Source organism: Hydrogenophaga pseudoflava NBRC 102511, from assembly GCF_001592285.1.
GTDB classification, from domain to species: Bacteria; Pseudomonadota; Gammaproteobacteria; order Burkholderiales; family Burkholderiaceae_C; genus Hydrogenophaga; species Hydrogenophaga pseudoflava.
In genome coordinates this window covers 52,808-98,860 of the sequence record NZ_BCWQ01000018.1, presented here as the reverse complement: position 1 = coordinate 98,860, position 46,053 = coordinate 52,808, and the positions used below count along the sequence as shown (strand labels likewise).

Sequence of the window (46,053 nt, the reverse complement as noted above, 5' to 3'; positions counted from 1 at the left end):
TTGCAAATACCTCTGTTGAAAGAACAAAACCCGTGAGTGTTTAACGTCTCCGGCACGGGCCTGCCACGGGCAGCCGGCCCACCCCGACGGGCGCCGAAGACCGATCTGATTACTTGGAACGAGCGGCGACGATGGCCTCGGACACGTTCCGCGGAGCCTCGCTGTAGTGCTTGAATTCCATGGTGTAGGTGGCACGACCCTGGGTCATGGAGCGCAACGTGGTGGCATAGCCGAACATTTCGGACAGCGGCACCTCGGCCTTGATGGCCTTGCCGCCGCCGACCATGTCGTCCATGCCCTGCACCATGCCGCGACGGGAAGACAGGTCGCCCATGACGGTACCGGCATAGTCCTCCGGGGTCTCGACTTCCACGGCCATCATTGGCTCGAGGATGACGGGCTGAGCCTTGCGGCAGCCCTCCTTGAAACCAAAGATGGCGGCCATCTTGAACGCCTGTTCGGACGAGTCCACGTCGTGGTACGAACCGAAATGCAGAGTGACCTTCACGTCGACCACCGGATACCCGGCCAGCACACCCTGGTTCAGCGCCTCTTCCACGCCCTTGCCCACAGCAGGGATGTATTCGCGCGGCACCACACCGCCCTTGATGGCGTCCACGAACTCGAACCCCTTGCCCGGCTCCTGTGGTTCGATCTTGAACACCACGTGACCGTACTGGCCCTTGCCGCCGGACTGGCGCACGAACTTGCCTTCGGCTTCTTCCACGGTGCCACGGATGGTTTCGCGGTAGGCCACCTGCGGCTTGCCCACGTTGGCTTCCACGCCGAACTCGCGCTTCATGCGGTCGACGATGATCTCCAGGTGCAACTCGCCCATACCGGCAATGATGGTCTGACCGGACTCTTCGTCGGTCTTGACACGGAAGGACGGATCTTCGGCAGCCAAACGGCCCAGGGCGATGCCCATCTTTTCCTGGTCGGCCTTCGACTTGGGCTCCACGGCCTGCGCGATCACGGGCTCAGGGAAGACCATCTTTTCCAGGGTGATGATGGCGGACGGATCGCACAGGGTTTCGCCCGTGGTCACATCTTTCAGGCCCACACAGGCAGCGATGTCGCCTGCCCGGATTTCTTCGACTTCCTGGCGGTTGTTGGCGTGCATCTGCACGATACGGCCGATGCGCTCCTTCTTGCCCTTGATCGGGTTGTAGACGGTGTCGCCCTTCTTGAGCACGCCCGAGTACACGCGAACGAAAGTCAGCTGCCCCACAAACGGGTCGGTCATGAGCTTGAACGCCAGGGCGGACAGCTTCTCTTCGTCGTCAGCCTTGCGGGAGGTTTCCTTGTCATCGTCGTCGGTACCTGCCACGGGCGGAATGTCCACCGGCGAAGGCAGGAAATCGATGACGGCGTCCAGCATGCGCTGCACACCCTTGTTCTTGAAGGCGGTACCGCACAGCATCGGCTGGATCTCAACCGCCAGCGTCCGCGCACGGATGCCGGCCTTGATTTCGGCTTCGGTCAGGTCGCCTTCCTCAAGGTACTTGTTCATCAGCTCTTCGTTGGCTTCAGCGGCTGCCTCGACCATCTTGCTGCGCCACTCCTCGGCCTGCGCCTGCAGGTCGGCCGGGATGTCCTGGTACTCGAACTTCATGCCCTGGGACGCTTCGTCCCAGATGATGGCCTTCATCTTGATGAGGTCGATCACGCCCTTGAAGTTGTCTTCGGCACCGATCGGTATCACGATCGCCACCGGGTTGGCCTTCAGGCGCAGCTTCATCTGGTCATAGACCTTGAAGAAGTTGGCACCAGTGCGGTCCATCTTGTTCACGAAGGCCAGACGGGGCACTTTGTACTTGTTGGCCTGGCGCCAGACGGTCTCAGACTGGGGCTGCACGCCACCCACGGCGCAATACACCATGCAAGCACCGTCGAGCACGCGCATGGAACGCTCCACCTCGATGGTGAAGTCCACGTGGCCGGGGGTGTCGATGATGTTGAAGCGGTGCTCGGGGTAGGACAGGTCCATGCCCTTCCAGAAGCAGGTGGTGGCAGCGGACGTGATCGTGATACCACGCTCCTGCTCCTGCTCCATCCAGTCCATAGTGGCGGCGCCGTCGTGCACCTCACCAATCTTGTGGTTCACACCGGTATAGAACAGGATGCGCTCGGTGGTGGTGGTCTTGCCGGCGTCAATGTGGGCCGAAATACCGATGTTGCGGTAACGCTCAAGGGGCGTGGTGCGTGCCATGAAAATTCTCCAAAATTAAATACCAAAGCCCGCGACCCTGTGGGGCCCGCGGGCTCGCTTCCAAAAGAACAGCAGGCGTACAAAACGCCCGCGTGAATCAGAAGCGGAAGTGGCTGAACGCCTTGTTGGCCTCGGCCATACGGTGCACTTCGTCGCGCTTTTTCATGGCGCCACCACGACCTTCTGTTGCCTCAACCAGTTCATTGGCCAGGCGCTGGGCCATGGACTTTTCGCTGCGCTTGCGGGCCGCCTCCTTGATCCAGCGCATCGACAGCGCCAGACGGCGGACGGGGCGCACCTCAACGGGCACCTGGTAGTTGGCACCACCCACGCGGCGGGACTTGACTTCCACCATGGGCTTGACGTTGTTGATGGCGGTCGAGAATATTTCCACCGGATCCTTGCCGGTCTTCTTCTCGATTTGCTCGAGGGCGCCGTAGATGATGCGCTCGGCAACCGCCTTCTTGCCACCTTCCATGATCACGTTCATGAACTTGGAAAGCTCGACATTGCCGAATTTGGGATCCGGCAGGATTTCACGTTTAGGGACTTCGCGACGACGTGGCATTTTTTACCTCTGCATTGCTTCAGTTGGCGCCCTTTCGGACACCGCGAGAGCCATCCGGGACCCTCACTTACTCGACCCGCACGGAACAGCCCGTGTTTGGGGTCACTACGTTTGCACCACCTGCCAGGCGGAACAAACACCGACATTTCAGGAAGATCAGGCCTTCTTGGGACGCTTGGCACCGTACTTGGAGCGCGCCTGCTTGCGGTCTTTCACGCCTTGCAGGTCCAGCGAGCCGCGGACGATGTGGTAACGCACACCGGGCAGATCCTTGACACGACCACCACGAACCAGCACGACGCTGTGCTCCTGGAGGTTGTGGCCTTCACCACCGATGTAGGAAATCACCTCAAAACCGTTGGTCAGGCGCACCTTGGCGACCTTGCGCAGAGCGGAGTTGGGCTTCTTGGGGGTCGTGGTGTACACGCGGGTACACACACCACGACGCTGCGGCGAGTTTTCCATGGCCGGGCTCTTGGACTTGGTCTTTTCGACCTCCCGGCCGTGGCGCACGAGTTGACTGATGGTTGGCATGAAAGAAACGTCCCTAAACGTTTGATGAGCGAAAAAGCGAAACCCTTCGGAAAATTCCGAAAAGCCCTCTACTGTATCACGGGCCTATTGAAAGACCAAATCCATCTCTCTGGTGTCCGTCGACGCACCGATGTACTCACTGGATCCACAGCCGCAGTGCGTCCCAGGCCCGCCCGAAAATGCCACTCTCTTCAACGGACTCCAGCACCGTCAGAGGGACCTCGGCAACCGTCTCGCCGCCCGCGGTACGCACACGAAGCACCCCCACCTGCTGCCCCTTGAGCAGAGGGGCCACCAACGGATCCGGGCGCGTGACCTCGGTTTTGAGCCCGGCGCCGGTTCCTGCCGGAACGGACACCACCACGCCCTCGGGGCGCCCAAGCTTGGCCTGATCCGCGCGCCCCTTCCAGACGCGAGGAGTGACCACCGCACCGCCCACGGAGCTCAAGCGGACCGCCTCATAGGCCGTGAACCCCCAGTTCAGCAGCTTCTGACTCTCCGCTGCACGCGAATTTTCGCTGGCAGCACCCAACACGACGCTCAACAGCCTGCGCTGCCCCTCTGCTCCGGCGCCCAGCAACGCACTGGGCCGGCGGGCAGTTGCAACGAGGCAATAGCCGGCGGCATCGGTGTGTCCGGTCTTCAGGCCATCCACAGAGGGGTCGCGGAACAGCAGAAGGTTCCGGTTGGTGTCATTGGCTGCTGGAGTGCCTGGATAGCGGTAACGCTGAATGGCGTAATACGGAACGTATTCAGGGAAGTCGCGCATCAGCCGGGTCGCCAGCGTCGCCAGATCCCGGGCCGTGGTGGTGTGCCCCGGAACGGTCAGACCTTCCGGGTTCCTGAAGCTGCTGGCGTTCATTCCCAGCGCCTTGGCCTGGCGATTCATCATTTCGACGAACTGCTCCGCACTTCCACCCACGCCCTCGGCAAGAGCCATGGTGGCGTCATTGCCCGACTGAACGATCATGCCCTTGATGAGATCCTCCACCGGCACTTTCATCTTGGGGTCAATGAACATGCGGGAGCCCGGCATTTTCCAGGCCCGCTCACTCACTGAAAGTGTCTGTTTGAGATCGATCTTGCCGGATTTGAGGGCATCAAACACGAGATAGGCAGTCATCAGCTTGGTGAGCGAAGCGGGTTCGACAGGCTTGTCCGGTTCCTTGGCCGCCAGGACCTGCCCGGACGACACATCCAGAAGCAGGTACGCCCGCGCCGCCACTTCCGGAGGTTGCGGAACAGCCGCCGAGGCGGCCAGGTGCCAACACAGAAAGAAAACGGCCAGCAGACCACCCTTGGGCAAGATTCGTTCAAACAGCATGGAATTGAAAGAGAAGAAAGAAGTCCAGGGCCGAAGCGACCCGAGTTCAGGCGACGAGATGCCGCTGCACCAGTTCTCGCAACAAGGGCAACTGCCCATGAAAGAAGTGCCCCCCGCCTGGCACCACCAGCACAGGCAGGGCTTGCGGGCGCGCCCAATCCATCACGGACTGCAGCGGCACAGTGTCGTCGTGCTCGCCATGAATGACCAATGTGCGCTGGCGAAGTTCATCCGGAATAGCGGCGACGCCGAACCGGCTGGTGGCAGGGCCGACCAGCACCACCTTCTGGATGTCCCGCTGACCGTGCAATGCGGCCACGGCCTGGCTTGCGACGAAGCCACCAAACGAGAAGCCGGCAAGACACAGCGGACCGTCAGGCACCTGTGAGCGGACAACCTCCAGCATGTCCTGCAACTCCCCGCGCCCTTCGTCGTAGACACCCCCGCTCGCACCCACACCACGGAAGTTGAACCGCACGGCCGTCCAGCCGCAAAGGACGAAGGCACGCGCCAGGGTCTGCACCACCTTGTTGGTGAGGGTGCCCCCATGCAATGGGTGGGGATGCGCAATGACCGCCATCCCACGGGAAGACCCGGCAGCGCGGTCGATGGCCACCTCCAGCTGCCCGGAGGGACCCACCTGAAAAAGATGCTCGGTGTGTGCGTTCACGTGTGTCGCGCTATCAATCCAGGAATCCGGGCATCTCAGCGCCCGACTTCCGGTGGCGTTCGCAAGCGCTCGACCACCACCCCATCCCTGAGATGCGACTGCACGATCTCGTCGATGTCCTGTTCATCCACGTAGCTGTACCAGACAGCCTCGGGGTACACGACGGCGATGGGGCCACCGGCACAGCGATCCAGGCAGCCCGCCTTGTTCACCCGCACCTTGCCGGGGCCCAACAGGCCCAATGCCTTGGACTGGCTCTTGCACCGATCAAAGGCCGCCTGCGCCTTGTGCTGCGCGCAGCAGTTTTCGCCGTTGTCGCGCTGGTTCAGGCAGAAAAAGATGTGGCGCTCGTAGTAGGAGGATCGGTTCTCTGACATGGCTGGATTCTAGTGGTCGGCCTGGCGCCCGGCGGGGAGTCGGGTCACTGCCCGCACGGCATACATCAGGGCGACAAACGGCCACAGCCAGCCCAGCCACTGAGACAGGCCGTGGAAGCGGATGAAACGCCCCTGCTCCCAGACGTTCAAAGACTGGTCAAAGTAGGCACTCACTGGCGCACGATTGAGAAGACTCAGGGAGACTGCGAGTGCCAGCAGCAGACTGACGTGGCACGCGCGCGGTGGCAGCCTCAACGTGGCAAGCGCCACCAGCGCGGCGACGGCCATGCCCAGCAGCGCCGGCATGTCCACCCAGGCCCAGGCGTGGTCCGGCCCGTAAGTCATGGCCGCCGAGAATCCGGCGGCGCCCAGGGCCGACAAAAGCAGCGCAACCAGCAGCACCAGCCTGCGCGAGGGAGCATGCACATCCGCATACCCCAGCATCAGCGGTGCCAGCAGACCCAGCGCCACGCACAACGCCTGCGCCAGGGGGCTCAGCGGCACTGCCGCTTCCGACTGCAAGGGCAGCCAGACCAGGAAGGGCGTGTCCACCAGCAGACTGGACAACACCTCCTCTAGCTGTTCCCAGGCCTGCCCCAGGCCGAACGGCACCGACAACGGATACAGCAGGGCAAACGGCCAAAGCGCCAGCAACACCAGCGATCCGTGCGCCTGAGGCGCGAACCAGTTCCGACGGAACTGCGTCCATTGCCGCATCACACCCAGTCGTTCGAGGAACCAGGCCAGGCAAACGCCCAGCACGCCCCCTGCGATGTTGAGTCCGAGGTCCAGGTTGGACGGAACCCGCATGGGCAGGAAATTCTGCAGGGTCTCCAGCGACAGCGACAGCATGGCCGGCAACAGCACCGCAAACCACCACGCCCAGCGCCCCCAGCCCGACCGCAGCAACCCCAGCGCCGCCAGGAACCCAAGCGGCACATAGCCCACCAGGTTGGCCGACACATCGAACTTCGTCCAGTAACGGGGAAGGGGCGCGCTCAGAAACGCCCACACCTGTCCGCCAGACCAGCGCCATCCTTCGAAAGGATAGAGACTGGCATAGACGACGAGCGCCGCAAACAGCAGCGACAGCGGAATAGCAGAGGATCGGCTCGCCACGGCGCGCCCGGTCATCAGAATGGCTTGACGACCACCAGAACGACCACCAGCACCAGCATGATCACCGGCGCTTCGTTGAACCACCGGAACCAGACATGGTGGCGCCGATTGGCATTGGTCCTGAAGGACTTCAGAAGCCGCCCACAGGCGTGGTGATAGCCCAGAATCAGAACCACCAGCAGAAGCTTGGCGTGCATCCACCCGTTGCCGGCACCCAGGCCGATCCCATACCCCAGCCAGAGCCAGAGCCCCAGGACCAGCGCAGGGACGGCCAGCATGGTGGTGAAACGGAACAGCTTTTCGGCCATCAGCATCAGCCGTTCGCGCTCGGCCACGCTTTCAGGGGGAACCATCGCCAGGTTCACAAAAATGCGGGGCAGGTAAAACAGGCCCGCGAACCAGCTGGCGATGAAGACGATGTGGAAGGATTTGACCCAGAGCATGCGGGCAGTTTATCTGCGCCGCCGCTGCAGGGATTCATGGCCGCACGGCACAAAAAAAACCCGGCCCACAGGGCCGGGTTAGGAAGCCTTTTTGCTGTCACACACTAAGGCACCCGCTCAGGGAGGAAAAGCGGGGAGCGGTCCAAGGACGCGCTCGGGGCTGATGTTACAACAGATCACATCGAATGTGAAGCGAAGCCCTGTCAAAACTGACAGGGCCTGCGCGCAGGCCAATAAATAGACCCAAAAGCACTACATCATCTTGGCCAATTCGAACATCACGGCCGTGCCCAGCGCCTCCCGGATGTTCCCGCGTCCGACCTTGGCCATCGAAAACTCGCCAAACCCGGACATGTCAAACGAACTGTCGTCGGGCGAAATCTCCACGAACGGAAACTCGAACACCTCGCGCAACAGCTCGCTGCGGAAGCGCTCGAACTCCCCGTCCTTGATCTCCGAATCGACCACGATCAGGTTGGGCATGCGGGCCTTGACGGCATCGCGGGCCTGATGGAAGTCCACCACGCTGTCGGAGGTGATCCCGATTTCACGCAGCGCATCCCGCACGTCGGCACGGATCTGCAGGCTAGGGGAGATCGTGAGCACATACGTGCCCGAGAGCGACTTGAACATCGACGAGTGTTCGTCCGACAGGTCGACGGTCGAAATGCCATCGACCGCCTGCACCACGGTGCGGCTGAACATCGCCGTAAAACTGACGCCCTCGGCGGTCACGTCGCGCTCGAGGTCGATACCGCCCGAGGCGGCAGCGATCTGGCGAATCAGCATCCAGCTGAGGCTGTCGGACGCGGTGCTGCTCGAAGGCGGGATCCCGTCGTTGGCCACGCGCATCTGCAGCCGCGCGTGCTGTGGCCACGCATTGAGGTCCATGCGCACATCCACCCGGTTGCCGAACGGAATGCCCCAGTCGAGCACCGCGTTGACAAAGGAATGCGCCAACGTCGGGTCGATCAGCACCTCGACCGGCTTGAGCTTGCGGCGCAGGGCGATGCCCAGGATGCCCAGTTCCTGCTTGCGCTCCTGCAACACGCCCTCCACCAGATCGGCCATGTTCACCTTCTCGTGCGTCTGACGGATGCGCCCTCCGTACAGGCGGTGGATCTGCTGGGCGCTGAGCCCCGCCAGCTTGATGCGTTCGGCAGGGATGTTCAGCGCCCGGTGCTCCATCTTGGTGATGCGGCCCTTGGCCAGCAGCTGGTCGATCTGGTTTTGAAGGCTGCTCACACCTTCGGTGAACTGGTCGGCCAGCGCAGACACCAGCTCCTGCCAGTGGTCCTCCAGCTTCCATGCATCGGCCTCGGTCGGGGCGCCCGGTTTGGGGTTGGAGGTCTGGTTGGGTGGGCTGGATCTGGTGGGCTGCATGACAGTGCTCTTGAGTGAAAGATTCCTACTGCGTCCCGCATGGCTGCAGAAGCATCAGTATTTTCTTATTACGCGGCGTGCAAGACGTCACTCCGACGTTCTCAATCATCGTGCTTTTTTTACGATTTGCAACAACCACCCGGACACGCTGCACTGGGGCCATCGCAAATTACTGCACGGTTGACCGGTTTGCCACAATAGCCTCATGCACACACCCGCCCCCTACCCCCTGTCCCGTCCGCGCCGCCTGCGCCGCGACGTCTTCACCCGCGACCTGGTGCGCGAGCACCGGCTGAGCCCCGCCGACTTCATCTACCCGGTGTTCGTGCTCGACGGCGCCGGCCGGCGCGAAGCGGTCGCGTCCATGCCGGGCGTCGAACGCCTGAGCCTGGACCTGCTGCTGCCGGTGGCCGAGGACTGCGTGAAGCTGGGCATCCCCTACATGGCGCTGTTCCCGGTGATCGACCAGTCGCTCAAGACGCCGGACGGCCAGGAAGCCATGAACCCCGAGGGCCTGGTGCCGCGCGTGGTGCGGGCGCTCAAGAAGGATTTTCCCGGCCTGGGCGTCATGACCGACGTGGCCCTGGACCCTTACACCAGCCACGGCCAGGACGGTGTGCTGGACGAACACAACTACATCCTGAACGACCCGACGGTGAAGATCCTGGTGCAGCAGGCGCTGACCCAGGCTGCGGCCGGCGTGGACATGGTGGCGCCCAGCGACATGATGGACGGCCGCATCGGTGCGATCCGCCAGGCGCTGGAAGCCGCCGGCCACGTGCACACACGCATCATGGCCTACAGCGCCAAGTACGCCAGCGCCTTCTACGGCCCGTTCCGCGATGCGGTGGGCTCGGCCGCCAACCTGGGCAAGGCCGACAAGAAGGTCTACCAGATGGACCCGGGCAACAGCGACGAGGCGCTGCGCGAGGTGGCGCTGGACATCGCCGAAGGCGCGGACCTGGTGATGGTCAAGCCCGGCATGCCCTACCTGGACATCGTGCGCCGCGTGAAGGACGAGTTCCACATGCCCACCTTCGCCTACCAGGTCAGCGGCGAATACGCGATGCTCAAGGCCGCCGCCCAGAACGGCTGGCTGGACCACGACGCGGTGATGATGGAGAGCCTGATGGCCTTCAAGCGCGCCGGCTGCGACGGCATCCTGACCTATTTCGCGCGCGACGCCGCGCGGCTGCTGCGCGGCTGAAGCGCGTCCGGGCATGCGCGTCTTCCACGTCCAGACGACCTCGGTCACCGAATCGGATGGTCTGCCCACGCAACCGCCGGTCAGCGGATTCATCTGGATCGCCTGCGGCCGGCGGGAATTCGAGCTGGAGCAGGGCCATGTGCAGTCCACGCTGCTGGCGCTGGGCAGCGTGCCGCTGGTGGACCTGCACATCTCCGACCTGCTGAACAACCAGCTGCCCTCGCACTTCGACTACACCTCGCAGTACGACCTGCTGGTGTTCCGCCGCCTGGCCGCCGGGCACAGCGAAACCGACCTCTCCCACCCGGGCCAGGTGCTCACGCAGCCCACCCGGCGCGGCGGGCCGCCGGTGCTGCGCCGCATCGACACCAGCCCGGTGGGCTTCGCGGTGTTCGACCGGGTGCTGCTGACGGTGCACCCGGCCGGCTGCACGGTGCTGGACCACTACGCCACCCGCCTGCTGGGCGCGGGCACGAGTGCCGCGCGGGCGGCTGGTGTGAATCTGCCCGCCGGCCCGGCCGACCTGATGTTGCGCATCGTCAACCAGATGGTCGACGGCTACCTGGAGCTGCGACGCGAGCTCACGCGGCAGCTGGACCACTGGCAGGCCGAGCTGCTGCACCCGTCCACCCGGTTCACGAACTGGGGTTCGCTGCTGGACGCCCGCATCTCGCTGCACCAGCTCGACGAGATCTGCGAAGACCAGCGCGCCGCGATCCAGGACTGGATCGAGGCGCTGGCGGGCTGGGAGGTGGTCGAGGGCCACGGCGACCACTTCGGCGGCCACAAAGGACTGGAACTGCTCAAGGTGCGCAGCCGCGACGTGCTGGAGCACATCGAGCGGGTGATCCACCACGTGCGCCGGCTGGAGCAGAACGCCGAGACCGCGGTGCAGATGCACTTCTCGGCGCAAAGCAACCGCACCAACGACATCATGCGCACGCTCACCGCGCTGACCGCCATCTTCCTGCCGCTGAACCTGATCGCCGGCATCTTCGGCATGAACTTCGAGTTCATCCCGCTGCTGCACGACAACGCCGGCTTCTGGTGGGCCATGGGCTCAATGGTCCTGATCGCCGTGGGCCTGAGCGTGGTCTTCTGGCGCAAGCGCTACCTGGCGCGCAGCGGGCGCTGAGCGCGGCCCACCGCGTCAGGGCCGGCCGTTGCCGTGCGCCACGCCGAACAGCGTGGCGGCGTTGTCCCAGGCAATGCGCCGCGCCACGCTGGCCGGCAGCCCGCCCAGCCAGTGCCGGTAAGACTGCATCAGCTCGTCGTAATAGAGCCAGCGCTGGTTGACCCAGGTGTCCGATCCGATCAGAAACCGTTCGGGGTACTTCAGCAGCAGGCTGTGCCACTCGGGGCACAGCTGCCCGTCGCCGCAGGTCAGGCCCGGCCGGTAGGACAGCTCGCCCATCAGCAGGGGGTAGCGCGCCATGAGCGCATCGACGCGTTCGACGGAAGCTCCACCGATGCCCGTGTGCGCCCAGATCAAGCGAAAGCCCCCACGCTCCGCCGCTTCGCGGGTCGCTGCCCCCCCAGGGGGCTGATCTGCCTTGGGGCGGCCCGGCGGCAGATCGCCTTTCCCCGCGGTGTGAGCCATCAGCAGGTCGATCGCCACGTCGTCGACGTGCGCAAGCACCGCAAGCTGCTTTTCCTCGGCCAGTGCCATCAGCCGCCGCGCCACCGGCCCGTTGGCATTCGCGCTGTCGTAGAGGTGGAACTCGCCCAGGCCCTGATAGGGTCCGGCCGGTGTGCCCCGCGCCAGTTCGGTGGTCACCAGCTCGACGATGCTCTCGTCCCGGAACCAGCTGCTGTAGTCGGCCCGGTCCCGGTACAGGCGCACGAAGGGCACCACGGTCACGCCCGCGGCATGCGTGGCCTCGCGCGCGCCGGCCAGGGCAAGGGTGCCGGCATTGGGCCGCGAATTGGCCAGCACCGCGCGCACGCCGTTGCGCTGCATGCGGGCCAGCACATCGGTCAGCGGGTGCGGGCAGGCCGGGTCGGGTGCGTCCTGCACGCAGGCATCGTCGTTGTAGTGCAGATGGGCGTCGAACAGCGGCCCCGCGTACGGGGTCTGCGCCATCACAGGCGCCGCGCCACAGGCCAGCCACAACAGGCCCCGTCGCAGCAGGTTGCGCATGCCGGACTCAGCCCAGGTGCTGTGAAAAGAAGGCGAGCGTACGCTCACGGGCGAGCGCGGCCGAGGGAGCGTCCCAGGCGCCCCGCTGGTCGCAGTTGAAACCGTGGTGCGCCGGATAGAGGTGCACCGTCACCGCAGGGTGCGCCTGGCGGAACGCCTCCACGCCGTCCAGCGGAATCCAGCGGTCCTGCTCGGCAAAGTGCGCCAGCGTCGGCACCTGCTCCTTGCGCGCCATCTCGTCCGGTGTGGTCATGCCGCCGCCGTAGTACGGCACCGCCGCCGACAGCCCCTGCAGCGTGCAGGCCGAGCGCCAGGTCAGCAGGCCGCCCCAGCAGTAGCCCACGATGCCGACCTTGCCGCCCTGTGCGGCCAGACGGATCGCGGCCTGGATGTCGGCCATCACGCCCGGAGGGGGCAGGGCCTCGACCGCGGTCTTGAGGGCCATGCCCGCGCCCATGTCGGCCTCGGTGTAACCCAGATCCACGCCAGCCTTGACCCGGTGGAAGGTGGAGGGCGCCACCACGAAATAGCCTTCGGCCGCGTAGCCGTCGGCCACGGCCTGGATGTGGCTGTTGACGCCGAAAATTTCCTGCAGCACGACCAGCCCGCCCTTGGGCTGGCCGGTGGGCTGCGCGACGTAGGCGGGACAATGGAATCCGTCGGCGGAAGTGAGTTGAACAAAGCTGCCCATGAAGTCTCCGAACGATGAGTGGCAGGTCCGGTGCGCGACGCTTGCGCGGGGCCGCCTGCGTTAAGTTTCGACAGGTGCATGTTGTAACCGCAAATGTGACAGAGCGTCAGGAGGGTGCAGGATGAACGCAGGGGCCAACGGGGTGCTGCTGGTGACCGGCGGCGGCCGGGGCATCGGCGCGGCAACGGCGCGGCTGGCCGCGCGCGAAGGCTGGGCGGTGGCGGTGAACTACACCGCAAATTCCCTCGCCGCCGACGAGGTGGTGCGCGCCATCCGCGCCGACGGCGGCAGTGCCATCACCGCGCAGGCCGACGTGGCCGACGAGGCGCAGGTGCTGCGCATGTTCGGGAAGATCGACGCCAAGCTGGGCCGGCTCACCGGCCTGGTGAACAACGCCGGCGTGGTGGACGTGACCGCCCGGGTCGACGAGATGAGCGCGGCGCGCTGGAAGCGCATGTTCGACATCAACGTGTTCGGCAGCTTCCTCTGCGCACGCGAGGCGGTGCGCCGCATGAGCACGCGCCACGGCGGCCAGGGCGGCGCCATCGTCAACGTCTCCAGCGCCGCCGCGCGCATCGGCTCGCCCGGACAGTACGTGGACTACGCGGCGGCCAAGGGCGCCATCGACACCTTCACCATCGGCCTGGCCAAAGAAGTGGCGGCCGAAGGCATCCGCGTCAACGCGGTGCGCCCGGGCCTGATCGAAACCGGGATCCACGCCTCGGGCGGCATCCCCGACCGGGTGAACCAGCTCAAACACCAGGTGCCCATGCAGCGCGGCGGCACGGCCGACGAGGTCGCGCAGGCCATCGTCTGGCTGCTGTCGCCGGCGGCCAGCTACACCACCATGAGCCTGCTGGATGTGTCCGGCGGGCGTTGAACAAGGAACCACCCATGACCGCGACCACGCCCGAGAACAGCCCGCACATCAGGATCTGGTGGGAAGACCTGGAGGTCGGACAGACCCGCGACCTGGGCAGCATTTCGCCGACGAAGGAGGAGATCATCGCCTTCGCCAGCCAGTTCGACCCGCAGCCCTTCCACCTGAGCGAAGAAGGCGGCAAGGCCTCGGTGTTCGGGGCGCTCAGCGCCAGCGGCTGGCACACCTGCGCCATGGCCATGCGGCTGATGGTGACCAACTTCCTGCACGAGACCTCCAGCCTGGGCTCGCCCGGGCTGGAGAGCCTGAAGTGGACCAAGCCGGTCTACCCCGGCGACGTGCTGCGGCTGCAGCACACCATCACCGAGAAACGCCCGATGAGCAAGCGCCCCGACGTGGGCCTGGTGCGCACCATCTGGGAGATGTTCAACCAGCACGGCGACAAGGTGCTGCACATGGAGGGCTACGGGATGTTCCGGCTGAAAGCGCCCCCTCGCGCCGCCGCGCCCGCACAATAGCGGGATGGATTTCAAGCCCCTGATCACCCTGCTGGCCATCGTCAACCCGCTGGCCATCGTGCCCTTCTTCATCCACTACACGCAGGGATTCAGTTCGGCGCAGCGCAAGCGCACCATCCTGATTTCCTCGTTCAGCGCGTTCGCGGTCATCGCGACCTGCGCGGTGATCGGCCTGCAGATCCTGGAGTTCTTCAGCATCTCGCTGGCGAGCTTCCAGGTCGGTGGCGGCATGCTGCTGCTGACCTCGGCGCTGTCCATGCTGAACGCCCAGCCGGCCGAGGCCAAGGCCACCAAAAGCGAGGTGGACGACGCCGGCACCAAAGCGTCTATCGCGGTCGTGCCGCTGACCATTCCGCTGCTCACCGGCCCGGCCACCATGTCCACCGTGGTGATCTACGCCGACCAGGCCAAGACCTTCTTCCAGCACGCCGCGCTGGTGGGCTATGGCGTGGTGATCGCGCTGGCCACCGCCGTGTGTTTCGCCGCGGCCAAGCCCATCGCCCGTTTCCTGGGCCAGACCGGCATCAACGTGATGACCCGGCTGATGGGCCTGATCCTGGCCGCGCTGGCGGTGGAGGTGATGGCCGCCGGGCTGACCAAGCTGTTCCCGGCGCTGGGCGCCTGAGGGCCAGAGCCCCGGATCAGCCGAACTTGATGAACAGCTTGCTGTAGGGTGCCTTGACCTGGCCGATGGCCTTCTCGATCCGGGCCTTGTCGCCCGCCGCCACAGCCGCGTTCAGCGCATCCACCGATCGCGTCACCGCGCCCAGCAGTTCCTTGAACTCCGGCGATGACTGCGCCGACGCAGGGGCTTCGCTGGCGAGCAGGCCCGCCAGGTAGGTCAGCACACCCGCCTGCGCCGCCAGCTTCGGCAAGCCGTCGTCCGCCTGAAGCCACTTCGGCCCCTCGTCCAGCAGATGCTCCATCTGGGCGTGGTAGGCGTTCATGTGGTCGCTGTAGACGATGACCTGGTTCTGGCGCCGCAGTTCGCTGAGCAGGTCGCGCACACCTTCGAGCGTGTCGTGGGCCTGGGACAACTGCCCCGCGGCCACCTGCTGCACGGCCCTGGCGTAGTGCTCCTCGACCCCGCTCAGGGTGCGCGCCATGAGCGCATCGTTGGCATACGGGACGGTGGGCTGGGACTTCACGAGCTGGGTGACCTGGGACCAGGCCTGTTGCGCCTGTTTCAGCGCATCGGCCGATTCGCCGGCCTGGCCGGCGTTGGTCTTGAACAGGGCCGCACGGTAGGGCACGTAGGCCTTCTGCAAGGCATCGGTGACGGGGTCGGCGGCCCAGGCGGGCGAGGCACAGGCGCCTGCGGCAAGGGCGAGCAAGGGCAGGACTCGGAAGCATGGGATGTTCATGACCGGAACGGGTGGAAAAGGGGATAGCCATACTACCCCCGCCCGTATTAAGCCAGCTTAAATCCGCCCCCTGCCGCCGCGTCGGCCTGGCGGGTCAGGATGTCGCAGGTCAGGCGGATGTGGGCTTCCAGCGCCAGCGCCGCGCGGGCCTCCTGGCGCGCCATCGCCGCCAGGAAGATGCCCTCGTGCTCGGCGTGCACGTCGCGGTCGAAGCCCGGCGTGGCGCCGATGCGGATGGCGATGTGGCGGTAGCGCTCGCCGTGGCGGTAGAGGATGTCCAGCAGGTGCCGCGTCCAGGGTGAGCTGTGGCCCGCGATCAGGGTTTCGTGGAAGTGGCGGTTGGCGCGCTCCCACTGGTCCGGGTCGCGGCCGGCGCCGCCCTCCTCGGCCACGCTGAGCTGCGCAAAGGCCTCGCGCACCGAGTTCTCCCAGCCCGCGTCGCCGAGCCGGATCGACTGGCGCAGCGCCTCGGTTTCCAGCCGCACGCGCGTGTCGGTGAGGTCGCACAGGTCGTCCAGCGACACGGCGCTGACGCGGTAGCCGCGCTGGCCTTCGACCGTGACCAGCGCGTCGGACACCAGCAGCGCCAGCGCCTCGCGCAGCGTGCCGGCGCCCACGCCATAGTGGTCCTTGAGGTGCTCGACGCGCAGGCGCTGGCCCGGCTGCAGATCGCCGCACACGATGTCGTGGCGCAGCGCGCGGTAGGCGCGTTCGGTGAGGGTGCGCGGCTCGGGTTCGTCGCTGCGCGGCGCGGGGCCGGCGGCGTGTGCGGGTTGAAGCAGGTCTTGCAGCATGGTGATGACCTCAATCGGCTTCCTGTTGATGCTGGCGTTTGAGCCGGTAGGCCAGCTGCGCGCGGCTCAGGCCCAGCAGGCGCGCGGCGCCGGCCAGGTTGCCGCGGCTGCGCTCGACCGCCAGGGCCAGCACCTGCGCCTCCAGGGTCTCGATCGGCACGCCGGCATCGAGCACCTGCGCGCACAGGCGCAGCTCGTCCTCGGGTGCACGGCGCGCCAGCCGGCCCTGCGGGTCGATGCCGTCCTGTGCCGGCTCGGACTGGTTGGGGAACAGGTGTTCGGCCTCGATCACGCCGCCCTGCGCCGCGAGGATCACGCCGCGCTCGACCAGGTTCTCCAGTTCGCGCACATTGCCGGGCCAGCTGTGGCGCGTCAGCGCCTGCAGCGCGCGGTCGCTGAAGCCGCCCAGGCGCTTCTGGTGCAGCGCGGTGAAGCGCGCCAGCAGGTGCTGCGCCAGAGGCTCGATGTCGCTGCTGCGTTCGCGCAGCGGCGGAATGCAGATCGGGTAGACGTTGAGGCGGTAGAACAGGTCGCGCCGGAACTGCCCGCGCTCGACCGCTGCTTCGAGGTTGACGTTGGTCGCCGTCACGAGGCGCACGTTGACCTTGCGCGCGCTCTCGCTGCCCAGGCGCTCGATCTCGCCCTCCTGCAGCACGCGCAGCAGCTTGGCCTGCGCGGGCAGCGGCATGTCGCCCACCTCGTCGAGGAACAGCGTGCCGCCTTCGGCGCGCTCGAAACGGCCGGCCCGCGCCGCGTGCGCACCGGTGAAGGCGCCCTTCTCGACGCCGAACAGCTCGGCCTCGATCAGCTCGGCCGGCAGCGCCGCGCAGTTGACCGCCACGAACGGCCCGGCGGCGCGCTCGGAGTGTTCGTGCAGCGCGCGCGCAAAGCGCTCCTTGCCCACGCCGGTCTCGCCCGTCAGCAGCACCGTCACCTGCGTCGTTGCGGCGCGGCGCATCAGGTCGTGCGCGTGCTGGAAGCCCGGCGAGGAGCCGACCAGCATGCCACCCGACTCGGCCGGCTCCAGCGTGTTCTTCAGCGCCTCGACCTGCTGGCTCAGCGCGGCCATCTTCTCCAGCAGCGAGTCGTCCTCGAAGTACTGGCGGTGCGCGTCGCCGTCGGGCCAGTCGTCGATCGGGCGGCCCTCGATCAGGCAGTGGTCGTCGCCACAGGCCGAGCACTTGATTTCCTTGTACAGGATCAGCCGGCCCATGAAGGCGCTGGTGTAGCCGCTGGCGTAGCCCAGCAGCGTCCAGCAGGCCGGCTCGTCGACCACGCCATAGTGAAGGCGGTGCGCGTGCGCCTCCCACGAGTCGTCCCAGCGGAACATGCCCTCGAAGCGGCCGGCCGCGGCGTCCATTTCCAGCCGCACCGGCGTCACGCGCGCCGCGCCTTCGAGCATGTGCAGCTGCGGCCCGACCAGGAACATGTCTTCCAGCGTCTTCTTGCCGCGCGTCTTGGCAGCGAAACCGGCGTCGTGCAGGCCGCAGGCATAACCCAGGCGCGTGAGCAGTCGCCGCGCGTGGTCCTTGCCGACCGAGGTGATGAGGTCGTGGCGCAGGGCCGTCAGCGCCGCGGTGTGCAGCAGCACCATGCGCCGCTCGCCCAGCCAGATGGCGCCGCTGTGCGGCTCGAAGCGCAGCAGCCGGCGCAGGTCGTTGTCGGGCGGGTAGGTCAGATGGGGGTCCAAAGGTGTCTCCGGTGGGTCGCTCTGCGGCGACTGGAATCTCGATATTTTCCGCCAAGCGCCCCAAATCGACAAACCGGCGAAGCAGTGCCTGAAATTGATCATTTGATCACTCGCAGCAAAAAGCGCCTCATCAAATCGAGATTTTTCTCACGTGCTGCGCCGCAACAGTCCAAGAAACAAACTATCGAAGGGTGTTGGGCGATCCAGATGCTGCGCTGCACACCGACATTTTTCTCAGGGATTTCCCTGAAATATCGAGATTTTTGGCCCAACCCCGGCGGACTGGCACGCCATCTGCGAGAGGGGACGCGTCCGACAACGCACCGACCGCCCCAAGCACCATGCCCCAGACCACCGACACCTCCCTGCCCGCCGTCGACGCCTCGCTGCGCTTCGTGCGGGTGATCGAGCGCCGTGCCGACGGCCTGGTCGCCTTCGAGTTCTCGATCGGCTGGCCGGAGCTGGCGGTGGAGCTGATGCTGCCCGCCCCGGCCTTCGAGGCCTTCTGCGCCAACAACAAGGTGCAGCGTCTGGACACCTGAGTTCGCGAGAGCCGTTCAACAACCATTCCAACGGAGACAAGCACCGATGAACATCGACCTGCAGGCGCGGGAGATCACGCCGCTGCGCCAGACCTACGCCCACGTGGCGAAATACATCGGCGGCGACAAGACCGCCAGCCGCTACCAGGAGGCCACCTTCGGCGCCCAGCCGATGGTGAACTTCCACTACCGGCCGACCTGGGACCCGGGCCACGAACTCTTCGACGCCAGCCGCAGCAAGATCGTGCTGGCCGACTGGTACGTGCTCAAGGACCCGCGCCAGTTCTATTACGCCACCTGGACCATGACCCGCGCCAAGCAGCAGGACGCGATGGAGGCCAACTTCCAGTTCGTCGAGCAGCGCGGCATGGTCGGCAAGATGCCCGACGCCGTGCGCGAGAAGGCCCTGACGGTGCTGATGCCGCTGCGCCACGCGGCCTGGGGCGCCAACATGAACAACGCCTCCATCTGCGCCTACGGCTATGGCACCGCCTTCACCGCGCCGGCCATGTTCCACGCGATGGACAACCTGGGTGTGGCGCAGTACCTCACCCGCCTGGGCCTGGTGCTGGGCGAGCCGCAGTCGCTGGAAGACGGCAAGCAGGCCTGGCTGGACGCCCCCGAGTGGCAGGGTCTGCGCCGCCTGGTGGAAGACAGCTTCGTGGTCAGCGACCCGTTCGAGCTGTTCGTAGCGCAGAACTTCGCGCTCGACGGTCTGCTGTACCCGCTGGTCTACGGCGGCTTCGTGGACGACCACGTCGCGCTGCAGGGCGGCACCGCGGTCGCGATGCTGACCAGCTTCATGCCCGAGTGGCACGACGAAACCGCGCGCTGGATCGACGCCGTCATCAAGGCCGCGGGTGCCGAATCGGACGCCAACAAAGCCCTGCTGCGCGGCTGGGCCGGCCACTGGATGGACCGCGCCCAGGCCGCCCTCTCGCCCATCGCCCGCCTGGCCCTGGGCGAGACCGGAGAGACCGTGCTGAGCGACGCACGCGTGCAGCTGCAGGCGCGCCTGGCCAAGACCGGCGTCACCGCCTGACCAGGCCTGAACAGGAGACCACAACATGTCCGACGTATTCATCGCTTTCCAGCACAACGAAGAGTCCCGCCCGGTGATCGACGCCATCGTGGCCGACAACCCGAACGCGGTGCTGACCCACCCGACCGGCCTGGTCAAGATCAATGCGCCCGGCAGCCTGACCATCCGCCGCGAAACCATCGAGGGCCTGACCGGCCGGCCCTACGACCTGCAAGCCATCCACGTCAACCTCGTCACCCTCTCGGGCCACATCGACGAGGACGACGACCAGCTCACGCTGAGCTGGAAACACTGAATCACGAGCAGAAGGAGACACGCATGGACACGAGAGTTGCGAGCAAGAAGCTCGGCCTGAAGGAACGCTACGCCGCCATGACGCGCGGCCTGGGCTGGGAGACCAGCTACCAGCCGATGGACAAGGTGTTCCCGTACGACAAGTACGAGGGCATCAAGATCCACGACTGGGACAAATGGCAGGACCCGTTCCGCCTCACCATGGACGCCTACTGGAAGTACCAGGGCGAGAAGGAGAAAAAGCTCTACGCCGTCATCGAGGCCTTCGCGCAGAACAACGGCCAGCTCGGCGTGGCCGACGCGCGCTACGTCAACGCGCTCAAGCTGTTCATCCAGGGCGTGACGCCGCTGGAGTACTACGCGCACCGCGGCTTCGCCCACGTGGGTCGCCAGTTCACCGGTGAAGGCGCCCGCGTCGCGGCGCAGATGCAGTCCATCGACGAGCTGCGCCACTACCAGACCGAGACGCACGCGATCAGCCACTACAACAAGTACTTCAACGGCATGCACCACTCGAACCACTGGTTCGACCGCGTGTGGTACCTGTCGGTGCCCAAGAGCTTCTTCGAGGACGCCTGCACCGGCGGCCCGTTCGAGTTCCTCACCGCCGTCAGCTTCAGCTTCGAGTACGTGCTGACCAACCTGCTGTTCGTGCCCTTCATGAGCGGCGCGGCGCACAACGGCGACATGTCCACCGTGACCTTCGGCTTTTCGGCGCAGAGCGACGAGAGCCGCCACATGACGCTGGGCATCGAGTGCATCAAGTTCCTGCTGGAGCAGGACCCGGACAACGTGCCCATCGTGCAGCGTTGGATCGACAAGTGGTTCTGGCGCGGCTACCGCCTGCTGACCCTGGTCGCGATGATGCAGGACTACATGCTGCCCAAGCGCGTGATGAGCTGGAAGGAAGCCTGGGAGATGTACGCCGAAGAAAACGGCGGTGCCCTGTTCAAGGACCTGGCGCGCTACGGCATCCGCGAGCCCGCGGGCTGGAAGCAGGCCTGCGAAGGCAAGGACCACATCAGCCACCAGGCCTGGAACACCTTCTACAACTACAACGCCGCCGCGCCATTCCACACCTGGATTCCCAGCGACGAAGAAATGGCTTGGCTGTCGGAGAAGTACCCCGAGACCTTCGACCAGTACTACCGCCCGCGCTTCGAGTACTTCCGCGAGCAGCAGCAGGCCGGCAACCGCTTCTACAACAAGACGCTGCCGATGCTGTGCACCACCTGCCAGATCCCGATGCTGTTCACCGAAGAGGGTGACCCCAGCAAGATCTGCTACCGCGACAGCGACTACAAGGCCTACAAGTACCACTTCTGCAGCGACCACTGCAAGAGCATCTTCGACCACGAGCCCGAGAAGTACGTGCAGAGCTGGCTGCCGGTGCACCAGATCTACCAGGGCCACTGCTTCCCCGAAGGCACCGACCCGACCGCCGAGGGCTTCGACCCGCTGATGGCCGTGCTCAAGTACTACGAGATGGAAGTCGGCCGCGACAACTTCGACTTCGAAGGTTCGGAAGACCAGAAGAACTTTGCGATGTGGAAAGGAGACACGAAATGAGCGTCGTCGCCATCGCCCCCTACGAGTTCACGCCCAGGGATGTGCGCGAGAACTTCCCCGCCCCGCTGCTCTACATCGGCTGGGAAGACCACCTGATGTTCTGCGCCCCCTTCTGCCTGCCGCTGCCGCCGGACACCCCGTTCGGCGCGCTGTCGGCCGCGGTGCTGCCCGGCATCTACGGCTACCACCCGGACTTCGCCAAGATCGACTGGGCCCAGGTCGAGTGGAAGAAGAACGGCCAGCCCTGGACGCCCGACCCGGCCAAGTCGCTGGCCGAGAACGGCCTGGTGCACAAGGACGCGATCCGCTTCAGAACCCCTGGGCTCACAGGGATCAAAGGTTCGTTCAGCTGATCCGGCCATGAGCTACCAACTGACGATCGAGCCGCTGGGCGCGACCATCGAGGTCGAAGAAGGCCAGACGGTGCTGGACGCGGTGCTGCGGCAGGGTCTCTACCTGCCGCACGCCTGCGGCCACGGCCTCTGCGGCACCTGCAAGGTGCAGGTCTGCGATGGCGAGGTGGACCACGGCGCGGCCAACCCGTTCGCGCTGATGGACTTCGAGCGCGACGACGGCAAGACCCTGGCCTGCTGCGCCACGCTGCAGGCCGACACCACCATCGAGGCCGACATCGACGAGGAACCCGATGCGCGCGTGATCCCGGTGCGCGACTTCGCGGCCACGGTCAGCCGCGTCGAGGACCTCACGCCCACCATCAAGGCGATCCACCTGCAGCTGGACAAGGCCATCGACTTCCAGGCGGGGCAGTACGTGCAGGTGGAGATCCCGGGTGTGGGCAGCCGCGCCTTCTCGATCGCCAATCACCCCGCCGACGTGGCCGCCACGAAGGGCATCGAGCTCAACGTGCGCAAGCTGCCCGGCGGCGCCGGCACCACCTGGCTGCACGAGCAGCTCAAGGCCGGCGACCGCCTGCGCGTGGCCGGCCCCTACGGCCGCTTCTTCGTGCGCGAGTCGGCGCGCCAGCCGATGCTGTTCATGGCCGGCGGCTCGGGGCTGTCGAGCCCGCGCTCGATGATCGTGGACCTGCTTTCGCGCGGCTGCACGCTGCCGATCACCCTGGTCTACGGGCAGCGTTCCCGCGAGGAGCTGTACTACGACGCCGAGTTCCGCGCGCTCGCCGAACAGCACGCCAACTTCACGTACGTGCCGGCGCTCTCGCACGAGCCCGATGGCTCGGACTGGGACGGCTTCCGCGGCTTCGTGCACGAAGCGGCCAAGGCGCATTTCGGCGGCACCTTTTCGGGCCAGAAGGCCTACCTGTGCGGGCCGCCGCCCATGATCGAGGCCTGCATCTCCACCCTGATGCAGGGCCGTCTGTTCGAGCGCGACATCTACACCGAGAAGTTCCTCTCGGCGGCCGACGCGCAGGCCGCCCGCAGCCCGCTGTTCAGGCAGGTCTGAGGCCGTTGCCGCCCTTCGTTTCGCTCTTCCCATGCGCACGCACCACCTCCAGGAACATGGCCAGCACCGGCGACGGATCGCCGCGCCGGTAGAGGCAGCTCAGCTCCAGGTCCTTGAGGTGGCGGCTGCGCAAGGGCACGAACACCACGCCCGGCAGGCGCAGGCTGGCGGCCGACCGGGTGGCAATGGTCAGCCCGAAGCCGCTGGCCACCAGGGCCACGGCCGTCACCACGTCCTCGACGTCCTGCTCGACCGCCAGCCGCACGCCTTCCTGGCGGAAGGCCTCGGCCACTTCCTGCGCCAGCCCGTGGATGGCCTCGTTGGGGTAGAGGATCATGGGCAGCCCGTCGAGGTCGGCCATCCCGACCTGCTGGCGTTGCGCCAGCGGGTGCGCTTCGTGCATCGCCACCAGCAGCGGCTCGCGCAGCACCGACTCGACCACCAGGTCCGGCTCGGACGGGATCAGGCGGTTGAAGCCCACGCTGATGCGCCGTTCGCGCAGCGCCTGCAGCTGCTCGGACTTGGTGAGGTTGTGCAGCGCGATGCGCACCTCGGGCCGCTGCGCGTGGAATTTCGCGAGCACCCGGGGAATGACATCCAGCACGCCCGAGCCGTAGATGCCCACGTCGAGCTGTCCGGTCAGGCCCTGCGCCGCGCGCCGCGTGCGCTCGGCCGCGCGCTGCGCCAGGTGCAGCAGGTTGGGCACCTCGTCCAGCAGCGTCTGGCCCGCCTCGGTCAGCTCCACGCCGGCCGGCGTGCGCAGGAACAGCGGCGCACCCATCTCGTCTTCCAGCGCCTTGATCTGGCGCGACAGCGGCGGCTGCGCCATGTGCAGGCGCTCGGCCGCGCGGGTGAAGTTGCGCTCTTCGGCGACCGCCAGAAACTGGCGCATGTCCTTGAGATCCATGAGGCCTCCTGGTTCGGTTCGCAATACCTCACCAGTATAGGGTCGCAAAAATTCGGTATTGGACGGTATGGCCGCTCCACCCTATCTTTGGCAGCTGGAGCTGCTGCGTTGAAGAAGAACTGAGACATGTCCCTGTTTGACTCCCGCCCCAAGTTCGCCGTGCACGTCGCCCAGACGGACGAGACCTTTCCCTGCGCCGGCAATGAAAGCCTGCTCACCGGCATGGTCCGCCTGGGCCGCAAGGGCATCCCGGTGGGTTGCGTCAATGGCGGCTGCGGTGTCTGCAAGGTCCGCATCGTCGAGGGACAGATCAAGGCCCTGGGGCCGATCAGCCGCGCACACGTGACGCTCGACGAAGAGAACCAGGGCTACACGCTGGCCTGCCGCGTGGCGCCACAGACGCCGGTGAACCTCGAAGTGGCCGGCAAGTTGAGCAAACCGTTTTCCAAGGGGCGCGCAGAGTCTGCGACTGCCAGCCCTTCGATTCAGCAGCAGTAACCAACCACCAGGAGACACAACATGGGTGTGATGCGCATCGGGCACGCGAGCCTGAAAGTGATGGACATGGACGCCGCGGTCAAGCACTACGAAAACGTGCTCGGCCTCAAGACCACCATGAAAGACAAGGCCGGCAACGTCTACCTCAAGTGCTGGGACGAGTGGGACAAGTACTCACTGATCCTGACCCCGTCCGACCAGGCCGGCCTGAACCACGTGGCCTACAAGGTCGAGAAGGACAGCGACCTCGACGAGTTGCAGAAGAAGGTGGAAGCCTGGGGCGTGAAGACCACCGTGCTGCCCGAAGGCACCCTGCCGTCCACCGGCCGCATGCTGCAGTTCAACCTGCCCAGCGGCCACGAGATGCGCCTGTACGCCATGAAGGAGTACGTGGGCACCGAGGTCGGCACCACCAACCCCGACCCGTGGCCGGACGGCCTCAAGGGCTCGGGCGTGCACTGGCTGGACCACCTGCTGCTGATGTGCGAGATGAACCCCGAAGCCGGCATCAACACCGTGGCCGACAACACCCGCTTCATGACCGAGGCGCTGGACTTCTTCCTGACCGAGCAGGTGCTGGTCGGCCCCGAAGGCAACATGCAGGCCGCCACCTGGATGGCCCGCACCACCACGCCGCACGACATCGCCTTCGTGGGCGGCGCCAAGAGCGGCCTGCACCACATCGCCTTCTTCCTCGACTCGTGGCACGACGTGCTGAAGTCGGCCGACGTGATGGCCAAGAACAAGACCAAGATCGACGTCGCCCCGACGCGCCACGGCATCACCCGCGGCGAGACGATCTACTTCTTCGACCCCAGCGGCAACCGCAACGAGACCTTCGCCGGTCTGGGCTACCTGGCCCAGCGCGACCGCCCCGTGACCACCTGGACCGAAGACCAGCTGTGGAGCGGGATCTTCTATCACACCGGTGAAGCTGTTCCCAGCTTCACCGATGTGTACACCTGATCTCCCCCCTGCGCCGCTTCGCGGCTTCCCCCCTCTCTGGCGCGCCTGCGGCGCTTGGAGGGGGGACGGCACCTGAGGCCCGGCGAAGCCGGTTCCTCGGTGCCCCTCGAACTGGCTCCCCCTCCTTCTCATTGTTCTTCTGATGACAACCGCTCTTTCTGTTCCTTCTGCCGTCATCACCGCATCGGCGGCCTCTCTGGCCTGTCAGGCGGCGCTGGCGCATGCAGAGGCATTGGGCATTCGCATCAACGTGGCCGTGACCGATGCCTCGGGCACGCTCGCCGCCTTCTTGCGCATGCCCAATGCCTTTCTGCATTCGATCGACATCGCGATCGACAAGGCCTACACCGCGGCCAGCTTCGGCTTCCCCACCTCGCAGTGGGGCGGCGTGATCGGCGACGACGAGCTGCTGCGCATCGGCCTGAACCAGCGCCAGCGCCTGGTGCTGTTCGGTGGCGGCCTGCCCATCGTGGCCGACGGCCAGCGCATCGGCGGCATCGGCGTGTCCGGCGGCTCGGCCGAACAGGACGAAGCCTGTGCCCGCGCCGGCCTGAAGGCCCTGGGCCTCGACTGACTTTTCTTTTCCTTCCTCACGCACCATGAAACAGTTCCTGAACTTCATCAACGGCGAATTCGTCGCCACCGCCAAGACCTTCGAAAACCGCAACCCGGCCACCAATGAAGTGGTCGGCCAGGTGCACGAGGCCGGCCAGGCCGAGGTCGACGCGGCCGTGGCCGCGGGCCACGCCGCGCTCAAGGGCGAGTGGGGAAAGATGAGCGTGGTCAAGCGCGCCGAACTGCTGCACGCGGTGGCCGACGAAATCAACCGCCGCTTCGACGACTTCCTCGCCGCCGAACTGGCCGACACCGGCAAGCCGCGCTCGCTGGCTTCGCACATCGACATCCCGCGCGGCGCCGCCAACTTCAAGATCTTTGCGGACATCGTCAAGAACGTGCCGACCGAGAGCTTCCAGATGACCACGCCCGACGGCGGCACGGCCATCAGCTACGGCCTGCGCACGCCCCTGGGCGTGGTCGGCGTGATCTGCCCCTGGAACCTGCCGCTGCTGCTGATGACCTGGAAGGTCGGCCCGGCCCTGGCCTGCGGCAACACCGTGATCGTCAAGCCCTCGGAAGAGACGCCCGCCACCGCCACCCTGCTGGGCGAGGTGATGAACGCGGTCGGCATTCCCAAGGGTGTGTACCAGGTGCTGCACGGCTTCGGCCCTGGCTCGGCCGGCGAGTTCATCACCAAGCACCCGGGCGTCAACGGCATCACCTTCACCGGCGAAACCCGCACCGGCGAGGCCATCATGGCCGCGGCCGCCAAGGGCGTGCGCCCCGTCAGCTTCGAGCTGGGTGGCAAGAACGCCGGCATCGTGTTCGCCGACGCCGACTTCGACAAGGCCATCGCCGGCATCACGCGCAGCGCCTTCGAGAACTGCGGCCAGGTCTGCCTGGGCACCGAGCGCGTCTACGTGCAGCGCCCGATCTTCGACAAATTCGTCGCCGCGCTGAAGGAGAAGGCCGAGGGTCTGAAGATCGGCGGCCCCGACATGCCCGGCGTCGGCATCGGCCCGCTGATTTCGGCCGAACACAAGCAGAAGGTCATGGGCTACTACGCCAAGGCCAAGGCCGAGGGCGCGACCGTGATCACCGGCGGCGGCGAACCGGCCATGACGGGTGAGTACGCCCACGGCCACTTCGTGCAGCCCACCATCTGGACCGGCCTGCCCGAGAGCGCCAGCGTGATCCGCGAAGAGATCTTCGGCCCCTGCTGCCACATCGCCCCCTTCGACACCGAAGAGGAAGCCGTCGCACTGGCCAACGCCACCGACTACGGCCTGGCCACCACCGTCTGGACCCAGGATCTGGGCAAGGCCCACCGCATGGCCGCGGCCATCGAGGTCGGCCTGTGCTGGATCAACAGCTGGTTCCTGCGCGACCTGCGCACCGCCTTTGGCGGCGCCAAGGCCTCGGGCATCGGCCGCGAAGGCGGCGTGCATTCCCTGGAGTTCTACACCGAGCTCCGCAACGTCATGGTGAAGCTGTGAACGCGCCGCACAACCCCGAAATCGCCCGCAGCGTCCGCACGGGCAGCTTCAACAGCAACGTGCACGACCTCGGCAGCTCCAAGCCGGGCCAGCCGCCGGTGCTGTTCATCCACGGCTCCGGTCCGGGCGTGAGCGCCTGGGCCAACTGGCGCCTGGCGATGCCCGTCATCGCCCAGGACCGCCGCGTGATCGCGCCCGACATGGTGGGCTTCGGCTACTCCGACCGCCCGGCCGGCATCACCTACAACATGGACACCTGGGTCCAGCAGGCGCTGGACGTGATGGACGCCATGGGCGTGGAGCAGGCCGACGTGGTCGGCAACAGCTTCGGCGGCGCGCTCTCGCTGGCACTGGCCGTTCGCGCGCCGCAGCGCGTGCGCCGCCTGGTGCTCATGGGTTCCGTGGGTGTGCCCTTCCCGATCACGCCGGGCCTGGACGCGGTCTGGGGCTACGAGGCGTCGCTGGACAACATGAAGCGCATCATGGACGTGTTCGCCCACGATCGCTCCCTGGTCACCGACGAACTGGCCGAGCTGCGCTACCAGGCCAGCGTCCGCCCCGGCTTCCAGGAGTCGTTCTCGGCCATGTTCCCCGCCCCGCGCCAGCGCTGGGTCGACGCCATGGCCAGCCCCGAAGCCGCGATCCGCGCACTGCCGCACGAAACGCTCATCGTGCACGGCCGCGAGGACCAGGTGATCCCGCTGCAGACCTCGCTCACGCTGAGCCAGTGGATTCCCAACAGCCAGCTGCACGTGTTCGGCCACTGCGGCCACTGGACCCAGATCGAACACGCCGCGCGCTTCGTCCAGCTGGTGTCGAACTTCCTCGCCGAAGCCGACGCGCGGGCCGCCGCCTGACCTTTTTCACCCATCCGACACACACCATGGACAAACAGAAGATCCAGCAGTACGGCGACGAGCTCTACCAGTCGCTGCTCGACCGCCAGCCCGTCGCCCCGCTGACCGACCGCGAAGCGGACATCACCATCGAGGACGCCTACCAGATCCAGCTGCGCATGATCCAGCGCCGCCTGGACGCCGGTGAACATGTGGTCGGCAAGAAGATCGGCGTGACCAGCAAGGTCGTGATGGACATGCTCAAGGTCAACCAGCCCGACTTCGGCCACCTGCTCTCGGGCATGGTCTACAACGAAGGCCAGCCCATCTCCGTGAGCACCATGATCGCGCCCAAAGCCGAGGCCGAGGTCGCCTTCATCCTGGCGCGCGACCTCGAAGGCCCGGGCGTGACCGCGGCCGACGTGCTGCGCGCCACCGACTGCGTGATGCCCTGCTTCGAGATCGTCGACAGCCGCATCAAGGACTGGAAGATCAAGATCCAGGACACCGTGGCCGACAACGCGTCGTGTGGCGTGCTCACCCTCGGCGGCCTGCGCAAGAGCCCGCGCGACATCGACCTCGCGCTGGCCGGCATGGTGCTCGAAAAGAACGGCGAAATCATCAGCACGTCCTGCGGCGCTTCGGTGCAGGGCTCACCGGTCAACGCCGTGGCCTGGCTGGCCAACACGCTGGGCCGCCTGGGCATCGGCCTGAAGGCCGGCGACATCATCCTCTCGGGCTCGCAGTCTCCGCTGGTGCCCGTGGTCGCGGGCGACAGCCTGTACTGCAGCGTCGGCGGCCTCGGTGGCACGTCGGTGCGTTTCGTCGCCTGAGCGGGAAGGAACACCCACATGAAACTCGACAAGAACACCCTCGCCCAGCTGGCCGAACACCTGGAAAACGCCGAGCTGAAGGCGCACGACGTCACCAAGATCACCGACGACCACCCGAACATGGACTGGGACGACGCCTACGCGATCCAGGACCTGATCCGCGCGCGCAAGGAAGGCCGTGGCCACAAGACGGTGGGCCTCAAGTGCGGCCTGACCTCCTACGCCAAGATGAAGCAGATGGGCGTGGACACGCCGGTCTTCGGCTTCGTCAGCGACTACATGGCCTGCGCCGAAGGCAGCGACATCAAGACCTCCGAACTCATCCACCCCAAGGTCGAGGCCGAGATCTGCGTCGTCACCAAGGCGCCGCTCAAGGGCCCGGGCTGCCATGTCGGCGCCGTGATGGCCGCGATCGACTTCGTGATCCCCGGCGTGGAGATCATCGACAGCCGCTACCGCGACTTCAAGTTCGACCTCAAGAGCGTGATCGCCGACAACACCTCGGCCTCGCGCTTCGTGATCGGCGGCCGTGCCCGCCGCGTGGAGGAGCTGGACCTGCGCACGCTGGGCGTGGTGCTGGAGAAGAACGGCCAGATCGTGGCCATGGCCGCCGGCGCCGCCGTGATGGGCCACCCGGCCGCCGCCATCGCCGCCCTGGCCAACCACCTGGGCGCGCGCGGGCAGGAAATCCCGGCGGGCACTTTCATCATGACCGGTGGCGTGACCGAAGCCATCGCGGTGCAGGCCGGCGACAGCGTGAACGTGCGCTTCCAGGACCTGGGCACGGTGGGCATGCGCTTCGTCTGAGCACCACCCTGCGAAGCCTGCGCCCATGAACGCACCCGCCACCCCTTCGCGCGCCGTGACCGTGCTGGTCACGCGCCGGGTCGCGCCCGGTGCGGTGGCCGGCTTCGAGGCGGCCATGGCCGGCATGATCGATGCGGCAACCCACTTCCCCGGCCACCTGGGCGGACAGCTGGTGCGGCCCGGCGAGGCCGGCAGCGGCGACGAGCCCCTGCTCTACCACGTGGTGTTCGCGTTCGACAACGACGCGCACCTGGCTGCCTGGCAGGACTCGCCCGAGCGCTCGCACTGGCTGGCGCAGGTCGCGCCCCACACGGTCGGTGCGCAGGAGATGCGCCGCGTCAGCGGGCTGGACTACTGGTTCGCGCCAGCGGGCAGCACCACCAAGGCGCCGCCGCCGCGCTGGAAGGTGGCGGTCGTGACCTGGCTGGGCATCTTCCCCACCGTGCTGCTGCTGTTCCTCACCGTGGCGCCGCTGCTGGCCGACTGGCCGCTGGTGCCGCGCACCATGGTCATCACCGTGCTGGTGGTGGTCCTCATGACCTGGGTGGTGGCGCCGCGCCTGACCCGCTGGCTGGCCGGCTGGCTGCACGCCCGACCCTGAGCCCCGTTTTCCTTTTTTCTGGAGTCAACCCATGACGAAAAAAATCAAGTGCGCCCTGATCGGGCCCGGCAACATCGGCACCGACCTGCTGGCCAAGCTGCAGCGCAGCCCGGTGCTCGAACCCGTGTGGATGGTCGGCATCGACCCCAACTCCGACGGCCTCAAGCGCGCCAAGGAAATGGGCATCAAGACCACCGCCGAGGGCGTGGACGGCCTGATCCCGCACATGAAGGCCGACGGCGTGCAGATCGTGTTCGACGCCACCAGCGCCTACGTGCACGCCGAGAACTCGCGCAAGGTCAACGCGCAGGGCGCGATGATGATCGACCTCACGCCCGCGGCCATCGGCCCCTACTGCGTGCCGCCCGTCAACCTCAAGCAGCACGTCGGCCAACGCGAGATGAATGTGAACATGGTCACCTGCGGCGGCCAGGCCACCATCCCCATGGTCTACGCGGTCAGCCGCGTGCAGCCGGTGGCCTACGGCGAGATCGTGGCCACCGTGTCCAGCAAGTCGGTCGGCCCCGGCACGCGCAAGAACATCGACGAGTTCACCCGCACCACGGCCGGCGCGGTCGAGAAGGTGGGCGGCGCGAAAAAGGGCAAGGCCATCATCGTGATCAACCCGGCCGAGCCGCCGCTGATCATGCGCGACACGGTGCACTGCCTGGTCGAAGGCACGCCCGACGAGGCCGCCATCACCAAGAGCGTGCACGACATGATCAAGGAAGTGCAGAAGTACGTGCCGGGCTACAAGCTGGTCAACGGCCCGGTCTTCGACGGCCAGCGCGTCTCGGTCTTCATGGAGGTCGAGGGCCTGGGCGACTACCTGCCCAAGTACGCCGGCAACCTTGACATCATGACCGCCGCCGCCGCGCGCACCGCCGAGATGTTTGCCGAAGAAATTCTGAAGGGCGAGCTCGTGCTCGAACCAAGCATGGCCTAACCCCGGCGCCGCTTCGCGTCACCCCCTTGCAGGGGGCGCAGCCTGCAGCCCGGCAAAGCCGGTTCTGCGGCAGCCCTCGCAAAGACATCCGAAAGAGATTCACATGAGCACCAAAATCACCCTGCACGACATGACCCTGCGCGACGGGATGCACCCCAAGCGCCACCTGATGACGCTCGACCAGATGAAGAGCATCGCCTGCGGCCTCGACGCCGCCGGCGTGCCGCTGATCGAAGTCACGCACGGCGACGGCCTGGGCGGCTCCAGCGTCAACTACGGCTTCCCGGCCCACTCCGACGAGGAGTACCTGGGCACCGTGATCCCGCTGATGAAGCAGGCCAAGGTCTCGGCCCTGCTGCTGCCCGGCATCGGCACCGTCGACCACCTGAAGATGGCGCACGGCCTGGGCGTGCACACAATCCGCGTGGCCACGCACTGCACCGAAGCCGACGTGAGCGAACAGCACATCACCTACGCGCGCCAGCTCGACATGGACACCGTGGGCTTCCTGATGATGGCCCACATGAACAGCCCCGAAGGCCTGGTGAAACAGGCCAAGCTGATGGAGGGCTACGGCGCCAACTGCATCTACATCACCGACTCGGCCGGCTACATGCTGCCCGCCGATGTGAAGGCCCGCCTGCAGGCGGTGCGCGACGCGCTCAAGCCCGAGACCGAGCTGGGCTTCCACGGCCACCACAACCTGGCCATGGGCGTCGCCAACTCGGTCGCCGCGATTGAATGTGGCGCCACCCGCATCGACGCCGCCGCTGCCGGCCTGGGCGCGGGCGCGGGGAACACCCCCATGGAAGTGCTGGTCGCCGTGCTCGACCGCATGGGCGTGCAGACCGGGGTGGACGTCTGGAAGATCCAGGACGTGGCCGAAGACCTGGTCACCCCCATCATGGACTTCCCGATCCGCATCGACCGCGACGCGCTCACCCTGGGCTACGCCGGCGTGTACGGCAGCTTCCTGCTGTTCGCCAAACGCGCCGCGGTCAAGTACGGCCTGTCGGCGCGCGACATCCTGGTCGAGCTGGGCCGCAAGAAGATGGTCGGCGGCCAGGAAGACATGATCGAAGACACCGCCATGACCATGGCCCGCGAGCGCGACGCCCGCCAACAGAAAAAAGCCGCCTGAGGAACACAGCCCATGCAACGCAGAGATTTCATCGCCTCCGTGGGGGCCGGTCTGGCCCTGGCACCCACGGCCGGCTGGTCGCAGGACGCCTACCCCGCCCGCCCCGTCAAGCTCATCGTGCCCTTCCCGCCGGGTGGCCCCACCGACATCATGGGCCGCACCGCGGCCAAGGCCATGGGCGACGCCCTGGGCCAGTCCTTCGTGGTCGAGAACAAGGCCGGCGCGGGCGGCAACATCGGCACCGACGCGGTGGCCAAGGCCGCACCGGACGGCTACACCATCGGGCTGTCGGCCATCAGCAGCCTGGCCATCGCGCCCTACCTCTACGACAAGCTGCCGTTCCAGGTGGAAAAGGACTTCGCCCCGATCTCGCTGGTGGGCACCACGCCCTGCGTGATCGTCGTGCACCCGAGCGCACCGTTCGCCGACCTCAAGGGTCTGGTGGCCTACGCCAAGGCCAACCCGGGCAAGCTCGGCTACGCCACGTCCGGCATCGGCACCAGCAACCACCTGGCCGCCGAGCTGCTGCAGTCGGTGGCCGGCATCGAACTCACCAACATCCCCTACAAGGGGTCGAGCCAGATCGTGCCGGACCTGCTCTCGGGCACGGTGATCATGAGCATGGAAAGCTCGCTGGCCACCACGCTGCCGCACATCCGTGCGGGCAAGCTCAAGGCGCTGGCGGTCACATCGCCCACGCGCGCCGCCGCGCTGCCGGACGTGCCGACCGTGGCCGAGTCCGGTTACCCCGGCTTCGCGGTAGAGACCTGGTTCGGCCTGGTCGCCCCCGCCGCCACCCCGGCCGCCCTCGTGCAGAAGCTGCACGACGCCTGGGCCAAAGGCGCCAAGACCGCCGAGGCCCAGGCCGCGTTCGACAACATCTCCGGCAACCTGCGCGTCACCACGCCCCAGGAGTTCGGCGCCTTCATCAAGGCCGAGAACAACCGCTGGGGTGCCCTGATCCGCAAGCTGGACATCAAAGCCAACTGACCCAGGAGACCACCACCATGCCGTTCGCACAGATCTACATACTCGAAGGCCGCACCCCCGAGCAGAAGAAGGCCGTGATCGAGAAGGTCACCCAGGCGCTGCACGAGGCGACCGACGCGAAGAAGGAAACCATCCGCGTCTGGATCCACGAAATGCCCAAGGAGAACTGGGGCATCGCGGGCGTCAGCGCCAAGGACCTCGGGCGCTGACCGCGGCGAAGGCCGCCGCAGCCGGGTGGTGACAATGGCGCACACCCTGTTCACCACACCCCGAGGAGAAAGCCCTTGACCGCTGCCCACCTGTCGCTGGCCGAACACGCCGCCCGCCTGCGCCGCCGCGAGCTGACCGCGGTGGCGCTGGTCGACACCTGCGCACAACACCACGCGCGCACGGAACACCGGCTCAACGCCTACAAGACCTGGGACGGCGTGCGCGCCCGCAGCACCGCCGCGGCGGTCGACACCCTGCTGGACCAGGGTCTGGACCTGGGCCCGCTGATGGGCCTGCCGGTGTCGGTGAAGGACCTGTACGGCGTGCCCGGCCTGCCGGTGTTTGCGGGCAGCGACGAGGCCCTGCCCGAGGCCTGGCAGGCGGCCGGACCGCTGGTCGCGCGGCTGCAGCGGCAGCTGGGCATCGTGGTCGGCAAGACGCACACGGTCGAGTTCGCGTTCGGGGGTCTTGGCGTCAACGCCCACTGGGGCACGCCCCGGAACCCCTGGTCGCCCCACGAGCACCGCGTGCCGGGCGGGTCCAGCGCGGGCGCGGGCGTCTCGCTGGCGCAGGGCAGCGCCCTGCTGGCGCTGGGCACCGACACCGCGGGTTCGGTGCGCGTGCCCGCGTCCATGACCGGGCAGGTGGGCCTGAAGACCACGGTGGGGCGCTGGCCGGTCGAGGGCATCGTGCCCCTGTCGTCCTCGCTCGACACCGCGGGCGTGCTCACCCGCACGGTGGACGACCTGGCCTACGCCTTCGCCGCGCTCGACCCCGAGCACGCGGGCCAGCCCGCGCCGCCCCCGGCGCGCCTGCAGGGCCTGCGCATCGGTGTGCCGACCAACCACTTCTGGGACGACATCGACCCGAGCATCGGCGCGGTGGTGGACGCCACCATCGAACGCCTCGCGCAGGCCGGCGCACAGGTGGTCCGCCTCCCGCTGCCGCACTGCGAAGAGGCCTTCGACATCTTCCGCCGCGGCGGCCTCGCGGCGTCCGAACTCGCGGCCTACCTCGACCTGCACTTCCCGCACAAGGTGGAGCGCCTGGACCCGGTGGTGCGCGACCGCGTGCGCTGGGCCGAGCAGGTGTCGTCGGTCGAGTACCTGCGGCGCAAGGCCGTGCTGCAGCGCTGCGGCGCGGGCGCGGCGCGGGTGTTCGACGACGTCGACGTATTGCTCACGCCCACCGTGCCCGCCTCGCCGCCGCGGCTGGCCGACATCGGCACGGTGGAGACCTACGCGCCGGCCAACATGAAGGCCATGCGCAACACCGCCATCAGCAACCTGTTCGGCTGGTGCGCGCTGACCATGCCCGTGGGCCTCGACGCCAACCGCATGCCGGTGGGCCTGCAGCTGATGGGGCCACCGCACGCCGAGGCGCGGCTGATCGGCATCGCGCTCGGCATCGAAACCCTGATCGGCCAGGGCCACGCGCTGCTGGGCACGCCGCCCGACCTGCCGTAGCCGGCGCGCCCCACCCTCAACCCCTTCCAGGCGGAGCCCCCATGACCCAGACCCCCGCCCAACTCGCCGAAGCCATCTGGGCCGCCCGCCAGGCGGGGCACACGCTGGACGCCGACGCCACCCTCGGCTCGCCCGACCTCGCCACCGCCTACGCCATCCAGCGCGCGCTGCTCGCGCTGCGCCTCGCCGCCGGCGAGCGCGTGGTCGGCTGGAAGCTGGGCTACACGTCCGAGGTGATGCGCCGCCAGATGGGTATTGACCGGCCCAACTTCGGGCCGCTGACCGACTGGATGCTGCTCGGTTCGGGCGACGCGGTGGACGAGCGCCTGGTGCAGCCGCGCGTGGAACCAGAGATCGGGCTGCGCCTGAAGACCCCCCTCGACGCACGGCACGTGCCCGTCGACCGCCACCGTGTGGCCGCCGCCGTGGAAGGCGCCTACGCCTGCCTCGAAGTCGTGCACTCCACCTGGACCGGCTACCGCTTCAACCTCGAACAGAACACCGCCGACAACTCGTCCGCCGGCCAGGTGGTCGTTGGGCCGCGCCTGCCCGTGACCGACCTGATGACGCTCGACACCGTGGCGGTGCGCCTGTGCGATGGGGACCGCACGCTGGGCCAGGGTGTGGGCGCCGACGCCGATGGCCACCCGCTGGACGCGGTGGCGCGGCTGGTGCGGGAACTGGCTGCGAATGGTCAGCGACTGGAGGCGGGTGATCTGGTGATCACGGGTGGGCTGACCGCGGCTTGTGTGCTGGAGGTTGGTGGGCAGTTGGTGGGGGTGTTTACAGCGGGGGACGTGTGGTCGGTAGAGGTGCCTGTGCGGCGCCCATGAGAGACACCTGATAGGCACGGCTCGCCGGCATATCAACCCGATCAACGAACAGCTCCATCAAAGACGCCAAAGCAGCGAAAGCCGCCCTCCGCCTGTACCCGACCCCTTCAGCGACAATTCACCCACGACTCCTGGAACCCCAATGATCGAAGGCTTGGTAACCGGCACCCTGATAGGCCGTGCTGAAGAAAGACAGGGCAAGCATGACAGTGCCTTTGTGCTCGTCAAAGTGAAGACTCAATCCGGCGAGGGCGAGAGCTTGATCGTCAATGTGATTGCCTTCGCAGCCGAAGCCCGTTTCGCCTTGCTGGCGCTAGACGAGGGAGACACGGTGGCAGTTTCCGGCGCGCTGACGCCAAAGGTCTGGACCGACAAGCAGGGCAACACGCGGCCGGCGCTGGACCTGGTGGCAAGCCAAGTACTTTCGATCTACCACGTGAACCGCAAGCGCGCGGTTACGGGCGGCAACTCCCTGCCGTAGCAGACATTCGTGGGGGTGAAACCAAGTGACTGCCACCTGCCTTGTGCGGACATCGGTCGCAATCAAATGAAGCACTGATACGGGTCGGAGCCGAGCTGACTGCGCAAGCCCTTTCGCAAATAACTGTATGCATGCACAGTTTCGCAGTGCGATCTTGCACGCCACACCCACTCAAGGACCCCACATGCTCGACCACATGACGTTTCGCGTGACGGACATCGCCAAGGCCAAGGCGTTCTACAGCGCGGCCTTGGCGCCGCTGGGTTACAGCGTCTGTTTTGAAGGGAACTACGGTTCCAACATCCTCGGCCTGGCCTACCCGGACGCCGCCGAGCCCGACGGCAAGAAGGCCGATGTCTGGTTCATCGACGGGCCTTCGCCCTACGGCGGGCCGGCGGCCACTTCGGGTTGCCATCTGGCGTGGCGCGCACAAAGCCGCGCACAGGTGGACGCCTTCTACAAGGCGGCGATGGCGGCCGGCGGCAAGGACAACGGCGCGCCGGGCCTGCGCCCGGACTACCACCCCAACTACTACGGCGCCTTCGTGATCGACCCCGAGGGCAACAACATCGAAGCCGTCTGCCACCTGCCGGAGTGAGCGGCGCCGGGTTCAGCCCCCTTCGGGCGCGCTGAAGATGTCCACGATGGAGCGCCGCAGCCAGGTGACCGCGGGATCGCGGTGCACCCGGGTGTGCCACTGCAGGGTGATGGCCATCTCGGGGCTGTCGATGGGCAGCGGGCGCACCACCAGCTGTGTGCGCCCGAACGTGATGGCGCTCACCAGGCGGCTTGGCAGGGTCAGCAACAGGTCGGACTCGCTGAGCACCGAGGCCAGACCCAGGGCGTGGGCGGCGGTGAAGGTGACGTGCCGCTTCTGGTTCTGCGTCTGCAGCACCTTGTCCAGCACCTGGCGCAGCAGCTGGTAGCTGACACCACCGGGGCGGTAGTCGAGGTGCCTCGCGTTCAGGTAGGCGCTGCGGGTCAGCTTGCGCCGGGACAGCGGGTGGTCCTCCCGCATGAGCACCACAAAGGTCTCTTTGAACAGCACCTGCCGGTGAAAGTCGAGACCGAACGCCGGCCAGTTGCCGAACACCATATCGATCGAGCCGCCCTCCATGCCCCTGCGCCCGTCCTCGGGGCTTGCATCCACGGTCTCGAAGCGCACGTTCGACGCCAGGGGTGACAACCGGGCCAGCAGCCGCGGCATCAGGACCACCTGGGCCAGGTCGCTGGCCATGATGCGAAACAGGCGGCTGGACTGCTCCGGGTCGAACCCGGTCGTGCTGGTCAGGGCGGATTCGATGTCCGCCATGCCGGGCGCAATCAGGTCGATCAGTTCCTGCGCACGGGCCGTGGCCTGCATGCCGTCGGCGCAACGGACAAACAACGGGTCGGAGAACGAGGTGCGCAAGCGCCGCAGGGCATTGCTCACGCCCGACTGGGTCATGCCCAGTTCTTCGGCGGCCTTGGACGCACTCCGGGTTGCGTGCACGGCACACAGGACGCGCAACAGATTCAGGTCGATCTCGGGCTTCATTTCAGTATTTTCACTGGAAATACTCACCATCATCGTCCGTCATTTGCCTCGGGCGCGAGCCGCCAGTAGATTTGAAAGGAGCAAAACAAGGAGACAGCAGTGATCGAACTCAGAGACATTCACTACGTGCGCGTGGGAACCCGCGACCTGGACGGTGCACAAAAATTCTGCACAGAAATAGTGGGTCTGCAGGCCGTGGAGCACACCAAAGACCGCCTCTACCTGAAGAGCGACGCGCGCCACCACACGGTCTGCTACTTCGACGGAGACCCCGGCGACCACACGGTGGCTTTTGAACTCAAGGACTGGACCCAGTTGGGCGCGGCGCTTGAACGGCTGCAGTCGGCGGGTGTGCCTTGCGGCGCGGGCACCACCGAAGAGGCGGCGGACCGGCATGTGGAGGCCTTCATCTGGTTCAACGACCCCACCGGCAACCGCATCGAAATCGTCGCCCGTCCCCACGACGCGGGCAAGCGCTTCTTCCCTTCGCGCGATGCGGGCCTGATCGGCTTCGGACACGTGGGGCTGTGCACCACCGATCCCGCCCGTGACCAGAACTTCTGGATGAGTCACTTCAACACCATGATCAGTGACTGGATCGGCCCCTGCCCCCTGCTGCGGGTCAACCCCCGCCACCACCAGATGGCGCTGTTTGCATCGCAGCGCAAAGGCATCCAGCACATCAACTTCCAGGTGGCCGAAATCGACGACATCATGAAGGCGTGGTACTTCCTGAAGAGTCAGGACGTCCGCATCGTCTTCGGGCCTGGCCGCCACCCCACGTCGGGCGGCAACTTCGTCTACTTCGAGGGCCACGACGAGGTCATCTTCGAATACTCCAACAGCGACCGGAACATCGTCGGCGACCTGTCGAACTACCGCCCCCGCCAGTTCCCGCTGCACCCCACGTCGTTCTGCATGTGGGGTTCCAAGCCGGACATCGCGGAGTTCCGGGATTGAGGCCCGCACCCGAAGACGCACAGCTGACCGTTCGCCGGATGGCGCGCGCGCTGGGACAGAACGGCCTGTCCGGCCCGTTCGGGCATTGCAGCGTGCGGCTGGACGATGAGCGCTTCCTGGTGTGTGCGCCCCGGCCGATGGCCCTGATCCGGGCGGGAGAGCCCGGCACGGTCGTGGACATCGCCGGTGAGCTGCCGCCCGATGTGCTGGGCGAGGTCCGCATCCACCAGCAGCTCTACCGCCGGCGGCCCGGGGTGGGCGCCATCTGCCGCTTCATCTCGCCGCAGATCACCGCCCTGGCCGCGCTCGGCAAGACGCCCCGGGCCCGTCATGGCTTCGGCAGCTACTTCGCGGCCGGCGTTCCGATGTGGTCCGGCGCGGCGCTGATCCGCAACGATGCCGCGGCCGAGCAGGCCGCAGCGCTGATGGCGGAGCAGCCGGCGCTGTTCCTCAACGTGAACGGCGCCGTGACGGCCGCCGCGACGCCGGAACGCGCGGTGGCGCTGGCCTACTTTCTGGAAGACGCCGCGCGCGTGGAGCTCGCCGCCCTGTCCGCCGGGCTGGCCGACACCGGCCCCGTGCTGGCGGGCGATGTGGCGGCCGAGCGCGCGACCTGGAACGGCCGCATCGCCGAACGTGTGTGGGAGTTCCTGCTCAGGAACGACCCCGAACCCCTTGCTTTCTAACCACAAAGGAGACCTCCATGACCCCACGTTTTTCCCTGCGCACACTCGCGGCGCTCGCCGCCGGCCTGGCGTTTGCCACCGCCTCCCAGGCCGAAGAAGTGACGCTGCGCATCCACCACTTCCTGCCCGCCGGCGCCCCGATCCAGGCCAAGGTGCTGGAGCCGTGGTGCCAGAAGGTCACCAAGGAATCGGCCAACCAGATCAAGTGCAAGATCTTTCCGTCGATGCAGCTCGGCGGCTCGGCCCCGCAGCTCTATGACCAGGCCAAAGACGGCGTGGTGGACATGATCTGGACCATCCCGGGGTACACGCCCGGCCGGTTCCTCGTGACGGAGCTGTTCGAACTGCCGTTCATGATGAACACGCCCGAGGCCACCAGCCGCGCACTCTGGGAGTTCCAGACCAAGCACAACGCGGCCGAGTACAAGGAGGTGAAGCCGCTGGCCTTCCACATGAACGGACCCGGCAACTTCTACACCAGGAGCAAGCCCATCCAGTCGCTGGCCGACTTCAAGGGCCTGAAGATGCGCGGTGCCACGCGGCAGACGACCCGGATGCTGTCGGCCCTGGGCGCCACACCCGTCGGCATGGCATTGCCTGCGGTGCCGGAAGCGCTGTCCAAGGGCGTGATCGATGGCGCCCTGACACCCTACGAGGTCGTTCAATCCACCCGGATGCACGAGCTGACCAAGTTCACCACCGAGAGCGATCCCAAGTTCAACGCGGTGTACGCCCAGGTGTTCGTTCTGGCCATGAACAAGGCCAAGTACGACGCCATGTCGCCCGAGCTGAAGAAGGTCATCGATGCCAACAGTGGTGCCGACCTGTCGGCCTGGATCGGCAAGATGATTCACGAGGCCGACGCGCCCGGACGCAAGCTGGTCCAGCAGGCCAACAACACCATCCACACGCTGCCCGTGAGCGAGCTGCAGAACTGGAAGAAGGCCACGGACCAGCTGGATGAGGAGCTGGTGGCGGAAATCAACAAGCGTGGTCTCAACGGTGCCGCGCTGTTGAAGACCGCGAAAGAGCTGATCGAAAAATCCAGGTGACCGGGTCGTGCGCCCTTCGCGGGCGCAGACATGGAAACCGCATGAACTGGCGCAATTCGCGCCAGTTTTTTTGTTCAGTATCCGCCGGACGGCGCCACCCTGGCCTTTGGCGCCCCACCCCCAAAGCGCTGCACCAACCCCGTCGCCGCCTTCACCAGCAGCGTCGTGTCCACCCCCACCGCCACGAACAACGCGCCCGCGTCCAGGTACTGCTGCGCCAGTGCCGGGTCGGTGGCGAGGATGCCGGCGGCCTTGCCGGCGGCGCGCACGGTGGCGATGCCGTCGAGGATGACCTTCTGCACCTCGGGGTGGCCGGGTTGGCCGCGGTGGCCCATGCTGGCCGAGAGGTCGGCCGGGCCGAAGAACACGCCGTCCACGCCCTCGGTCTCGGCAATGGCCTGGAGGTTGTTCACCGCGGTCACGGTCTCGGCCTGCACCAACAGGCACATCTGGCCGTTGGCCTGGTTCAGGTAGTCGTCCACCTGGTTCCAGCGCGAGGCGCGCGCGAGCGCCGCGCCCATGCCGCGGATGCCTTCGGGCGGGTAGCGCATGGCCTGCACCATCAGCGCGGCCTGCTCGGCGGTGTCGATCATCGGGATCAGCAGGGTCTGTGCGCCGACGTCGAGGTACTGCTTGACCAGTGCGACGTCGGCCTCGACCGCGCGCACCACCGCGTGGGTCATGCCGTACGGCGCGATGGCGCGCAGCTGGTCGAGGGCGGTGCGCGGGTCGTTGGGCGCGTGTTCGCCGTCAATCAGCAGCCAGTCGAAGCCACAGCCGGCCAGGGCCTCGGCCACGTCGGGCGAGGCGAAACCGACCCAGCAGCCGATCTGGGGCTTGCCAGCCTTGAGGGCGTCGCGGAAGGTGTTCTGCGGGATCTTCATGGTGTGTCGGGGTACAGGTGTTTCATCTGGCCCATCAGCCGCGTGAGACCCATGAGTGCGTCCATGTTCGGCGTGGCCACACCCAGATGCTGCCCGATTTCGCGCACCGCGCCCACCAGGGCGTCGAGCTCGATGGGGCGGCCCGCTTCCACGTCCTGCAGCATCGAGGTCTTGAAGGAACCCAGCTTGCGCGTGACGGCGTGGCGGTCGTCGGGTTGCTGGTCGATGGGGATGCCGATGCGCGCGCCGATGGTCTGTGCCTCGCGCATGACGGCGCTGCAGAAGCCGCGCACGAGTTCGTCGTCCAGGATGCGGTCACACGGCGCGCCGGTGATGGCCGAGACCGGGTTCATGGTCATGTTGCCCCAAAGCTTGAACCAGATGTCGCGCTGGATGCGCTCGGACACGGTGACGCCGAAGCCCGCCTGCGTGAGCAGTTCGCCCAGCGCCTGCACGCGGACAGACGTTCCGCCGGCGGGCTCGCCGAGGATGAGCTGGTTGTTCTTGATGCGCTCGATGCGCGCCGGCTGCGGCGCGGCGGCGCTGGCGTGCACCACGCAGCCGATGACCTGCGCCGTGGGGATGTGCTGCGCCGTCAGGCCCAGCGGGTCCACCGCCTTGAGCTGCAGGCCCGCGGCCTCGCCCGGCAGGCCGTCGAAGAACCACCAGGGCACGCCGTTCATGGCGACCAGCACCGTGGTGTGCGGGCCCATGAGGGCGCGCACGGCGGGTGCGACCTGTGGCATGGCCGGGCCCTTGACGGAAACGATCACCAGGTCCTGCACGCCCAGGCTCGCCGCGTCGTCGCTGGCGTTGACCGCCACGCTGTGTTCGGCGCCATCGGCATCGACCCACACCAGGCCGCGCTCGCGCAGGGCGCGCAGGGTCTCGCCGCGCGCCACGGCCGAGAGCTGGATCTGACCGGCCGGCAGGCGCGAACCGAGCCAGCCGGCGAACAGGCCGCCGATGGCGCCGACGCCGACGATGGCGACCTTCTTGAAGCTGGGCGAATCACTCATGCGCGGTACCCCGGGTCGATGCGGTCGATCAGGCGTTGCATGGCGGCAAAGGAGTCTTCGCCGGCGCCGTATTTCGGGTTGAAGTTGAGGGAATCGCGCACGCAGCCTTCGAGCACCGGCACCGGAATCTGCCGCAGCTTGCCGAGCGTGGCCGAGGCCACCTGGATCTCGCAAGCGCGCTGCACCAGCCACATGAGGTTGAAGGCCTGCGGCAGCGTGTGGCCAATGACCACAGGGCCGTGGTTGCGCAGCAGCAGCACGCGCTTGCCGCCCGCGCTGGCGAGGATGCGCGCGCCCTCTTCGCGGTGCACGGTGATGCCCTCGAAGTCGTGGTACGCCACCTGGTTGTGCAGCTGCGCGGCGTAGAAGTTGGTGAAACTCAGACCTTCTTCGCTGCAGCACACGGCCATGGTCGGCGTGGTGTGCACGTGCATCACGCAGTGCGCGTCGGGCAGGGTGGCGTGGATGGCGCCGTGGAAGGTGAAGCCGGCCGGGTTGATGGGCCAGTCGTCGTTGCCGATGATGTTGCCGTCGACATCGACCTTGACCAGGTTGGACGCGGTGACCTCGGTGTAGTGCAGGCCGAAGGGGTTGATGAGGAAGTGGTCGTCCGGCCCCGGCACGCGCAGCGAGATGTGGTTGTAGATCAGCTCCTGCCAGCCCAGGTGGGCAAAGATGCGGTAGCAGGCGGCGAGCTGCACGCGCGCCTGCCATTCGGCGTCGCTGAAGCGGGCGGGTTTGAGGAAGGCGTCGGCCATTAGGGGTCTCCTTCTATATATGTGTGTGCGGTCAGACGAAGCGGAAGCGCAGGCTGCCGAGCGGGCCGTAGTCGGCCTCGAACAGGTCGCCCGCTTTGGCCGCCACGGGCCGCGTGAAGCTGCCGGCGAGCACGATCTCGCCGGCCTGCAGCGTCTCGCCCCAGGGCGCGAGCTTGTTGGCCAGCCAGGCGATGCCGATGGCGGGGTCGCCCTGCACGCCGGCGGCCAGGCCCGTCTCTTCGACCGCGCCGTTCTGCCGCAGGATGGCGCCGCACCAGGGGCGGTTGGTGCGGCGCGGGTCGGCCTTGAACGCGGGGTCGCCCGCGCCGATCACGATGCCGGCGTTGGCCGCGTTGTCGCTGATGGTGTCGTAGACCTTGCGCATCACTTTCGTGTGGTGGTCGAACTGCTCGATGCGCGCGTCGATGATTTCGATGGCGGGGGTCATGTACTCGGTCGCGGCCAGCACGTCTTCGACCGTGACATTCGGCCCGGCCAGCGGCGCCTTGAGCACGAAGGCCAGCTCGACCTCGACGCGCGGGGCGATGAAGTTCTTCACCGGAATCTCCAGCACCTCGCCCGCTCTCGCGGTGTAGAGCATGTCGTCGAGCAGGGTGCCGTAGTCGGGCTCGTCGATCTGGCTGCTGATCTGCATGGCGCGGCTGGTCAGGCCGATCTTGTGGCCGATGACTTGTTTGCCGGCGGCCTTTTCCAGATCCACCCAGGCGCGGCCAATGCGGTAGCCGTCTTCGATGGTCATGCCGGGGTGGCGTTTGGAGAAGTGCTCGACCTGCGTGCGGGTCTGCTGGGCGCGTTGCAGCTCGGCGGCGAGCTGCTGAACGAGGGCGTCGTCGAACATGGTCGTTTTATGCCTTGTTGAAGAGCGGGTGCAGGGAACTGTTCTTGGCGTCGAAGACCTCTGTGCCTTCGTCCACCTGCACGGTGATGCCGATGGGACGCCTGGCCAGCTGTTCGGCAAAGCGTTCTTTCACCACGGCGTTGAGCGCCTCGCCCACACGCTGGTGCACCACGGCGCTGCGGCCCCTGGCCATGCGCACGTTCATGTAGACGAAGGCGTAGTCGCCGCCCAGCCCGGCCGCGATGCCGGCCGCGCCGCCGTCGGACACCGCGCAGTGCGCCGCCGGGTAGGCCAGCACGCGCGTGCCGCCGGTGGGGAAGACCTGGCGGTCCTGCTCGTCGCGCACCGCGAGCATGGCGTCGGCCAGCGCGCGGCAGAGGCCGCCCATGTCGACGCCGCCCTGCGAGGCGGGTTTGTCGAGGTTGGGGGTGTAGAGGATGACGAGGTGGGGCATGGTGGGCTTCCGGTTTACAGGCGCGTGGCAATGCTGGAATAGCCGTCGGCCCGCGAGGCCACGGGCTGAGGAACGGCGGCGCCGCTGACCGGCAGCACCGGGAACAGCGCGTTGATCTGGCCGGTGCCCGAGGCGCCGAAGTAGGGCGTGACGATCTCGGCCTGGCCGGTGTATTCGCTCCAGCCCAGCACGCCCAGCATCATGGCCGTGTCGTGCATGAAGCCTTCGCCATGGCCCTTGCTGGCGTACTCCGGCAGCATCTCGCAGAAGGTCTTCCACTCGCCGTTGGTCCACATCTCCACCACGCGGTGGTCCAGCGTCTCCAGGAAAGGGCTCCAGACCTTGAACGCGTATTCGGGCGCCAGGCCGTTCTGCGCAAAGCGGTGGCTGAGCGAGCCGCTGGCGAGGAAGGCGACGGTGCCGTCGTAGTGGTCTTCGACGGCCTTGCGCATGGCCCAGCCCAGGCGCGCGCTGTCGTTGAGGTAGTGCGAGGTGCACAGGGCCGAGACCGAGACCGCCTTGAAGTGCTGGTCGGCGTTCATGTAGCGCATGGGCACGAGGGTGCCGTATTCGGGCTGCAGCGTGGTGGCGTGATGGGCGAGGGTTTCGACGCCGTGTTCGTTCGCGACTTTGGCGAGCAACTGGCCCAGCTCGGGGTTGCCGGGGATGGCGTAACCCATGTTGCTGATGAAGTGGGGCAGCTCGTTGCTGGTGTAGGTGCCTTGCCAGTGGGGCGCGCAGTTGAGGTGGTAGGTGGCGTTGACGAGCCAGTGGGTGTCGAAGACGACGATGGTGTCTACCTCCAGTTCTTTGCAGCGGCGCGCGATTTCTTTGTGGCCGTCGATGGCGTCCTGGCGCGTGCCTTTGCGGGGGCCGTCGAGTTCGCTGAGGTACATCGAGGGGACGTGGGTGATCTTGCCGACCAGTGCTACTTTGCCCATTTGGCTTGTCTCCTGTTTTGTGCGTTGTCTTGTCTGACGTTTGTGGTGGAAGGCGAGGTGGGTGGTGTACCTCCGCTCATGTCCCCCGGTCTGCGCTGCGCGCAGCCCTCCTCCTTTACTTCGCTGCGGCACACCACCCACCTCGCCTTCTCTCGCTGCGCATCGGTGCTCGAACTGTGGAGTGCCAGCATCACTTCCGGCTTGGAGGATCGGGGTACCCGGTGCAGCGAAGTAAAGGAGGAGAAACGGGCAAAGCCCGTTTCGGGGGACATGAGCGGAACCGGGTACCCCGGTCCTCCAAGCCCGCCCAGGTAGCCGAGCGAAACAGCAGAGGAGCGCAAATCAAACACCCCAATGAGGAATGTGATGCGACCCCATGGACACCGCGACGTTCTTGGGCTCCAGGAACACCTCGTAACTCCAGGTCCCGCCCTCGCGTCCGGTGCCCGACGCCTTGGTGCCACCAAACGGCTGCCGCAGATCCCGCACGTTCTGCGAGTTCACGAAACACATGCCCGCCTCGATCGAGGCCGCCACACGGTGCGCCTTGC

53 protein-coding genes (1 of these 53 running past the window's edge) are annotated in these 46,053 nt (G+C 66.8%); 30 read left to right on the top strand and 23 right to left on the bottom strand.

From position 1 onward, the window contains the following. Positions 1-109: 109 nt before the first annotated feature. The 9 genes from fusA to HPS01S_RS19560 form a co-directional block, all read right to left on the bottom strand. A complete protein-coding gene (fusA, locus tag HPS01S_RS19600) occupies positions 110-2,212 on the bottom strand; it encodes an elongation factor G (protein ID WP_066160159.1) in 2,103 nt (700 codons plus the stop codon). Between the two features lie 97 nt (positions 2,213-2,309). Continuing rightward, a complete protein-coding gene (gene rpsG, locus HPS01S_RS19595; protein ID WP_066160156.1) occupies positions 2,310-2,780 on the bottom strand; it encodes a 30S ribosomal protein S7 in 471 nt (156 codons plus the stop codon). A 156-nt stretch (positions 2,781-2,936) separates the two neighbouring features. Continuing rightward, complete coding sequence (gene rpsL, locus HPS01S_RS19590) at positions 2,937-3,314, bottom strand: 30S ribosomal protein S12 (protein ID WP_066160152.1); 378 nt, start codon at positions 3,312-3,314, stop codon at positions 2,937-2,939. Positions 3,315-3,450: 136 nt separating this feature from the next. Next, positions 3,451-4,638: a D-alanyl-D-alanine carboxypeptidase family protein gene (locus HPS01S_RS19585; protein WP_084397565.1), complete on the bottom strand. Its 1,188-nt coding sequence runs from the start codon at positions 4,636-4,638 to the stop codon at positions 3,451-3,453. Between the two features lie 46 nt (positions 4,639-4,684). Next, a complete protein-coding gene (locus tag HPS01S_RS19580) occupies positions 4,685-5,308 on the bottom strand; it encodes an alpha/beta hydrolase (RefSeq protein WP_066160150.1) in 624 nt (207 codons plus the stop codon). A 35-nt stretch (positions 5,309-5,343) separates the two neighbouring features. Next, on the bottom strand, positions 5,344-5,685 hold the full coding sequence (locus tag HPS01S_RS19575) for a (2Fe-2S) ferredoxin domain-containing protein (RefSeq protein ID WP_066160148.1): 342 nt from the start codon (positions 5,683-5,685) through the stop codon (positions 5,344-5,346). Between the two features lie 9 nt (positions 5,686-5,694). Beyond that, positions 5,695-6,804 carry a VanZ family protein gene (locus HPS01S_RS19570; protein WP_255284261.1) on the bottom strand — a complete coding sequence of 370 codons (1,110 nt, stop codon included), beginning with the start codon at positions 6,802-6,804 and terminating at the stop codon, positions 5,695-5,697. A 14-nt stretch (positions 6,805-6,818) separates the two neighbouring features. After that, a complete protein-coding gene (locus HPS01S_RS19565; RefSeq protein WP_066160141.1) occupies positions 6,819-7,247 on the bottom strand; it encodes a CopD family protein in 429 nt (142 codons plus the stop codon). Positions 7,248-7,499: 252 nt separating this feature from the next. Continuing rightward, on the bottom strand, positions 7,500-8,630 hold the full coding sequence (locus HPS01S_RS19560) for a hypothetical protein (protein ID WP_066160138.1): 1,131 nt from the start codon (positions 8,628-8,630) through the stop codon (positions 7,500-7,502). 205 nt (positions 8,631-8,835) lie between these two features. On the opposite strand from HPS01S_RS19560, the gene hemB reads away from it, so the two are divergent. Continuing rightward, a complete protein-coding gene (gene hemB / locus HPS01S_RS19555; RefSeq protein WP_066160133.1) occupies positions 8,836-9,837 on the top strand; it encodes a porphobilinogen synthase in 1,002 nt (333 codons plus the stop codon). 13 nt (positions 9,838-9,850) lie between these two features. Further along, the gene (locus tag HPS01S_RS19550; protein ID WP_084397563.1) at positions 9,851-10,972 is read left to right on the top strand and encodes a magnesium transporter CorA family protein; all 1,122 of its coding nucleotides are present in this window, start codon (positions 9,851-9,853) and stop codon (positions 10,970-10,972) included. 15 nt (positions 10,973-10,987) lie between these two features. Here HPS01S_RS19550 and HPS01S_RS19545 read toward each other — a convergent pair whose 3' ends face one another. Further along, positions 10,988-11,977: an amidohydrolase family protein gene (locus tag HPS01S_RS19545; RefSeq protein ID WP_371836606.1), complete on the bottom strand. Its 990-nt coding sequence runs from the start codon at positions 11,975-11,977 to the stop codon at positions 10,988-10,990. A 7-nt stretch (positions 11,978-11,984) separates the two neighbouring features. Then, on the bottom strand, positions 11,985-12,668 hold the full coding sequence (locus HPS01S_RS19540; RefSeq protein WP_066160124.1) for a dienelactone hydrolase family protein: 684 nt from the start codon (positions 12,666-12,668) through the stop codon (positions 11,985-11,987). 121 nt (positions 12,669-12,789) lie between these two features. Between HPS01S_RS19540 and HPS01S_RS19535 the strand changes: the two genes are divergently transcribed. Genes HPS01S_RS19535 through HPS01S_RS19525 form a run of 3 tightly spaced genes read left to right on the top strand, consistent with a single transcriptional unit; the run spans position 12,790 to position 14,691 of the window. Then, complete coding sequence (locus HPS01S_RS19535) at positions 12,790-13,548, top strand: SDR family oxidoreductase (protein WP_066160121.1); 759 nt, start codon at positions 12,790-12,792, stop codon at positions 13,546-13,548. Positions 13,549-13,562: 14 nt separating this feature from the next. Then, positions 13,563-14,066 (top strand): MaoC family dehydratase, encoded by a 504-nt coding sequence (locus tag HPS01S_RS19530; RefSeq protein ID WP_066160118.1) that lies wholly within the window; start codon positions 13,563-13,565, stop codon positions 14,064-14,066. 4 nt (positions 14,067-14,070) lie between these two features. Continuing rightward, entirely contained in the window at positions 14,071-14,691 is a 621-nt protein-coding gene (locus tag HPS01S_RS19525; RefSeq protein ID WP_066160115.1) for a MarC family protein, read from the top strand. A 16-nt stretch (positions 14,692-14,707) separates the two neighbouring features. Here HPS01S_RS19525 and HPS01S_RS19520 read toward each other — a convergent pair whose 3' ends face one another. Genes HPS01S_RS19520 through HPS01S_RS19510 form a run of 3 tightly spaced genes read right to left on the bottom strand, consistent with a single transcriptional unit; the run spans position 14,708 to position 17,914 of the window. Further along, positions 14,708-15,430: a hypothetical protein gene (locus tag HPS01S_RS19520; RefSeq protein WP_066160112.1), complete on the bottom strand. Its 723-nt coding sequence runs from the start codon at positions 15,428-15,430 to the stop codon at positions 14,708-14,710. Between the two features lie 47 nt (positions 15,431-15,477). Next, a complete protein-coding gene (locus tag HPS01S_RS19515) occupies positions 15,478-16,224 on the bottom strand; it encodes a GntR family transcriptional regulator (RefSeq protein WP_066160109.1) in 747 nt (248 codons plus the stop codon). A 10-nt stretch (positions 16,225-16,234) separates the two neighbouring features. After that, on the bottom strand, positions 16,235-17,914 hold the full coding sequence (locus HPS01S_RS19510; RefSeq protein ID WP_066160105.1) for a sigma-54-dependent Fis family transcriptional regulator: 1,680 nt from the start codon (positions 17,912-17,914) through the stop codon (positions 16,235-16,237). Between the two features lie 341 nt (positions 17,915-18,255). Here HPS01S_RS19510 and HPS01S_RS19505 point away from each other — a divergent pair, with 341 nt between their 5' ends. Genes HPS01S_RS19505 through HPS01S_RS19480 form a run of 6 tightly spaced genes read left to right on the top strand, consistent with a single transcriptional unit; the run spans position 18,256 to position 22,783 of the window. Continuing rightward, on the top strand, positions 18,256-18,456 hold the full coding sequence (locus tag HPS01S_RS19505) for a phenol hydroxylase subunit (RefSeq protein WP_066160102.1): 201 nt from the start codon (positions 18,256-18,258) through the stop codon (positions 18,454-18,456). A 46-nt stretch (positions 18,457-18,502) separates the two neighbouring features. Further along, positions 18,503-19,498: an aromatic/alkene monooxygenase hydroxylase subunit beta gene (locus HPS01S_RS19500; RefSeq protein WP_066160099.1), complete on the top strand. Its 996-nt coding sequence runs from the start codon at positions 18,503-18,505 to the stop codon at positions 19,496-19,498. Between the two features lie 25 nt (positions 19,499-19,523). Further along, complete coding sequence (locus tag HPS01S_RS19495) at positions 19,524-19,793, top strand: MmoB/DmpM family protein (protein WP_066160095.1); 270 nt, start codon at positions 19,524-19,526, stop codon at positions 19,791-19,793. A gap of 23 nt (positions 19,794-19,816) precedes the next feature. Continuing rightward, a complete protein-coding gene (locus HPS01S_RS19490) occupies positions 19,817-21,361 on the top strand; it encodes an aromatic/alkene/methane monooxygenase hydroxylase/oxygenase subunit alpha (RefSeq protein ID WP_066160091.1) in 1,545 nt (514 codons plus the stop codon). Next, positions 21,358-21,714 (top strand): phenol hydroxylase subunit P4, encoded by a 357-nt coding sequence (locus HPS01S_RS19485; RefSeq protein WP_066160088.1) that lies wholly within the window; start codon positions 21,358-21,360, stop codon positions 21,712-21,714. The genes HPS01S_RS19490 and HPS01S_RS19485 overlap by 4 nt, the downstream gene beginning before the upstream one ends. A gap of 7 nt (positions 21,715-21,721) precedes the next feature. Continuing rightward, the gene (locus HPS01S_RS19480; RefSeq protein ID WP_066160084.1) at positions 21,722-22,783 is read left to right on the top strand and encodes an NADH:ubiquinone reductase (Na(+)-transporting) subunit F; all 1,062 of its coding nucleotides are present in this window, start codon (positions 21,722-21,724) and stop codon (positions 22,781-22,783) included. Here HPS01S_RS19480 and HPS01S_RS19475 read toward each other — a convergent pair. Beyond that, a complete protein-coding gene (locus HPS01S_RS19475) occupies positions 22,770-23,690 on the bottom strand; it encodes a LysR family transcriptional regulator (protein ID WP_066160082.1) in 921 nt (306 codons plus the stop codon). The genes HPS01S_RS19480 and HPS01S_RS19475 overlap by 14 nt on opposite strands. A 126-nt stretch (positions 23,691-23,816) precedes the next feature. Between HPS01S_RS19475 and HPS01S_RS19470 the strand changes: the two genes are divergently transcribed. The 16 genes from HPS01S_RS19470 to HPS01S_RS19395 all read left to right on the top strand — a co-directional run bounded on the left by HPS01S_RS19470 (position 23,817) and on the right by HPS01S_RS19395 (position 36,950). Beyond that, the gene (locus tag HPS01S_RS19470; protein WP_008328848.1) at positions 23,817-24,188 is read left to right on the top strand and encodes a 2Fe-2S iron-sulfur cluster binding domain-containing protein; all 372 of its coding nucleotides are present in this window, start codon (positions 23,817-23,819) and stop codon (positions 24,186-24,188) included. 21 nt (positions 24,189-24,209) lie between these two features. Then, positions 24,210-25,154, top strand: a complete 945-nt coding sequence (locus HPS01S_RS19465; protein WP_066160077.1) for a catechol 2,3-dioxygenase — start codon at positions 24,210-24,212, stop codon at positions 25,152-25,154. Positions 25,155-25,296: 142 nt separating this feature from the next. Beyond that, positions 25,297-25,728, top strand: coding sequence for a GlcG/HbpS family heme-binding protein (locus tag HPS01S_RS19460; protein ID WP_066160073.1), 432 nt, complete (start codon positions 25,297-25,299; stop codon positions 25,726-25,728). 25 nt (positions 25,729-25,753) lie between these two features. Beyond that, positions 25,754-27,208, top strand: coding sequence for a 2-hydroxymuconic semialdehyde dehydrogenase (locus HPS01S_RS19455; RefSeq protein ID WP_066160070.1), 1,455 nt, complete (start codon positions 25,754-25,756; stop codon positions 27,206-27,208). Further along, positions 27,205-28,065, top strand: a complete 861-nt coding sequence (locus HPS01S_RS19450) for an alpha/beta fold hydrolase (protein WP_066160068.1) — start codon at positions 27,205-27,207, stop codon at positions 28,063-28,065. Before HPS01S_RS19455 ends, HPS01S_RS19450 begins: the two co-directional genes overlap by 4 nt. Before the next feature lie 26 nt (positions 28,066-28,091). Next, on the top strand, positions 28,092-28,877 hold the full coding sequence (gene dmpE, locus HPS01S_RS19445) for a 2-oxopent-4-enoate hydratase (protein WP_066160065.1): 786 nt from the start codon (positions 28,092-28,094) through the stop codon (positions 28,875-28,877). Between the two features lie 18 nt (positions 28,878-28,895). Beyond that, on the top strand, positions 28,896-29,684 hold the full coding sequence (dmpH, locus tag HPS01S_RS19440; RefSeq protein ID WP_066160063.1) for a 2-oxo-3-hexenedioate decarboxylase: 789 nt from the start codon (positions 28,896-28,898) through the stop codon (positions 29,682-29,684). Positions 29,685-29,709: 25 nt separating this feature from the next. Then, positions 29,710-30,285, top strand: a complete 576-nt coding sequence (locus HPS01S_RS19435) for an antibiotic biosynthesis monooxygenase (RefSeq protein WP_066160060.1) — start codon at positions 29,710-29,712, stop codon at positions 30,283-30,285. A gap of 31 nt (positions 30,286-30,316) precedes the next feature. Then, the gene (locus HPS01S_RS19430) at positions 30,317-31,231 is read left to right on the top strand and encodes an acetaldehyde dehydrogenase (acetylating) (protein WP_066160056.1); all 915 of its coding nucleotides are present in this window, start codon (positions 30,317-30,319) and stop codon (positions 31,229-31,231) included. A 103-nt stretch (positions 31,232-31,334) separates the two neighbouring features. Further along, positions 31,335-32,372, top strand: a complete 1,038-nt coding sequence (gene dmpG / locus HPS01S_RS19425) for a 4-hydroxy-2-oxovalerate aldolase (protein ID WP_066160053.1) — start codon at positions 31,335-31,337, stop codon at positions 32,370-32,372. Between the two features lie 12 nt (positions 32,373-32,384). Further along, positions 32,385-33,362, top strand: coding sequence for a Bug family tripartite tricarboxylate transporter substrate binding protein (locus HPS01S_RS19420; protein ID WP_066160050.1), 978 nt, complete (start codon positions 32,385-32,387; stop codon positions 33,360-33,362). Continuing rightward, positions 33,320-33,571: a 2-hydroxymuconate tautomerase gene (gene thmT / locus HPS01S_RS19415; protein WP_255284263.1), complete on the top strand. Its 252-nt coding sequence runs from the start codon at positions 33,320-33,322 to the stop codon at positions 33,569-33,571. The genes HPS01S_RS19420 and thmT overlap by 43 nt, the downstream gene beginning before the upstream one ends. A 75-nt stretch (positions 33,572-33,646) precedes the next feature. Beyond that, positions 33,647-35,038 carry an amidase gene (locus HPS01S_RS19410; protein ID WP_066160047.1) on the top strand — a complete coding sequence of 464 codons (1,392 nt, stop codon included), beginning with the start codon at positions 33,647-33,649 and terminating at the stop codon, positions 35,036-35,038. Between the two features lie 41 nt (positions 35,039-35,079). Further along, positions 35,080-35,871 (top strand): 2-keto-4-pentenoate hydratase, encoded by a 792-nt coding sequence (locus HPS01S_RS19405; protein WP_066160044.1) that lies wholly within the window; start codon positions 35,080-35,082, stop codon positions 35,869-35,871. Between the two features lie 142 nt (positions 35,872-36,013). Then, positions 36,014-36,352 (top strand): single-stranded DNA-binding protein, encoded by a 339-nt coding sequence (locus tag HPS01S_RS19400; RefSeq protein WP_066160041.1) that lies wholly within the window; start codon positions 36,014-36,016, stop codon positions 36,350-36,352. A gap of 184 nt (positions 36,353-36,536) precedes the next feature. Continuing rightward, a complete protein-coding gene (locus HPS01S_RS19395) occupies positions 36,537-36,950 on the top strand; it encodes a VOC family protein (protein ID WP_066160039.1) in 414 nt (137 codons plus the stop codon). 12 nt (positions 36,951-36,962) lie between these two features. Here HPS01S_RS19395 and HPS01S_RS19390 read toward each other — a convergent pair whose 3' ends face one another. After that, positions 36,963-37,889 (bottom strand): LysR family transcriptional regulator, encoded by a 927-nt coding sequence (locus HPS01S_RS19390; RefSeq protein ID WP_066160036.1) that lies wholly within the window; start codon positions 37,887-37,889, stop codon positions 36,963-36,965. A 99-nt stretch (positions 37,890-37,988) separates the two neighbouring features. Between HPS01S_RS19390 and HPS01S_RS19385 the strand changes: the two genes are divergently transcribed. From HPS01S_RS19385 to HPS01S_RS19375, 3 genes are read left to right on the top strand one after another with little or no spacing between them, the layout of a single operon-like run. Further along, positions 37,989-38,849, top strand: coding sequence for a VOC family protein (locus HPS01S_RS19385; RefSeq protein WP_066160033.1), 861 nt, complete (start codon positions 37,989-37,991; stop codon positions 38,847-38,849). After that, positions 38,846-39,535 carry a class II aldolase/adducin family protein gene (locus HPS01S_RS19380; RefSeq protein ID WP_255284260.1) on the top strand — a complete coding sequence of 230 codons (690 nt, stop codon included), beginning with the start codon at positions 38,846-38,848 and terminating at the stop codon, positions 39,533-39,535. The genes HPS01S_RS19385 and HPS01S_RS19380 overlap by 4 nt, the downstream gene beginning before the upstream one ends. Positions 39,536-39,552: 17 nt before the next feature. After that, positions 39,553-40,587 (top strand): TRAP transporter substrate-binding protein, encoded by a 1,035-nt coding sequence (locus HPS01S_RS19375; RefSeq protein WP_066160027.1) that lies wholly within the window; start codon positions 39,553-39,555, stop codon positions 40,585-40,587. 74 nt (positions 40,588-40,661) lie between these two features. Here HPS01S_RS19375 and hpaI read toward each other — a convergent pair whose 3' ends face one another. From hpaI to hpaE, 7 genes are all read right to left on the bottom strand, one after another. Next, positions 40,662-41,471 (bottom strand): 4-hydroxy-2-oxoheptanedioate aldolase, encoded by an 810-nt coding sequence (hpaI, locus tag HPS01S_RS19370; RefSeq protein ID WP_066160024.1) that lies wholly within the window; start codon positions 41,469-41,471, stop codon positions 40,662-40,664. Next, positions 41,468-42,490 (bottom strand): 2-dehydropantoate 2-reductase, encoded by a 1,023-nt coding sequence (locus HPS01S_RS19365; protein ID WP_066160021.1) that lies wholly within the window; start codon positions 42,488-42,490, stop codon positions 41,468-41,470. Before HPS01S_RS19365 ends, hpaI begins: the two co-directional genes overlap by 4 nt. After that, entirely contained in the window at positions 42,487-43,248 is a 762-nt protein-coding gene (locus HPS01S_RS19360; RefSeq protein WP_066160018.1) for a class II aldolase/adducin family protein, read from the bottom strand. Before HPS01S_RS19360 ends, HPS01S_RS19365 begins: the two co-directional genes overlap by 4 nt. Before the next feature lie 31 nt (positions 43,249-43,279). Then, complete coding sequence (gene hpaH, locus HPS01S_RS19355; RefSeq protein WP_066160015.1) at positions 43,280-44,107, bottom strand: 2-oxo-hept-4-ene-1,7-dioate hydratase; 828 nt, start codon at positions 44,105-44,107, stop codon at positions 43,280-43,282. A 7-nt stretch (positions 44,108-44,114) separates the two neighbouring features. Beyond that, the gene (locus HPS01S_RS19350; protein ID WP_066160010.1) at positions 44,115-44,561 is read right to left on the bottom strand and encodes a 5-carboxymethyl-2-hydroxymuconate Delta-isomerase; all 447 of its coding nucleotides are present in this window, start codon (positions 44,559-44,561) and stop codon (positions 44,115-44,117) included. Between the two features lie 14 nt (positions 44,562-44,575). Then, the gene (gene hpaD, locus HPS01S_RS19345) at positions 44,576-45,502 is read right to left on the bottom strand and encodes a 3,4-dihydroxyphenylacetate 2,3-dioxygenase (protein ID WP_066160008.1); all 927 of its coding nucleotides are present in this window, start codon (positions 45,500-45,502) and stop codon (positions 44,576-44,578) included. Positions 45,503-45,844: 342 nt separating this feature from the next. Next, positions 45,845-46,053, bottom strand: partial view of a 5-carboxymethyl-2-hydroxymuconate semialdehyde dehydrogenase gene (gene hpaE / locus HPS01S_RS19340; RefSeq protein ID WP_066160005.1) — the final stretch only. 1,267 nt of this gene lie beyond the right edge of the window; 209 of the gene's 1,476 nt are visible here — the last part of the coding sequence; its start codon lies beyond the right edge, outside the window; its stop codon occupies positions 45,845-45,847.

Excerpts from the sequence above, each read along its gene's own strand:
- HPS01S_RS19515 (WP_066160109.1), bottom strand. The coding sequence starts at position 16,224 with ATGCTGCAAGACCTGCTTCAACCCGCACACGCCGCCGGCCCCGCGCCG.
- HPS01S_RS19535 (WP_066160121.1), top strand. The coding sequence starts at position 12,790 with ATGAACGCAGGGGCCAACGGGGTGCTGCTGGTGACCGGCGGCGGCCGG.
- HPS01S_RS19565 (WP_066160141.1), bottom strand. The coding sequence starts at position 7,247 with ATGCTCTGGGTCAAATCCTTCCACATCGTCTTCATCGCCAGCTGGTTC.
- HPS01S_RS19485 (WP_066160088.1), top strand. The coding sequence starts at position 21,358 with ATGAGCGTCGTCGCCATCGCCCCCTACGAGTTCACGCCCAGGGATGTG.
- HPS01S_RS19395 (WP_066160039.1), top strand. The coding sequence starts at position 36,537 with ATGCTCGACCACATGACGTTTCGCGTGACGGACATCGCCAAGGCCAAG.
- HPS01S_RS19500 (WP_066160099.1), top strand. The coding sequence starts at position 18,503 with ATGAACATCGACCTGCAGGCGCGGGAGATCACGCCGCTGCGCCAGACC.
- HPS01S_RS19475 (WP_066160082.1), bottom strand. The coding sequence starts at position 23,690 with ATGGATCTCAAGGACATGCGCCAGTTTCTGGCGGTCGCCGAAGAGCGC.
- hpaH (WP_066160015.1), bottom strand. The coding sequence starts at position 44,107 with ATGTTCGACGACGCCCTCGTTCAGCAGCTCGCCGCCGAGCTGCAACGC.
- hpaI (WP_066160024.1), bottom strand. The coding sequence starts at position 41,471 with ATGAAGATCCCGCAGAACACCTTCCGCGACGCCCTCAAGGCTGGCAAG.
- HPS01S_RS19525 (WP_066160115.1), top strand. The coding sequence starts at position 14,071 with ATGGATTTCAAGCCCCTGATCACCCTGCTGGCCATCGTCAACCCGCTG.
- HPS01S_RS19545 (WP_371836606.1), bottom strand. The coding sequence starts at position 11,977 with ATGCGCAACCTGCTGCGACGGGGCCTGTTGTGGCTGGCCTGTGGCGCG.
- HPS01S_RS19520 (WP_066160112.1), bottom strand. The coding sequence starts at position 15,430 with ATGAACATCCCATGCTTCCGAGTCCTGCCCTTGCTCGCCCTTGCCGCA.
- hpaD (WP_066160008.1), bottom strand. The coding sequence starts at position 45,502 with ATGGGCAAAGTAGCACTGGTCGGCAAGATCACCCACGTCCCCTCGATG.
- HPS01S_RS19490 (WP_066160091.1), top strand. The coding sequence starts at position 19,817 with ATGGACACGAGAGTTGCGAGCAAGAAGCTCGGCCTGAAGGAACGCTAC.
- HPS01S_RS19575 (WP_066160148.1), bottom strand. The coding sequence starts at position 5,685 with ATGTCAGAGAACCGATCCTCCTACTACGAGCGCCACATCTTTTTCTGC.
- HPS01S_RS19400 (WP_066160041.1), top strand. The coding sequence starts at position 36,014 with ATGATCGAAGGCTTGGTAACCGGCACCCTGATAGGCCGTGCTGAAGAA.
- HPS01S_RS19480 (WP_066160084.1), top strand. The coding sequence starts at position 21,722 with ATGAGCTACCAACTGACGATCGAGCCGCTGGGCGCGACCATCGAGGTC.
- HPS01S_RS19530 (WP_066160118.1), top strand. The coding sequence starts at position 13,563 with ATGACCGCGACCACGCCCGAGAACAGCCCGCACATCAGGATCTGGTGG.
- HPS01S_RS19495 (WP_066160095.1), top strand. The coding sequence starts at position 19,524 with ATGTCCGACGTATTCATCGCTTTCCAGCACAACGAAGAGTCCCGCCCG.
- dmpH (WP_066160063.1), top strand. The coding sequence starts at position 28,896 with ATGAAACTCGACAAGAACACCCTCGCCCAGCTGGCCGAACACCTGGAA.
- HPS01S_RS19505 (WP_066160102.1), top strand. The coding sequence starts at position 18,256 with ATGCCCCAGACCACCGACACCTCCCTGCCCGCCGTCGACGCCTCGCTG.
- HPS01S_RS19465 (WP_066160077.1), top strand. The coding sequence starts at position 24,210 with ATGGGTGTGATGCGCATCGGGCACGCGAGCCTGAAAGTGATGGACATG.
- HPS01S_RS19350 (WP_066160010.1), bottom strand. The coding sequence starts at position 44,561 with ATGCCCCACCTCGTCATCCTCTACACCCCCAACCTCGACAAACCCGCC.
- HPS01S_RS19470 (WP_008328848.1), top strand. The coding sequence starts at position 23,817 with ATGTCCCTGTTTGACTCCCGCCCCAAGTTCGCCGTGCACGTCGCCCAG.
- HPS01S_RS19460 (WP_066160073.1), top strand. The coding sequence starts at position 25,297 with ATGACAACCGCTCTTTCTGTTCCTTCTGCCGTCATCACCGCATCGGCG.
- HPS01S_RS19405 (WP_066160044.1), top strand. The coding sequence starts at position 35,080 with ATGACCCAGACCCCCGCCCAACTCGCCGAAGCCATCTGGGCCGCCCGC.
- HPS01S_RS19435 (WP_066160060.1), top strand. The coding sequence starts at position 29,710 with ATGAACGCACCCGCCACCCCTTCGCGCGCCGTGACCGTGCTGGTCACG.
- HPS01S_RS19540 (WP_066160124.1), bottom strand. The coding sequence starts at position 12,668 with ATGGGCAGCTTTGTTCAACTCACTTCCGCCGACGGATTCCATTGTCCC.
- HPS01S_RS19560 (WP_066160138.1), bottom strand. The coding sequence starts at position 8,630 with ATGCAGCCCACCAGATCCAGCCCACCCAACCAGACCTCCAACCCCAAA.
- dmpG (WP_066160053.1), top strand. The coding sequence starts at position 31,335 with ATGAGCACCAAAATCACCCTGCACGACATGACCCTGCGCGACGGGATG.
- rpsG (WP_066160156.1), bottom strand. The coding sequence starts at position 2,780 with ATGCCACGTCGTCGCGAAGTCCCTAAACGTGAAATCCTGCCGGATCCC.
- dmpE (WP_066160065.1), top strand. The coding sequence starts at position 28,092 with ATGGACAAACAGAAGATCCAGCAGTACGGCGACGAGCTCTACCAGTCG.
- HPS01S_RS19360 (WP_066160018.1), bottom strand. The coding sequence starts at position 43,248 with ATGGCCGACGCCTTCCTCAAACCCGCCCGCTTCAGCGACGCCGAATGG.
- HPS01S_RS19365 (WP_066160021.1), bottom strand. The coding sequence starts at position 42,490 with ATGAGTGATTCGCCCAGCTTCAAGAAGGTCGCCATCGTCGGCGTCGGC.
- fusA (WP_066160159.1), bottom strand. The coding sequence starts at position 2,212 with ATGGCACGCACCACGCCCCTTGAGCGTTACCGCAACATCGGTATTTCG.
- HPS01S_RS19585 (WP_084397565.1), bottom strand. The coding sequence starts at position 4,638 with ATGCTGTTTGAACGAATCTTGCCCAAGGGTGGTCTGCTGGCCGTTTTC.
- HPS01S_RS19455 (WP_066160070.1), top strand. The coding sequence starts at position 25,754 with ATGAAACAGTTCCTGAACTTCATCAACGGCGAATTCGTCGCCACCGCC.
- hemB (WP_066160133.1), top strand. The coding sequence starts at position 8,836 with ATGCACACACCCGCCCCCTACCCCCTGTCCCGTCCGCGCCGCCTGCGC.
- HPS01S_RS19390 (WP_066160036.1), bottom strand. The coding sequence starts at position 37,889 with ATGAAGCCCGAGATCGACCTGAATCTGTTGCGCGTCCTGTGTGCCGTG.
- HPS01S_RS19375 (WP_066160027.1), top strand. The coding sequence starts at position 39,553 with ATGACCCCACGTTTTTCCCTGCGCACACTCGCGGCGCTCGCCGCCGGC.
- rpsL (WP_066160152.1), bottom strand. The coding sequence starts at position 3,314 with ATGCCAACCATCAGTCAACTCGTGCGCCACGGCCGGGAGGTCGAAAAG.
- HPS01S_RS19420 (WP_066160050.1), top strand. The coding sequence starts at position 32,385 with ATGCAACGCAGAGATTTCATCGCCTCCGTGGGGGCCGGTCTGGCCCTG.
- HPS01S_RS19430 (WP_066160056.1), top strand. The coding sequence starts at position 30,317 with ATGACGAAAAAAATCAAGTGCGCCCTGATCGGGCCCGGCAACATCGGC.
- HPS01S_RS19550 (WP_084397563.1), top strand. The coding sequence starts at position 9,851 with ATGCGCGTCTTCCACGTCCAGACGACCTCGGTCACCGAATCGGATGGT.